Origin of the sequence: Eubacterium sp. BL-380-WT-2B (assembly GCF_009696115.1) — a bacterium.
Taxonomy (GTDB): Bacteria; Bacillota; Clostridia; order Eubacteriales; family Eubacteriaceae; genus Eubacterium; species Eubacterium callanderi.
This window is the reverse complement of sequence record NZ_VUMP01000004.1, coordinates 287,173-344,402: the sequence shown is the minus strand read 5'-3', so window position 1 is coordinate 344,402 and position 57,230 is coordinate 287,173. Positions and strand designations below refer to the sequence as shown.

The window sequence follows — 57,230 nt, the reverse complement described above, 5'->3', positions numbered from 1 at the left end:
CGTAAAGGAAAAATTAAAATGAATGCCGGAAATCAGTTGTTTTTTTCCGCCGTAACGCTCAATCAGCCCTTTCCGGTAGGCCATCGCAGCCTCGGCGTCCTCTTCTCCCTCATAAACGGCTATGGGGATACGCTCATCCTCTGGGATATCGCAGGGCATGGACTGAGGCCAAAAATACTCGTCCCCGATTTCATTGTTGACAATATCGCAAAGCCCTTCAAGCACCGCGTAGGTCTTAGGCACTGTGTCATAGGCTGGTGTAACGACCTCCACCTGGCTTTCTGAAAAATCGGTTGTGATGTAAGGGTTTTTCAGCTTGTTGCCAAAAATTGCCGGGTGCGGTGTCATAGCGAGCTTTCCTGTCTCCGTAACCCGCAGACCTTCCCGTTCCAGACCAAAATCGCCGGTCAGCAGTTCGTTGCTTGTAAATGTATTTTTTAAAATATCTAAGTTCATTTTTACACCTTGATTATTCAAATTTTATTGGTTATTATACCACAAATCAACCTGAATGCATATTGAAGACGAGTCCAACTTCTGTTAAGTTTTAAACCTGAAAAAAGCTTAAATCAAACAAAGAAATCCCGGTTTAATAGAGATCAAACCGGGATGGTGCTTTTTATGCGTTGGCTTCTAACTCACGGTATTCAGGGTGTTTGTCAAATTCTGCCCGCGCAAAGGGACACAGCGGAATGATTTTTTTGTCTTCATCCCTTGCCTTTTGTACCGCCTTTTCGACCAGCACCTTTCCAATGCCCAGGCCGCCCATGTCTTCTGCCACTTCTGTATGTGAGATAATAAACATGCTCTCTCCGGTCGGCACAAATTCAATTTGTCCAACCTCTGTTCCGTCTTCAGTCACAGCGTAGATACGGTTGTCACCATCTTTATATTTAATCATATTATAGCCTTCTTTCACAATTCAGTTGAAGATTATATACCCTCTGGCCGTTTGATAAAACACCGCCGATGACCCGCGTCAAGCAGCCTGCTTATTCACCGGCGCAGAGCTCTGCCAGGTATTCCTCGGCATATTTAGACGCCACCGCGCCGTCCGCCGTGGCCGTGACAATCTGACGAAGCGGCTTGGTGCGGACATCCCCGACAGCAAAGACACCCGGGATATTGGTTCTTGTCGTCTCGTCCGCGATCAGGTAGCCCTGCCCGTCGAGGTCCAGAACACCCTTGAACATATCTGTGTTCGGTGTCCGGCCGACCGCTACAAATACGCCTTCGCAGGACAGCTCGGTTACATCGCCGGTTTTAACATTTTCAACCTTAACGCCGGTTACCAGGTCGTCATGGAGTACCTCGACCACCCTAGAATCCCAGACAAATTCGATGTTTTCAGTTTTTTCCAAAGTCTTCATGTAAGTTTTTGAGGCCCTGAGGGTATCTCTTCGATGCACAATATAAACCTTTTTACAGATTTTAGCTAAAAACAAAGCATCGGCCACCGCGGAGTTTCCGCCGCCCACCACAACAACCGTCCGGTTGCGGTAAAACATGCCGTCACAGGTAGCGCAATAAGCCATCCCTCTGCCGCGCAGTTCATCCTCCCCGGGAATACCAAGGGTTCTTGGCGCCGCGCCCGTGGCCAGAATGACAGCCTTGGCTTCCAGATCTCCCTTGCCTGTCCGGATTACCTTAGGCTGGCTTTCCAAATCAATGGATAACACCTCGCCTATTTGTGTTACAACACCGAAGCGTTCAGCGCTCTGCTGCATCTTTCCGCTGAGTTCAATGCCATCTACGCCCTCCTCAAAGCCCGGGTAATTGTCTACCCGGCTGGTGGTAGCCATCTGGCCGCCCGGCCACATTTTTTCAAGTACCATTGTAGAAAGGCCTGCGCGTGCGCAGTATAATGCCGCTGTATACCCTCCTGGACCCCCGCCTAGTATAATCACGTCAAATTTATTATTTTCCATTACTTGTCTCCTTTTGGAAGTTACATTTTTCTGTAACTTTAAAAATTACATATTGTGTTCCTATTTTACCAGCTTAAGGCGAAAAAGTCAATAGTGTATCCAGAATGATTTGTTTTTGCACCCAGAGGGTATGTATGGTACAATAGAAAAAAATAATCAATGGTGTTTAAACCACCTGATGTATTCGTTTTAATCCCGTGGTCAAAAGACGGCCACTGTGCTAGGGGGCACTACAAATGAAGATCTTTGATGTTATTGTGCTGGGCGGCGGACCTGCAGGCTATACGGCTGCGCTATACTGCGCCCGGGCGAACCTGAAAACCATGATTTTAGAAAAGATGTGGCCAGGCGGCCAGATGGCCACCACCAGCCAGGTCGATAACTATCCCGGATTTAATGAAGGAATTGACGGCCATGAGCTGAGTGAGCGCATGAAGCTGGGCGCCGAACGCTTTGGCGTGGTCTCTGAGTACGGCGAGGTCATCAGCATTGAGGCCACTGGTCAGCCAAAGCGCATTAAGACAAACAGCGCCGAATATGAATGCAAGGCCCTGATCATTGCCACCGGCGCTGCCCCGAGAAGCCTGAACCTCCCCCATGAAGAGGAACTGCGGGGGCGTGGCGTCGCTTATTGCGCTACCTGTGACGGCCTCTTCTTTAAAAATAAGGTGGTCGCTGTGGTGGGTGGCGGCAACTCCGCGGTGGCCGATGCCCTGTACCTGTCCAAAATCTGCAAAAAAGTTTACCTCATTCACCGCCGCAACCGGCTGAACGCTACTAAAACCTACCTGGCGCCGCTGGACGAGACTGAAAACATTGAATTTATCTGGAACAGTCAGGTAGTCGAACCCATCTATGGCGATGTTTTAACCGGTATTAAGCTTGAGAATACCGAGACCGGCGCTGTTTCACAGCTGGACTGCGACGGCCTGTTTATCGCCATTGGCCGCCGGCCAAACACTGACCTGTTCGAGGGCATTGTGGACATCGACGAAGCAGGGTACATCATCGCCGATGAAACCACCCAGACAAATGTGGAGGGCGTCTACGCAGTTGGCGATGTGCGCACCAAGCCGCTGCGCCAGATCATCACTGCAGCCTCTGACGGCGCCGTTGCCTCAAAATTTATTGAGGACTACTTTGTGCAGCTGTGCGGCCGAAACCATAAGGCAAAAAGCCTGCGCTATAAGAGCGAGCCCAACCGCTTCTTTGTCCAGACGCCGGAGAATTACGAAGTTGGCGAGCTGAACCTTGAGCCCACCACGGACAGCACCTTTATCATCACCCATGTGGGCGTTGACAACAGCTACAATGGCCTGGGCATCGCGAAAGAGCTGGTGCGGCAGACCGTTGAAGCCGCGCGCCAGAACCACTGGAAGCTGATTCCCAGATGTCCCTTTGCAAAGGCCGAATACGACAAGCATCCCGAATATAAAGACACCTTGGCCTGATAATCTGGCAGCCTCTGCTTCACAGCAGAGGCTGTTTTTCTGTCAGGGCTCAAAAAATAAAAAAACAGCCTGTCACTTTGACTGGTAGACTGCTCTAAAAAATCATATAATTCAAAGACGTTAACAACAAATTGTATTTAAAGAAGAACTATGCTACACTAGCCAGACAGGAGCACTCGGCTCTTGTGGCACTGGCATGGTTAATCTTGCCCCGGAAATGGGGTGCTGCTTATGGACAGTAACCAGTTAATTCTGATTCTGGCGCTTATCGCGTTTATCGTAGGCTGCATAAACAAGAACGACCGTTAGCCTTTTCCACGAGCACTAACGGTCAAATCTAATGAATCATTGGGGCTGGCCGTTGCCGGTGTCCCTGTTTCTTTTTATATTATACCACATTTCCTTAAACTTTTCAAAAAATAAAAAACAGCCATATTCCTATATGACTGATCATCTGCTTTAAATGGTCGGAGTGAGAGGATTTGAACCTCCGGCCTCATGGTCCCGAACCATGCGCTCTACCAAACTGAGCCACACCCCGATATTTTTATATTTTTGATTTGCAAACCAACAACAGTTATTGTAATATAGTCATAGATATTTTGCAAGCATATTTTTTAAAAATTTTAAAAAATTTAGGAGAAAAGCATGAAAATAATTGAAGCGGGCGTATCTGCCCCGGAAGGTTTAGCGGATATCACGGAACAGGTGCGGGAATACATCCGTGAGGTGCGTCTGAAGGACGGGTTTGTCCATATCCAGATTCCCGAGCGCACCTGCGCGGTGACCATTACCATCAATGATGACTTCAATATTGACAAGGATTTTCTGAATAAAATCAATCGGTTCCTGCCCAAGTATAACGGCATGCAGTTTACAGGCTGGACCACCTCCAATGTCAAGGCTTCTCTTGTGGGAATGTCGGAGCAGGTGATGGTGGAAAGCGGCGAGCTGATCCTGGGCCTGCACCAGAGCATCTATATGGTTGAGTTCAACGGCCCCTCTACAGACCGCCGGATTTATCTCTCCCACATGGGCACCACACTGGCCGAGGGCGAAGAACCCAAACTTCCGCAGGTGCTGGAGGACCTGTACGCTGCCGACCTGGCAAAGGAACAGGCCGAAAAAGAGGAACAGGATCGGATCATCGCTGAAATGCGCGCAGAGTATGCTGAGCGCATCCGCAAGCAGAAAGAAGAAGCTGCCAGAGCCGCAGCAGAAAGTGAGCAGAAGGATGGCGAATAATAAAAATAATCCCACGAAAAAAACAAAACAAAAGCCGCCGAAACAGAGCCACCAGAGCAACATTAAAAACAGCTACCGGATCGGCGCCCTGATCCTGGTGATCATCATCATTGTCAGTCTGCTGACAATGTACAGTTTTTAAGGAGCCTGTTATATAAGGATGAATATTAAAATCATTACAGTGGGCAAAATCAAGGAAAAATACCTGAGGATGGCCATTGATGAGTACAGCAAACGGCTGGGTGCCTACTGCAGGCTTGAGATCATCGAGGTAAAGGACGAAAAAATTGAGGAGCGCTTCAGCGACGCCGAAAAGGCCCGGGCGGTGGCGCTGGAGGGCGAACGGATCGCCCGGTATTTAAAGGACAATGAAATCATCGCCGCGCTTAAGATCACCGGCCGGCAGCTGACCTCACCAGATTTCGCGAAAAAGATCGAGCATTACGGACTCCAGGGCAAGAGCAGCCTGACCTTTGTTATCGGCGGCTCCCTGGGCCTGGCGCCGGAGATTGAGGCCCGCGCCCACTGGGATTTGTCCTTTTCAAAGATGACCTTCCCCCACCAGCTGTTCCGCGTCATGCTGCTGGAACAGGTTTACCGGGCGTTTAAGATCATAAAAAATGAGACCTATCATAAGTAGTATCAGTACAATGGAGAATGCAGAATTGAGAATTGAGAATTGATGAACACTTTTTCTGTCGAAAAAGCGATTGAGACAGCGGCCTGCGGCCGCCATTTCATTCAAAATGCGCGGCATTTTGTTCCGATAATTCTCCATTCTCCATTTTCAATTCTCCATTCATTTAAGAAGGGAGTTAACCATGACCACCACTATGTTAGAACGAGGAAAAACAGCTAAAAAGGCGGGCATTCAGCTGTCCGCCACGGATACACAGACGCGCAGTGCGGCCCTTACGGCCATTGCAGACGCGCTGGAAAAAAACCGTGCGGCGCTGATCGCCGCCAACCAGGCCGATTATGAGCGCAGCGCAGCCGAAAACCTGGCAGCGCCGCTGCTGGGCCGCCTGACCTTTGACGATCATAAAATTGACGACGTGATCGACGGCATCCACAGCCTCATCGAGCTTGAGGACCCCCTGGGCGCTACCCGCATGGCGACCGAGCTGGACACGGGCCTGGAACTTTACAAGATAACCTGCCCCATCGGTGTGATTGGCATCATCTTTGAATCCCGCCCCGACGCTTTTGTCCAAATCTCCACCCTGTGCCTGAAAAGCGGCAACGCGGTGCTCTTAAAGGGCGGACGTGAAGCCCTCGAGACCAACCGCCTGCTGTGCAAGGTCATTTCGGAGGCCACTGCCTCTGTTGGCATTCCGGACGGCTGGATTCAGAATCTTGAGAGCCGCGAGGACGTCAATGCCATGCTGGCCCTGGACGAGTATATCGACCTTATCATCCCGCGCGGGTCCAACAGCTTTGTGAAATACATCATGGACCACTCCAATATTCCAGTCATGGGCCACTCCGACGGAATCTGCCACGCCTATGTCGACGCCTCCGCCGATCCGGACAAGGCGGTAAGCATCGCGGTGGACGCTAAAACCCAATACGTTTCGGCCTGCAACACCATCGAAACCCTGCTGGTGCACAAGGACATCGCCGGGGAGTTTTTACCCAGACTGAAAGCCGGAATGGACCAAAAGCAGGTACACCTGAAGGGCGACGACCGGGTGTGCGCCGTGATCGACGTCGAGCCCGCCACTGATGACGACTGGTCCACCGAATACCTGGACTATATCCTTTCCATTAAGGTTGTCGACAGCCTGGAGGACGCCATTGACCATATCAACACCTATGGCTCCGGCCACACCGATGTCATCGTGACGGAGGATGAGGCTCACGCGAAGAAATTCACCACCCTGGTGGATTCCGCGGGCGTCTACGTCAACTGCTCCAGCCGCTTTGCCGACGGCTTCCGCTACGGCTTCGGGGCGGAGGTAGGCATCAGCACCTCCAAGCTGCACGCCAGAGGCCCGGTGGGCCTTGACGGCCTGCTGAGCTATAAATACAAGCTCATCGGACACGGGGATATTGTGGGCGACTTTGCGGACGGAAAACGCAGCTTTACCCACAAGTCCCTGGATCAGGACTGTCCTCTGTAAATATAAAAAATTATAATTCTATTTTAAGAATCATTTAATATAATAACAGTAAGCAGAAAGGTTACACATGCAAAAGACATTTAAGGCCATCATTTTTGACTTCAACGGCACACTGTTTTTCGACTCGGACAAGCATGACGCGGCTTTTGACCGTTTTACGCTGGAGCAGTGCGGGCGGCACATTACGCCTGAGGAAATGCACGGCTTTTACGGTCAGACCAACGCCACCATCATTCCGGCCATTTTAAAGGACCGGGAGCTGACAGCAGAGGAAATCACCGCCTTTGGTGATGATAAAGAAGCGCTTTACCGGGAGCTTTGCCTGGAGGATACAGAAAACCTCCATCTGGTAAGCGGCGCCCCGGAGCTTCTTGACTGGATCTGCGCCTCGCAGATCCCCCACACCATTGCCAGCAGCTCAGAGCTTGCCAACATGGCGTTCTTTTTTAAAACCTTTGCCCTTGGCAAATGGTTCGATTTTGACACCACCGTTTTTGACAACCACACCTTTCCGGGAAAGCCCTCCCCGGATATTTACCGTCTGGCGGCTGAAAAGCTGGGTGTCTGTCCTGAGGCGTGCATTGTGGTGGAGGACGGCCTTTCCGGTATCCAGTCTGCCCATGCGGCCGGTATCGGCCATATTATTGCCATCGCGGCGCCGGAGCGTCATGATTATTTCATGCAGGTGCCTGGCGTGAACGCGGTGATTTCAAATTATCATGAGTTTGACCGTTCGCTGTTAGAGCGGTCTGTGAAGGAGTAATAAATGCTAGAATTAAAAAATATCTGCTTTGAAGTGGAGGATGAAAAAAAGGGCATCCTCAAAGATGTCAGTCTCAAGATTGACTCTGGTAAATTCGTTGTCATTACCGGCCCCAACGGCGGGGGTAAATCCACCCTTGCCCGGATTATCTCCGGTATTCTCACCCCGACGTCGGGGCAGATCCTGTTCGACGGCCAGGACATCACAGGTCTCGACATCACTGAACGCGCCAAGCTGGGTATCAGCTTTGCCTTCCAGCAGCCTGTCCGCTTCAAGGGGATTACCGTCCACGACCTTATCTCGCTGGCTGCCGGCTCACCGCTTAACCAGGTGGAAGCCTGCCAGTATTTATCCGAAGTGGGCCTCTGCGCCAGAGACTATATCGACCGCGAGCTCAACGACAGCCTGTCCGGCGGTGAGATCAAGCGTATCGAAATCGCGACCATCCTTGCCCGCGGCACCAAGCTGTCCATCTTTGACGAGCCAGAAGCCGGCATTGACCTCTGGAGCTTCAAAAACCTGATCGCTGTTTTCCAGAAAATGTATGAAAAAATTAACGGCTCTATCATGATTATCTCCCATCAGGAGCGTATCTTAAACATTGCCGATGAGATCATCGTGCTGGCAAACGGCAAGATCATCAGCCAGGGGGCCAGAGAAGACATCCTGCCAAGACTTTTAAACGGTACAGACAAAGTGGATTTCTGTCCCAGAATGGAGGAATAATATGAACGAAATACCAATGAATGACGTCGCAAGAGAGCTGCTGAAGGACGTTGCCGACATTGACGGCAAGCCTGAGGGCGTTGCTTTTAATATCCGCGAGGACAGCCAGTGCGCTGGCCGAAACTCCACGGATAATATCCAGATTGTGAGCAAGGAGGACGGCTCCGGCATTGACATCATCGTGCAGCCAGGCACCAAAAACGACAAGGTTTTTATCCCTGCCCTGGTGACCTGCAGCGGTGTGCACGACCTGGTTTACAATGATTTCTATATCGGTGAGGACGCTGACGTGACCATCGTGGCAGGCTGCGGGGTATCCACCGACGGCTGTGACGGCTCCGAGCACAACGGCATCCACCGCTTCTTTCTGAAGCCGGGCTCAAAGGTGCTGTACATCGAAAAACACATCGGTGTTGGCGAAGGCACCGGCAAGCGGGTCATCAACCCGGAAACCTACATCGAGCAGGAAGCCGGCAGCTATATGGAAATGAATACCACCCAGATTAAGGGCGTGGACTCCACCAAGCGTAAATCCGCGGCCAAGCTGGGCGAGGGCGCCAAGCTTGTCATCAAGGAAAAGCTCATGACACACGGTGACCAGTACGCCGAAACCGCCTTTGAGGTGGATATGGACGGCGCGGGCTCCAGCTGTACCTTAAGCTCCCGTTCTGTCGCCCGTGACCGCTCCCGCCAGCTTTTTCTGTCCAAGATCAACGGCAACAACCAATGCGCGGGCCACTCTGAGTGTGACGCCATCATCATGGACGAAGGCGTTGTCTCCGCGATTCCGGAAATTACCGCCAACGACCTCGAGGCCGAGCTGATCCACGAAGCTGCCATCGGCAAAATCGCCGGCGACCAGATCATCAAGCTCCGTACCCTCGGCCTGACTGAGCACGAGGCTGAACAGCACATTATTGAAGGATTCCTGAAGTAAGGGCGGAGTCCTTCCACCTTCAGCTTAGTTTTATTTCTAAAGATGAAAAATATACAAACTAAAAACAAAACCCTGCTTGCCGACCTGGCACTGATAACCGTCGCTCTTATCTGGGGCGTGGGCTTTATCGCGTCAAAGGCGGCGCTTGTGACCATCACACCTCTCTGGGTCATGACCTTTCGGTTTTTAGGATCAGGCGTTCTACTCCTGATCCTTTTTTTAAAGCGTGTCCGGCGGCTTGATAAGCGCACGGTGCTCATGGGCATGGTGGTCGGCAGCTTTATGTTTACAGGCATGGTTTTCCAGACCATCGGCCTCGACCATACCACAGCCTCCAACCAGGCTTTCCTCATTCCATCCTATGTGGTGCTGGTGCCCTTTGTCTCCTGGATGATGACACGGATAAAGCCCCGGGCGCTGGATGTGGCCGCGGCATTGCTCACCTTTGCAGGCGTGGCGGTCATCAGCCTGAAGCCGGACTTCAGCATGAATCTGGGCGACGCCCTGACTCTTATCTTCGCGGTGGTTTATTCCTTCCAGATCGTCTTTTTAGGGTTGTTTGTCAAGGAGACGGATGTGATGTCCTTTACGGTGGTCCAGATGCTGACAGCGGGTGGTTTATCGCTTTTTGCCGCCCTTGTTTTTGCGCCGCCCCTTGATGGCGTCAGCGCCACCAGCGCCTTTGGCATTCTCTATCTGGTGGTCTTTAACACTGCTCTGGCCTTTCTCATCCAGAACATCGCCCAGCAGTACACCACCTCCACCCACGCCTCGCTGCTCATCTCACTGGAGTCCGTTTTTGGCCTGATCGTCTCCGTCATTTTCCTGCACGATCCTTTTGGGCCGCGCATGGCGCTGGGCTGCGGCCTGGTCTTTGCCGCTGTGCTTTTATCAAAGCTGGAGCTTAAAAAAGAAAAAGCGCCGTTATCCTTGAAATAAGTGCGGATGGCGGTTTTTCTTATTGCAAAATAAAGATTTGGGTAATATAATTAAAGTAGAGATTACTAAACTTTTCGAGGAGTGCTATGGAAAACAAAATTATTGTGGACAGCTGCCTGGATTTTAATCCGGAAATTTTTACCGCAGACCTGCCACTTGAACGAATCCCCTTTAAGCTCAGAATTGATGACGAGGAGCTGGTGGATCAGGATTTATCGACCATGCTGCTAGTCGATAAAATGAAGCTCAGCAAGAACAAAGTATCAACCGCCTGCCCATCGCCCCAGGAATACCTGGACGCCATTGATCCGGAGCGCGTTAACTATATTATCACCATCTCATCCAAGCTCAGCGGCTCTTATAACAGCGCCGTCATGGCGGCTGTCATGGCCCAGGAAAAATATCCGGACTGCCAGGTACACGTGCTGGATTCCGAAAGCGCTGCCGCCGGGGAAGATCTGCTTTTCATGAAGCTTCAGTCCTTTCTGGAAGAGAACCTTCCCACGAGCGAAATCGTGTCTAAGCTCATGGATTTTATCACAAATATGCGCACCATGTTTATACTCAACTCGCTGGATAACCTGGCTAAAAACGGCCGTATCAGCGGCACAATGGCCCTTTTGGGCAAGGTGCTGAAGGTGGTGCCCATCATGACTGACAACGGCGAAGGCGAAATCGCCCTGAAGGAAAAAGTCCGCGGTAAGAAGAAGGCTTTTTCCCGTCTGGTAGAAATTATTGCCGACGAGGTGTCTGACGCCAGCGAAAAAATCCTGGCCATCGCCCACGTGCACGCTCAGGAAACCGCTGAAAACCTCAAAAAAGCCATTGAGGAAAAATGCAACTTTAAGGATGTGGTCATCTTTGAAGCCGGCGGACTGAGTACTGTCTACGCCGACAACGGCGGTGTGATTGTGGCTTATTGACAGGACGAAAAAACCCCGGCCGTACCTTCTCAATAAAGGTACAGTCGGGGTTTTTTTATCGTTACTGCCTTAAACAATCTGCAGCTTTGGGGTTTCATCCGCACCCTCATCCGTCAGGGCAGAATCCAGAATTTTGATGGCTTCAAGCGCGCTTCGGAACGCGACCTTCTCCTGCGTCTGCACCCATAGAATGGTGCCTTGCCAGGTGTTGTTTCGTGTGCTTTTAATCTCTAAGATAAAAGTCTGGTTGCTTGCGTTAATAATCTTTTCCATCCTCATCACTTACCTTTCACAATGTTACTCACTATCCTCATAGTTTTATTCTATCAAAGTCTGGTCACACAGTGATAACATGGCGGAATGGTTCTTTTAAAAAAAGCGGTCCGAAGACCGCTTTCAATGCTTACTGAGCTGCTTTTTCAATAGTAACACCGCCCCAGCTGTCAATCTGTCCTGCCGCATTATGTCCTAATGAAGTTTCAAAATTTTCAGCCTGAACTAAATCCGCCTGAATTGTGATTTCAAAGCTGGCTTCCGCTGTACTGTTACCCCATTCTTCTGGGATTTTAACCATGGTAAATACCGGATCTGTCTGAGATTTGCCAGATGAATCTCTGGTTAATTTTTCCTGATAATAGATATATCCGTCTACGCCAACTACCCATTTTTCACCAAAGTTCAGGCATTTTGCTGTGATAAGCTCTGCTACCTGTTCCTGATTTAATTTCGTGCTGTTCGGGACTGACAATCTTACACGTACATACGCATCTTCAGAGTCGCCAGTCAGACTTACTCTTGGTTCTTTACTCAGCCAGTCCCCTGGTACAATTTTGTCATAGCTGATGCCATCCTCTGTGAGTGTCCCTGGCTTTACAGGATGCGTTCCTCCACCTGGAGTATCAACTTCATAGTCTTTGGTGTCCTCTGTCAAATCCCCTTGCACTTTACCTAAAGTAAATACATTCTTCGCATCATCCTGGTCAGTAAAGTAGGCCAATGTGCCCCCGATAACAATCACCGCAATGAGTGCCAGCGCTGAGATTAATATCGCGCCTTTTTTCTTTTTTGTCATAGATATTCTCCTCAAGTTAATTTAGATGGTTTAATTATACTAAAATTGTTGATTCCCTGTTCTTCCTTCATTAGCTAATTTAGTCAATTCAGCACTTGCTGTTGAATCACCTAAATTTTCAGACTGCACAGCGAAACCACTGACATCAATGGTAAATTCCGGCAAATTATTTTTTATTAAAACATTATTATTTTGGTCATAATAATATGTACCGGCAATAGTATCTGTTACCTTAGAAAAATCGGTCAGACCAGTCTTATTTTTGCCGCTGTAAACTTGGGTAGTATCTTTGTCCGCATCTGTAACAGTTCTCAAATTTGGATTGACTGTGACTGAATTAAATAAAAATTGTGTGCTGACATCTTGTTTGGAAGTAGAGGCATCTACAACTTCATTATAAATATACAACTCGCTCTTTCCATCCTTAGAATCTGCAACTTTTCTCCAAGTGGCGCTACCTTCTTCTCCTAAATTCCAATCCTTTACTTCAGCATATCTCTTAAACTCTTCTTGAGACAGCTTTGTATTTCCATCATCTCCAATATAATCCACTACGATTGCTACATTAGCTTTTGCGCTGCCAGCTTTAATTTGAATCCAAGGCTGTTTTTCAATGTTTTGTCCGGGTAAATAAGACTCCGGAGGGGTAAAATTTTCTTCTGTAGAACCCTCTATTTTTGCGCCCGTAAACTTATTCGTCTTCTGTCCGGTGTTTGCGCTTAGATACGCTAACGTCGATCCAACTGCGATAACACCTACTAACGCAGCAGCAACGAGACCTTTTGCCAATCTTTTTTTCTTCTTGTCCATTTTTCTTCCTCCGTTCTAAACCTCAACATTTTTCGATAAATCTTCTTTATTTAAATACCGTTTTATTATAACTATATTATAATCTATGGTTGTCACACGATGGTCACAGTCAAAAGGTTATTGTCTTAATTTGCGTTGATAAACTTAACCATTTCAGTTTCAATATTCATACCTTCTACTCCTGCCTGGATGGCGTATGCCTGTACTTTAATGTTGAATTTTGGCAGTTCGCCATTTTCATTGGCTTCGATGTTTTTGCTTAAAGGGACTGAGCTGAAAAGCGCGGTGGTTTCTTCATTCAAATCTAATGTTTTATTATAAAGGAAAATCTGAGTCGGTAAACTTTCTTCTGTGATATTTTTCCAGCTTTCATCAAACTCAATTCCGTTTTCAGCTAAAAGGGTTTCTTTGAATGTCCCATAACTTACCTGCTTTTCTGTGCCATCTTCATTTTCCAGATAGTAGGTGACCTTCAACGCTACGTTTGTTTCCACACCCTTACCATCATTATTATTGTTTTTAACGGTTGGGTTCTTAGGGATAACCTGTCCTGGGAGGTAAGATTGTGCCTGGACTAAACCAAGATCTTCTTTGTTTCCTTCATATGCAGGATTTACTGTTTGACCCGTAGTGCTGTCACCCTCTCCATCATTAAAGGTGTAACCATCCCACTGATCTTCTCTTAACTGGATATCAATATTTTTATTGGAAGAAAAAGCATTTGTCTTTGTGCCTGTGCTTGTGGATAAAAGGGCTAACGTTAAACCAACGGCGATGACGGCTACGACTAGTAGGCTTGTCAATACCAGTCCTGCTCTTTTTTTCTTCATGCTCTCCACTTCCTTTCTATATGCAATATGGATTGATTTCTAATTGATTATGTATTTATTATGACAGAGCATAGTCACAGAACGGTCACATCAATTCTTTTTAAATAAAAAAACAGAGCTTTTTGCAAGCCCTGTTTAATCACTATTCCTTTTTCTTTCTTTTTTGCGTGTCTGTCTTTTTGCTTTCCGCTGTTCTCTCACGCCTGGGGTTTTTTTTGGTTTCTTTTTCTTCCTCGTCGTCATCCTTCATCAGGAAATCGGGCAGGAAGGTAAGGATCAGAATCACCAGTATGACGGTAACCATAACGATCATGCCCGTGGTGGTGTTAGCGTAAACGGCTAAATAGCCCATATAGGGAATGGTAAAGACCGGCTTGCCCACCAGATTTTCGTAAGCCACTGCCCCACCGTCAACATTATCATTGGCGTCGCCCTTTGTCTGGAAGGTCTGGGCTTCGGTATCAATGGCTACCACTCTATGGGTGACCATGGTGTCATCGCTGATTTTAAAGGTGATGGGATCTCCGATCTGCACATCCTGCGGATCGGCATCCTTCACATAGATCAGGCTGCCCACGTGGTACGTAGGCTCCATACTGCCGCTGAGTACCGCAAGCGGGGTCATGCCCAGCAGTTTTGGCAGAAAAAGGATGGCTGCCAAAGCGATCAGTATGACTAATATCAGGCTTGTTAATATGTGATAAATTTTTTTCATTGGTGTATACTCCTTCGTTATGCGTCGTTCTGAATTCTTAAGGCTACTTTAACAAAAAACAGTCATATCATGGTCACACGGGGCTCTAAAAAGAAACTGCCACACGGGTTCGTGTGACAGTCATCTTTTTATAAGCTATTGATTGTCTTTTTTGTCAAATTCTGCCCATATCTTCATGGCGTTCTCAGAATTATAGTTCCCTGTCGCATCCGTCGCTTTTACAGGCTTCCCATTAATAGTCACTTCGGTCTGTACGGCTTCCTGATAAAGGGTGATCTGGAAATCTTCAAAATCCTTAAGGGGCTTTCCGTCTTGATCAGTGATGCCCGTTATCTTATCGAACAACGCGGTTGTTCTTCCGTCTACCGGTACTACTGCCTGGTAATACCAAAAACCATCCGCCTCATTATATTTCCACGCTTTTTCATCGAAATTAATCTTAATCTCGTTTTCTTGCTTATTATTAACACGTTCTGCGATGCTGCCTGGTGAGATGGTCACCCGCATCCGGACAATACAGGCACTGGGGCCGATATTTTTGACGGCCGGATCTTTTTTAATGGTGCTGCCCGCTACTTCAGGCTTTTCTTCGATTTCCGTAGTCACTTCGCCCGGGGCAAAATTATTGGTCGCCGCCTCGGTGCTTTTGCTTAAATAGGCCAGGGTCACTGCGCCGCCGATTAATACCACTGCCAGGAGAGACACTAAACCGTATTTCAGTTTTCTATTTTTTAAGATGTTGTTTAACATTTTTGTGCACCTCCTTATTCATTGGATGGCTGAACGGGCGTTGTGCCGTCTGGAACCTGCCCTTCAGGGACTTTATGTTTTTCTACTGTGACGGTTCCATCTTCACCGATCTTAAAGCTGTTTTCCACCACATCGGTGTGGGAGAAGTAATCTTCGTTGGTTAACTGGTTGGTAAAGCTAAATTCTGTTGGAGGTGTATTTTTTGTTTCCTCGGTGTTGTTTTGCTGGACTGTGTCTGTCTGCGGATTATCCGATGTGCATGTGTAGCGCATGGTATTGAGTTCTTCAACAGTATACTCACCAATTGGTAAATTATCAATGATAATGGATGCTGTTTTGCCAACATCCTTGCTTAGTCTCAGCGTCCGGTAAAATACCTGGGGCTCTTGACCCTCAATATTGTTTGGGCCTGTAATCTTAAAAGTAAAGATCGGATCGCCATCCATGTAGTCAACCTTGCTGTCGTCTGTGATGGTCTTTGTGATTTTGAGGCTGCCGAGTTTTCTGGTATTCGTAACTTCTACTTTAGCATTTTTTTTGAATTCAATTTTCCCTGCTGCTTTATCTGTTGTAGAATCCACTGTTGCTTCACTGATTGTATATTGAGGATTTTCATAATTATCCTTATCATAGTTTTCTATTACTTCAAAGGATGTATCTGCCGCAATATTTTCTATTTTAATAGTCTGTCCTGGTTTTATCTCAAGGTTTCCATTTTGGCACGTCTTACCTGAGTCCACTCCGTTTATTTTATATTTACCATTATATAATTGGCCGCCAATTTTAACCTGAATTTGAAAAGTATCGTTACTTTCTTGACCTTCAATCATTTTTTTGGTAATGTCTAAATCATGAAGGTTTTCAGAATCACAATGATTCTTAAAAGTGACAAAGGCGTTTTTATCTATTGCCAAGGGATCGGTCTGTATAATATACTTGCCTGTTTCAGTCTCAGAGGGAATAATATTGCCATCTTGTACTGCCTGCCCATTAACCTTGAATTCATCATAGCGATTTTGATCAACGCTGATTTCCTGAAGAATATATTTTGTCTTTCGATCTGCAATTTCTTCAAATACTGCCTGCTGGCCATGATGTAACGTGAATTTACCATCGTCTCCCGTATTCAAGGTCTCCCCATCCATCGTGTAAGTTTTATTCTTAGCTAAACTATAGAAAGTTCCGTTCTTTTCAATGGTATCTTTGTCAACCTTTGTTGCATCGTTATCTTCTAAAAATAATCTAAAATTAAAATTCACATCACTATAAGAGCCTTCATTAATATTCGTAACTTCTTTCCTTACCGTGATGCTGTCTTTAGGCATAACTGGCAGATTGAATTTCATTTTACAGTTAGAAGCGCCGCCGCCTCGTTCCATATAAAAAATCTTAATTTCATGGTTGCTATAATCTGAAAAAGTGTTTCCATCCCAGTCTTCTTCAGACATACTTTTTCCTTTTTCAGTATTCTTGAACTGTTCTTTTATATTTGTAGGCTCATGAAATATTTCCACAGCGCTACCATTTACATTTCTACTATCCTTAACTTGAACCTCACCTGTTGCAAAGTTAATAGAACCTGAGTGGGCGTCATGGATTCCACCCAAATCTAATACTAACACTCCATCGACAAAAACCCACAGGTCATCATCACCGTTAAATTCGTAAACCATATCCTGGCCATTGTACCGTCCACCTTCTAGTTGAGTAAAGCTGGAGGACATCACCATTCCAAACCAATAGTCATTTCCATTCTGTGCTCCAGGCGCTCCCGACTGCTGAGTTTTATAGAGCTTTTCTCCATAACGTAAGGATTCCTCGTCAAGGTTTTTCCCATCTTCATCATAATAATTACTGTTACTGGAAAATTTACCTGCTTCAATTTTATTATAAGGCATAAAATTGCCTCTTTTATAAAAATAAGCATTCTCATCACTCGGCGTTCCTATTTGGTCATAAACAGTAAAATCATAAGGCTTTTCTTTATCGATCTCATCATTTGATTCTTTCCAGTAAGCATAATTCTCAAAACTACTGTAATAAAATGTGCCTTTAGTATCAGGATTATCATAAATATCCTTCCTGAACAAATGATTGGCCTTTCCTTGGTAATTATTACTTGTTGCACTAAAACTTTCGCTTAGGGGTTTTCCGTCCATCAAACCCATTGCGCCAACTGGGATTCCATCACTGTTTAATTCTTTTTTTAACCGGCCCTGTTTTAAACTCCCATCTCCATAAGCCGCCCAAGTGTTTGCCGGTGTTGGAGTTGAATAGTCAAACATTTGTATGTCGACACCCAATTGCTGGCTGTCTATTGTTGGTACAGTCGTTAGCTTGTCATAAACAAAGGTTATCTCTGCGCCATACGTGCCGTCATTATTAATCACATCTGAATAAAAACAATTTTTGCCATCAGCGCCCTTTTTATAATCATATTGATACTGATTTGGCTTACTTGGCGGAACCCATGTTGCCATTGCTGTAAATACCTGTAATGGGTCGTCCTTGGACGTTTTTATACGCGCTTCCGCAAATTTGTAACCTTCGAGCTCAGGTTTACTTATTTGACTGACTTTCCAATCCACTTTATCTTGACCATCAGGGTTGTCCTTACCATTTAATGTCGTGTGTCTTGAGTTATTTTCTCCTAAGATTTCCTTGACGTTAATCGGATTATTGTTGGCATCAACGATGTTGACGATCCATCTGCTAAAATACTGGTCTTGTTTAGTCCAACTGCCTTCTCTGTTGTCATAATGAAAACTATACCAATACTGGTTATCTTCTAAAACAGGGGTATTCTCTTCCATTTGGGGCAAGCCAGCTGTCATGGCTACATTATTTGCAGGTTCTTCCAATGCGGATTCCAACTGCTGTTCTTCATTATCCACTGTGGGATTTACCCCTACACTCTGCCACGCCAGCGCAATCGGCTGCAAAGTCGTTATCTTACTTTCAACCGCCTGTACTTTTCCGTTAGCGTCAGCGGTAATCTTTGTGTCCTCTTCCCCGGTTACTTCCATGGTGTAGATGGTATTATTCTGCTCATCTTTACCCTCGGTTTTCTGGTAAAGAGTAACGCCCTTTTCTGCGCTTTCACTATTTAAAAAAGCTTCGGGAGCAGTTGCCTCTTTATAAGTGACTTTCAGTGTATACTCTCCCTGCGCGGGTGTCATATCTTTTCCTTCTTTATTCTGTAGTTTTACACTGTAAGCAGTAAAGCCGTCTACAGTTGTTCCCTGTTCGCTGGCTTTGGCTTTTAATCCCACTTCAGTTTCGGCATAAAGGGCTTTTTCGGCTTCATCCTGGCTGTCTTTATTGAGCGCTTTTACGGTGAGCGCCGCGCCTGCGGGCAGACTGGTGCCTCCGGTGGCCTTCAGCTCTGCTGTGATGCTGTCGTCCTCATAGGTGAGGACGGTGGGGGCGGCGTTTGCTCTCTCCTGCGCCAGGGCGGAGATGCCCGGGCTCATGGCTGAAAGCATGAGCAGCATGCTCAGTAATATGGATGTATATCTGGATAATCTTTTGACGCTTTTCATGATTGGTTCTCCCTTCATGCCTTTTTCTCTATTTTTACCGGCGGATTGCTGGTTTTCTTCGGTTCTTTTTGATGATACCCTAACTATACCAGCGATTTGTCACACAATGGTCACAGGTCACTGTTTTCTTAGGTTTACTGTGACTGTAAAAAGCCACGCCTGGCAAAGCGTGGCTTTTAGTATTTTGTCATGAGCTGGATGCATTCCAGGACGCTTTTAAAGGCCCCCAGCGTTTTACCGGTGGCATCCTTCAGGACTCCCTGCCATTCGGCATGATGTCTGGTCTGCATGATGAGGTCAAAGGTTTTAAGGCTGCCGGCCGCGCTTTTTATCTCCCCGGGCTCGTGGTAGTGTCTGGGGACGGCTACGTAGGGCGTGTGCTTTACCGCCTGTTTCCCGAAGGATCTGCTGATCTGCCCTGACTGGGGCTGCCCGATGGTGTCATAGGCTTTATCGACACTGGCGACAAAGCTTCTGAAGCTGCTGAAGGGAATTTCGTTTTCCAGCGCGACGCCCATAATTCTTCCGGCCATATCGTCTTCGTCAAAACGGTCGATACAGAGGCGCAGGCTGGTTGAGGGGATGCTCTGTGGTTTCATTTCTCTCTCCGTTTTTTGTTATTAATCATAATGCAGCTCGTCGAGGTCAAACCTCAGTTGAATCTGCTTGTTTTTGTAATTGCCCCAGAAGGCTTTTTCGATGCGCCCTGCGACGATCTGGGCTGTCTCGTACTGGCAGGTAGGCAGCAGGGCCACGTACTGGGAGCTGCTGTACTGGGCCACCGGGTCGCCTGAGCGCAGCGATGTGCGCAGCACATCCTCCAGGTGGACCATAGCGTCTCTGAGGAGCTCTATTTTTTTATTTTCCGCGATGCCCTCATCGGCTGAAAGGGTCGTTAATAATAAAAAAACCGAGATTCCCATCCTGGCGCCCTGTCTGGCCTGGAGGCAGTAGATCCGCTTAAACGCGCCGTATTCGCATACAAAGGCGCCGGTAATACTGTCTTCCATCAACTCATTTTGGACGTCCACGATGTCTCTTTCGTGGCGGTGTGTTTTCTTAATAATGGTTTCATACAGCCCCCGGAGTTCCTCGGAGGGGGTGACACCGAGATAGTCGTAAAGTGTTTTTTCGGCTTTCTGGTAGTGCTCGGTGGCCTACTTGTAATTGTCCTGTCCCATAAGGGCTCTTATAAAGCAGCAGTGCAGGTTCTCATCCAGGTTATCAATCTGAAGGGCTTTGCTCACACAGCTTGCCATTTCGCTGAAGCGCCCCTGCGCTTCTAACAGGGCTGCGGTCTTCTTGACAGCGCTCAGATAAGTGGTATGGTAGTAGGTGGACAGGGAGGCGACCCAGTATTCGCTGGCAAATTTTGGCAGCAGCTCGCCGCGGTACAGGTTGATGGCGGCTTTGTAGCTGTCGATCTTTCTGCCGGGGTCTTTCTCTTCCTCAGCCTCCTTTATTTTTTCTTCAAAGACTTCGATGTCCAGGCTCACGCTGATTTCCTGATTCCAGATATAGGCGCTGCGGCCTGTCAGGATAAAATCATTTCTGCCCCAGGTTTTCTTGATGAGGCTGCGCAGACGGTACATGAGGTTTTTGAGCGCGCCTGCGGGATTATCGCTCTCTTCTTCTTCCCAAAGGGCTTCTGCCAGCTCCTGTACCGTCAGTTCTTTCTGGCGGTGGCACAGGATGTAGATGAACAGCTTGGTCATCATCTCTGAACGGATGCTCTCTTCGTCCAGGCTCGCGCTGTCGTCTGAGATGCTGAAGCCTGAAAACATCTGGGCTCTCAGTGTGGTGTTTTGCTCTTCCACTACTTTCGTCCCTCCTATTATATTTGTATTTATGATATTATTATAAATGTTTATATTTTTTTTGTAAATCCAAACTTTTAAATTTTATCTAAACGGTTGATTTTTTATGAAAATAATTGATTTTCCTTAAGAAATCCTGCTTCTAAACACAACAAAAGTGCGCTCTCAGCGAACGCACTCCTTGATCCTTCAATGGTAAAACTATAAAAATTCTTTATTGTCTGGCTTTCTTTTTCCGATAGACGATGATGGCGGTGATCAGGACCGCGAGCAGAGCGACCCCGCCCACACCGATCATGATGAGGTTTGCCATGCCGCCCACCTGCTTGGCCGCGTTGGCCAATGGGGTTTCGTTGGGGTCGATGGTTTCTTCATCAGGCTGGGCTAACGGGGTATCGCCACCCTCGATGTTTTCTCCGGGGTTGTTATCGCCGGGGGTATTCGTGCCGCCTCCGGCGGTGGTGCCGCCGGGCAGAGTGGCCGCTGTGCCGGTATCGCCGGGCTGTCCGCTGACAGGCACGACACCGGGCCGGGTTTCAAAGGCGGGGTTATCGGCCGGGGTATAGACAAAGTCGATCTCGGTGCCTTCGGCCGCGATGGTTGTGCTTTTACCTTCGGCGTCCGGAATATAGCCGTCGATCTGACGGGCGTACTCGACCACGGTGCCGCCCTTGCTGGCGGCTACGACCTTCTGGGTAGCCAGCTCGTTGCCGAAGGTGTCGAGGTAGCGGACGCGGTAGCTGGCTTCCTCGATAATCTTGGCGTACTGGGCCACATAGGTGGCTTTGCCGGTGACGGTGGTCTCGACGGCTTTGTTCCAGTCGGTAAAGTAGTAGCCTGTGTTTGGCTGTACCATGGCGGCAACGCTCTCTGCGTCCAGCTTACCGCCATAGGTGACGGGCTGTGTATAGCTGGTGCCTCCGGCAATGGCGCCTTCGGCTCCGGCTTTAAACTCGATGTTGTAGGTGCCTTCTTCGGCATGGGCGGTGGCCGGGAGGGTCATACCCATGAGCAGCAGCGCCATCAGGCTGGCCGCGAGGACGGCTGCTGTTTTGGTTAATTTTTTCTTAACTGCTGTCATGTTTATTCCTCCTTCTTTTTACGGGTAGCGATGAGTATGACAATGGCCACAACAGCGATGAGGACACAGACACACGCTACGATCAGGTATGGGCTGACGCCGTTTAGGCCGGTATTCGGGCCGGCGGCGCCGGGATTTACAATACTCTGAACCAGACGTTCGATCACATTTCCACCGCTGTTACTGCCGCCCGGCGCTGCGGGATCGGTTGTGGACGCGGTGAAGACAAGCTGGATCTCGCCGGTCTGCTTCATGTAGCTGTTGCCTGTGGAGTTTCCCTCCAGCTCCAGGCTGATTTCGATCACATCGCTCTGTCCCTGGGCGAGGGTATCTAACAGAATGTTGTTGCTCTCATCTAAATATTTTTCACCGGCTGAGGTATTTTTGGCCGTCCCGCCGCCGATGATGGTATTGAAAAAGGGCTCGCCGTTTTTGCTGATGACAAAATCATACACGGCCTGTGAATCAGCGGTTTTACTGGCGATGTTGTCCAGGATTTCGGCGCTCATATAAAACTTCATTTCGCTGCTGTCCTCGTTTTTGAGGGTCAGGCTGATGGTGCGCTTTTCACCGGGAAGCATATCGTCAAAGCTTTCGGTGTCGCCGCTCACATCGGTCACAAACTTTTCGGCCTGCCCCTTAAAGGTAATGGTCTCAGCGGCGGAGGCTGTCAGCCCGGTGGCCAGCAGGAGTGCCAGGGTGATGATAAGGGTGATACATTTCTTTTTCATGACTTTTCCTCCTACTGTTCGGTATAGCCTGTCAGGTTGCCTTCTGCGTCAAGCTCTGCCATGATGCCCCATTCGGCGAGCATGGCTTTTGCTCCGGCCTCTGCCTGGACGGCGTCGGCCTCAAAGGTAATGTTGGCGCTGTAGCCTGCGTAGGCGTTGCTGTTCTCAGTTACTTTATTTTTTAAGATGGTAAAGCTGTCCATCACGTTTTCGGTCTGGGCATTTCCTCCGACCTTCCGGGTATAATAACAGTAGATGACCTCTGGGTCTTCCGGGTCTTCGGTGACCAGCCAGCTGTCATTGTCCCTTGCAATGCCGATCTCTTTTGGGGAAAGCTTGAAATCTTTCTTTCCGTCTTTGTCGGTCCAGCTCCGGTTGATGGTGACACGGATATAACTGTCTTTGCTGTTCGCGTCGCTCTTGACCGCGACCTGCTGGCGTACGGTATCGCCGGGCATACCGGCGTACTGGTAGCCTGCCTTGCTGCCATCGGCTGCTTCCAGGCTTTTAACGCTCTTGGCGTCTTTATCTCCGTTCTGCACGATTTTGATGCCCAGCTCTGCTGCGGACACGTCCTTGGTGGTGGTTGTCGAGGCTACAAAAGCCGCCATCGTGCTGCCGATTGCCGCCACGATGGCGATAATGGCAATGACGATCAGGATATTTCTTTTCTTTTTCATTGGATTCCGCTCCTTATATCAATTGATTTAAAGGGTTTTCACCTCGATATTCTGCGATCTTTACTATGATTATACGCGGAATTTGTCACACAGCAGTCACACATCACCGGGCAGGACGAAACTTTGCTTACTATTATGTTACCACATTTTGGGTAGCTTTACAATTTTAAAGCCAGGCCTTTTTACCGATGCACTGTGATGAACCCGGCTCAAAGGCGTAAAAAGCCCCGGGAGCATCCCGGGGCTTTCACTTTTCCTATCTTCTCTTTTTCAATCCGATGATTCCCGCGCTGCCGCCTGCCAGGATCAGCAGCAGGGTGACAGCGGAGCTGATGTCTGCGATGCCGGTCTTGGGGTTGGCGCCCGCGGCGATCGGGCCTTCCGTTTTATGGACGGCGGGCTTTTGGGCGGCCGGGGCTTTTGGTGTCTCTGGCGGCTCTGGTGTTTCCGGGGTCTTCGGAGGCTCTGGGTTCTCGGGGTCGGCCGGCGGGGTTTCGGTCTTTGTGTTTTCAAAGACAACGCTCTTGCCTGTCTCGATGTCATTTTCATCCAGGGTAAAGGCCAGGGCGGTGGTGCTCAGGCGGTAGCCCTCCGGCGGGGTGACCTCCTCGAAATAGTAGGTTCCCAGCAACAGGTGATCCACTGTGATCATGCCCTGGGCGTCGGTGGTGAAGGTCTGGGCCTCGTCGGGGTTGGCGCTCCAGAGGGGCAGACCATTATTGGCGTCCTTATAGTAAAGCGCCGTGCCGTCCGGCTGGCGCTCATAGAGCCTGAACGCCGCGTTCTCAAGGGTTTTCTGCGGATCGGCCTGGTCCACCTTTTTCAGGCTGACCCTGCCCGTAAGCTCGATGGGGTCAACAGGCGGTTTATCCGTCAGGGGCAGGTTGGTGGCGGTGACCACCACGCCCTCGGTGTCCTCTGTGCTGATGGTAAAGGTTTCGGGGCTGTAGGCCACGCTGTCCTTATCGTAGCCCGGGGCCGCGGCGGTTTCCACAAAGCGGTAGGTGCCGGAGCCCAGCTTTTTAAATTCCACCATGCCGTCCGCGCCGGTGGCGCGGACCGGTTCTCCGCCGTCAGTGGGCACGTAGGGCACGAATACGCCGTCTCGCTGGACTTCCAGCTGGAAAGCAGCGTTTTCCAGAAGGGTCCCATCCTCGGCGCTCCGCTTTTCAAGGCGCACGCTGTGGGGCTCCCCGGCCTCGATGCCGCCGTCCAGATCCTCCAAAATCACGGATTTTCCAGACTCGATGGGCACATTATCGGTGGTGGTGAGGGTGGCGGTGTTGCTGTACTGCTCATAGGCCCGGCCGGTCTTGGCCTGGATGGTGATATAGTAGCCCACAGCTTCTCCCCCGGCGATGCCGCCTGTCCCCCAGGATTTGACCATGGTGTCGAGCTCGGCGTCGGTGAGATTGCTGTTGGACGACTTGAGCTTGGCGCGCAGGGCGGCGTCATCATCCGCGAGCTTCACGCCGTTTCCGGGCACATCGTCCAGGCTGATGACCAGGTATTTTTGATCGGCGCTGACGCCATAGGCGGGGGCGCCGTAGCCCTTGACCCGCGCCTTAAAGGCGTCGAGGCTCTCGTCTGCCCCCTGGCTCAACGCTGTAAACTGGGTCTTGAGGTTGATGGTGGCGCCCCACTGGCGGCTGAGCTCTCCGCTTTCGTTTCTCGGCCGGTACAGCATGCTCTGGATGCTAACGGACTGGATGGTCTGGTCCTTTTCCAGGGTATCCTCGATCACGGCGTTTTTGAGCGGGGTGATGGCAGGATTGCTGTGCACGGCGGCAGTGAGCAGATTGTCGAAGTTGACCGCGAGGTTCCAGGTGATGGTCTCAGAGCCCGTATAAGTGGAACCGGTTTTAGATAGCGGCTTTTGGGGTGAGGGGATGTAATTTTCAGCTGGGAAATCAACGTCCGGGTCCGGGGTGGAAGGCGTGGAGGGTTTCACCGGAACCGGCGGCAGGGTCACCCCGCCGACCTCGATCACAATATCGCCGGAACTGGCGGCCTTGAGGGTGCCGCTGGCGTTGAAATGTCCCCTGATGTAGCGCTTCTGGGCGCCGGTATCGGTCAGGGTAAAATGGATTTTATTGTTCTGGACGCCCCAGTGGCCCAGGGTTTCGCCGTTGTAAACCAGCGGCGTGTTCAGGGTAGTGTCACGGAAGGTGAAGTGGTCGGCGGGCAGGTCAATGGTAAAATAGTCGCCTTCCTTTACCTGACCGTAAAAATTTTCTTCCTCCAGGTTCCAGGTAATACCGAAAATAATGGTGCTGCCTGAAACCAGGGTTTCATTAAAGCTGGGGTCCTTTTCGTTATCGACAATGATGGGCACAGTGGTGCCGTTTGTTTGCTTCAGGCTCATATCGACATCTAAATCGGTCAGGACATTGGTTAAATCTCTTTGGGTATCGCCCTCAGCGAAGGCTGCCGGCATGGCACCAAAGGCAAAGAATATGGCAAAAGCAAGCGCTATAAATTTTCTGGCTGTACTTCTAATGTGTTTCTCCATGTTGCTTAACTCCTTAATATGTTATACTCATATTCTATACAAGCGTTATGGATAAAACAATTCCGGTTTATAAGATTCACGGCCAGAAATTGACACGTATGTGACATAGCATTTTTCGCTATAATGATGAATTATTTATATCTCTAAGCATAAAGCGCCGACCGCCCCCTTTTCCGGGCCAGCTCTGCCGGATATTGATCAAAAAACAAAAACAGCTCCGGCTCTCCACGCCGGGGCTGTTTTTAATGCCGGTTACTCAAACTTACGGGCTTTCCTCAGGATGACCGCCGCGGTCACCACGGCCACCACCACCGCTGCAATGCCGCAGAGCATGAGCGGCGACGGGCCGTTTTTGCCGTCGATGGGCTGCGCCAGCGGGGTCGGGCTCCCCTCAACCACCTCTGCGGCGTTTTCCCCGTCAGCCGCGGGCTCCTGTCCGGCGCTCTGGTCGGCATAGAGGGGGTTCCTGGCAGGCTGCTGGGCCGCGTAAGCGCGGCCGGTCCCCATGGCGCTCAGTCCAAGGATCAGCAGGATGCTGAAAAGAATGGCGGCTGTTCTGTGTCTTATCATGGCCTCTCGCCTCCCTTTATTCTATCCTTTAATTCCTGCCTCATGACCCGCTGTCCTTGTAAATGGCAAAGCCGTCCCGGGCGCCGCGCTTCACGCTGTACAGGGCCAGGTCGGCCTTTTTGTACAGGGTGTCAAAATCTCCGCCGTCCGCCGGGGCCAGGGCCGCACCCGCGCTGCAGGTAAGCCGCAGATCCTGGGCCTCCGCGATGCGGATGGCGTGAAAGGCCTGGCAGAGCTTTTCCAGCTGGGACGACACAATGGTGCCGCCGGGAATATTTTTCATAAAGACGATAAACTCATCGCCGCCCACACGTCCCACGATGTCGCTGCCGCGGAAGTGCCGTTTCAGCAGGGCTGCGGACTGGCGCAGGGCCTCGTCACCCACGGCGTGGCCGTAGGTGTCGTTAACATCCTTGAACCGGTCCACGTCCAGCATGATGAGGGCCTGCATGCCGCGGCACTCGCCGTTTTTCAGCCAGACGTCCACATTCTCGCGGGTGCTGACTGCGTTCAGCAGCCCGGTCATGGCGTCGGTCTGGGCCTTGACCTCAAGCAGCCTGCGGTCCCGCACGTTGGTGTACTGGAGCACTGCCAGCAGAATGATGAGCCCGGCCACCACAAAGAGGGAGAGCACGATCTCATAGTCCCGGATAAAGGCGTAGGCCTGCTGGGCGTTCTTCTCAGGCACCACGTAGCAGACAAACCAGTTGTTGTAGCCGACAGGCTCATAGGTGAGGTAGCGGATGTCTTCATCCCGTCGGACCCGCCTGACCGCGCCAGTACCGGCTGCCAGGTCGGCCTGCACCTGGGCGAGGGAGTCGCCCTTCTCAAAGGTGACATCGCTGTAAAACGCGAAGAAGGTTTTACCCCTCCGGGCCTCCCCGTGCTTTTTATCCATCATGATGGACTCGCCCGCACTGTTGATGATGTAGACATAGCCGGCGCCGCCGTACAGGTCGCCGAAGAAGATCTCGCTGAGGCGGCTGACGTCAAAACTCCCGGCCAGCACGCCGGTGACGCCGCCGCTGCTGTCATAGACCGGCACAGCCAGCACGATGAGGTCGGTGCCGTCAAGGGGGCTCTCGATGGGGTCGCTGACCACGCGGCTGCCCTTCATGGCTTCTTTAAAAAAGGCCTGCCCGCTCATATCCTGCAGCTCCGGCAAATCACTGGCGTAGCCGGTGCCGTCCTTTGTCCCGTAGGTCATGCGCACAAAGGCACTCTCGCTGACCATGGCCCTCAGCAGGTCGCCGTTCTCCATTTTGACAGGGTTTTCCTGCCCGCCCAGATAGGCGGCCACACCCTCCAGGTTCTCAAACTCCAGGCCGATGACGTCCTTCAGATGGTCGCACTGCTTTGTGACGTTTTCCGCAAGCTGTGCCCTTGTAGTCCCCTCTACGGCATGCTGGATACCGTAGAAAAAGACCGCGATGCACATACCAAGATAGCACAGGAACACAAAAAGGGCGGTTGCATAGTGGTACAGCGATTTTCGATGGAGCTCTTTCATGGGCCTGTCCTTTCCCAAAGAAGTTACAATACCGGAAGCCTGCCGCGGGCTCCTCTGCCCGCTTGTAACGCTTTGCTTTTGTACTGAGCATGAAAATGGGTACACCATTCCAGTTTGTTCTTATTATAAATACCTCTGGTCATACGGCGGTCATACGCAATAAAAAAGGGCCGCCTTAAAATTTCTGATGGACAGACGCCATTTTAAAAAGTATAATACTATAAAAATATTATCCTTTGGATGGAGAGAGGATTTCGCTATGAATAAAAAGGATTTCGCGTGGCTGATCATGTGTTCCAGGAAAACGATCGCCTACGTGGCGGATATGGACAGCTATGAATTGAAATTTCTGAGCCCTGCCGCCATGGAGCTGTGCGGGCTGACCGCGCCTGAGGAGTACCTGAACCAAAAATGCTTTGAGCTGATACAGGGCCTGGACGCGCCGTGCGCCTTCTGCACTAACCGCAAGCTGCGGACGGACGCGCCCTATAAATGGGAGTTCTACAACCAGCACCTGAAATGCTGGGCGAGCATTGAGGACAGCCTCATCGAAATTGACGGCCATCCCTACCGCCTGGAGGTGATCAGGGACATCTCAAAGGACAAGGCAAAGATTGACAGCATCCTCAACCAGCTGACCATGGAGGAGATGCTGGTCAAGTGCATTGAGCTTCTGGCCTACGAGAACGACGCCGATGTGGCCATCGACCGTTTTTTAGAGACCGTGGGAGATTTCTACGCGGCTGACCGGACTTACATTTTTGAATATGACTTTGAGCAGGACTGCGCCAACAACACCTACGAGTGGTGCCAGCCCCACATCTCCTCCGAGAAGGATAACCTGCAGCAGCTTCCCCTGGAGCTGCTGGCGGACTGGGGAGCCAAGTTTGAGCGCCACGGTTTTTTCTACATCAACTCTGTGCGTGAGGACTACGCCCAGGATTCCCCCGAGTACAACATTCTGAACCAGCAGGGGATCCAGTCGGTGGCGGCGGCGCCCTTTATCCAGGATGGCCGGATCACGGGCTTTCTGGGCGTGGACAACCCGTCTGCCAACACCCGGGACTGGACCCTGCTGCGCTCTGTCTCCACCTTTGTCATTGATGAGCTCAAGAAGCGGCGGCTGCTCCTCGACCTGGAGTACGCCAGCTACCGGGATCTCCTGACCGGGCTCAGCAACCGCAACTACTACCAGAAATTCTTAGACGGGCTGAAGCTGTCACCGCCCGACTCCCTGGGCATTGTCTACATTGATATCAACGGCCTCAAGGCCGCCAACGACGGCTATGGCCACCAGTACGGTGACTACATCATCACCCAGTCCGCGATGATTTTGAAGCGTTTTTTCCCGGACTGCGCCTTCCGCATTGGCGGCGATGAGTTCATCGCCCTGAGCATCGACTGCGCCCAGGCCAGCTTTGAACAGAAAGTCGCGGATGTCAAGGCGGCCTTTGACCAGGATAAAAACGTGGACGTCTCCATCGGCTCCCTCTGGAAGCAGGGGGAATACAATATCGAGAACGAGATTATCCTGGCCGATGAGCTCATGTACTCCGAAAAGCAGAAATACTATGACACAATCCTGCGGGAGGGGCGCGGCAGCCGCACCGGTCAGGCCGCCCACCTGCTCCAGTCCATTCAGAACCACCAGTTCACAGTGGTCTACCAGCCCCAGGTGGAGCTGGCCACCGGCAAAATTGTGGGCGTCGAAGCCCTGATCCGCAAAAGGGGGCCGGGGGGAAAGCTCATCACGCCGGACCATTTTATCCCCCGGTACGAGCGCGAGGGCATCATCCGGCACATCGACCTATACGTTTTTGAGGTGCTCTGCGCCCAGCTTAAAAAGTGGCACGACCGGGGCGACAGGCTGCGCGGCTCTGTCAATTTTTCCCGGGTCACGCTGATGGAGACCAACATCGTGAAAACCCTCCAGAACGTGTGCGGCCAATACGGCGTCGCCCCGGAGAACGTCACTGTTGAGATCACGGAGAGCGTCAGCAAGGTTGAGAACGCGGCGCTGAACGCGCTGATCAACACCTTCCACGCGGCCGGGTTTTCCATCTCCTTGGATGATTTCGGCACAGCCTATTCCAACCTCTCCATCCTGGGCGAGCTGGACTTCACAGAGCTCAAAATCGACAAGTCCATGCTCCAGGACCTGACTGGCAACAAGAAAAAGCAGGCTCTGGTCAAGAATGTCATCCTGATCTGCAAGGATTTCGGCAACATCATCTCTCTGGCCGAGGGCATCGAATCCGAGGAGCAGTACGCGCTGCTGCTCAAATACCACTGCCTGCTGGGACAGGGCTATTATTTCTCCAAGCCCCTTAGCGAAAAGGTCTTTAATACCTACTACCGCACGAAAAAGACGTTCAGGGCGCCCGCGTACCCGCACTGAATAAAATGAGCCCGAACGGGGCGCCTCTGTCAAAGGGGCGCCCCGTCCGGGCTTTTCATTTTCCCATTTATTTTTTTACTTTGTTTTGAGCTCGCTGCCAAAGCAGACATGCCCAGGACCGGATTTTTTGGCCTGGTACATGGCTAAATCGGCTGTGCGAAGCAGCGTCTCGATGCTTTTCCCATCCTCTGGATAGCACGCCACGCCGATGCTGGTATTGCAGAATGTCTGCCCCTCCTTCAAAACCCAGGGCCTGTTAAAGCGCAGGTGGATGAACCTGGACAGGTTTCGGATATTCTCCTTTGTGATGGCCTCACCGCCGACCAGGGCGACAAACTCGTCCCCGCCGTTGCGGTAGATGGCCTCCTGCAGCAGCGGGATTTCTGAGAAAAACCGGCTTAGCTGTACCAGGAAAGCGTCGCCGGCGTCGTGCCCGTAGGCGTCGTTGATGGCCTTAAACCCGTCGATGTCGAAAAACATGAGGTAGAGCTTCTCCGGCGGCTGCGCCTGGCTGATCCGCGCCTGGCCCTCGCTCAGGAGCATCCGGCGGTTGGGCAGGTCGGTGAGGGCGTCGTAGTTAGCCATGTACTGTATGAGGGCCTCCTTCTGCTTGTTGTCGGTAATGTCTGCGCTGCTGACCACGTGGGCCATCCGGCCGTCCTCCCACTGGAAGGCCGCGCTGAACACCCGGAACCACGCGCCGTCAAAGGGGCGCTGGTAATCCCAGGTGTAGACTTTGGTAGGGTTGCCGTCCTCGTCAGCGATTTTCTCCTGGGGGCAGAAAGCGCAGGGGCCGTTCTGGCCCGGAAACAGTATCTGCCAGCATTTCTTGCCCAAAAACTGCTCCTTTCCCCCGTAGGGCGCTGCCATGGACTGGTTCACATACAAAATATCATGCGTGTTAAAATCATTGACGTAGATGTCGATGCCTGTGTTGTCCAGGACACTCTCAAGAGAGCGCCGGGCGCGCCAGAGCTTGCTCTGATAGACCCGGACCGACAGGTACCTGGTCAGGAGGAGCAGGGGGAGCCGGACCGCGGTCTCCGGCGGCAGCTTCTCTTGGTCCCGGTCAAAAAATACCACCAGCTCATGGAGCTCCCGGTTCTCGTCTGCCACCGGCGACATGACCAGGGCATCTGCCCCAAAAAGATCGAGAAGCTCTGTCTCCCGCCGTCCGTTATGCCCGCCGCGCCCAATGCAGATTACGGCCTGCTGGGCGAGCCACGCGGCGCACTCTGTCTCAAAACTGGGCGCGGCGGCGCACTGGCCTGCCGCCTGCTGCTCCGCCAGATAAAAGCGTCCGGAGCGCTCGGCCTGGTACACGGCTCCGCCGTCAAAGGCGATGCTCTCCCGGATCATCTCCAGCGCCTGCAGGACGTTTTCGGTCTCCACCTGGTTTCCTGCCAACACCTCCGCCAGCTCCATGTGTGTTGTCTCTTTCACCTTTTGTGTCATTTTTTCCTCTCTCCCATCATCTCAAATCTCGGTTGTACGCAATGATGATGTCCTCGTCCTCCTCCATGGCGGCCCGGACCAGGGTCACCTCGCAGGGAATTTTTTCGCGCTGCCGGTTTTCGTACAGCCATTCAAAGGAACAGTGGCCCTTTTCTTTCACCTCTTTGAAATAGGTTTCTTTTTTATCAAGACTTGGCGTGCCGTCGGGCTGGTATTGCGGCAGAAAGCTGTCAAAATCTTTTAAGACGTCCTCGGCGCTGCCGGCTGAGAACAGCTTTACGGCCATCTGGTTGCAGTCCAGGATCTCCTCCCTCACGTTCCACAGGATACAGGAGAGGGGCGTGGCGTCCATGACGGCGCGCACACGGGCGGACAGGACGCGCTGCATTTTCTCAGCCGCTGCCTGCTCCCGCAGATCTCTGGTATACCCTGCCACCATGGCGCTGCCATCATCGTCGAGGTGCTCGATGCGCACAAGGGTGACCTCGCAGGGGATGGGCGTGCCGTCCAGCCGCTGGTGCAGCCAGCGGAACTGGGCCCGGCCGGTCCGCATGGCCTCGGTGATCTTCGTGTTGGCTTTCTCCACGCTGAGCTGTCCGTCAGGCTGGCGCTCGGGCGAGAGCTCGTAAAAGCGCTCGAGATAATCACGCTCGTCCTCAAGCTCGAAAAGCTTCATGGCCTCTTTATTGCACATGGTGTTCTCAAACTGCTTGTTCCAGAGGTTAAGGCAGAGGGGCGTGGCGTCCAGCAGGGCGCGCAGGCGTTCCCGGAACCGCCTGCCGCTCTGCTCAGCCTCAAGCTCGGCGCGCAGGTCCCTGGCGTAGCTGGCTACCACGCAGTCGTCCTGGTAAGGGATTCTGACACAGGTCACCTCGACGGGAAGCCGGCGGCCCTGGTGGTCCACATGCAGCCACTTAAACTGGTTCCGCCCCTTTAAAAAGGTTTCGACAATGCGGTCGTGCACGCCGATTTCGCTGTTTTCGCCGTCCAACTGGGTGGGCGGGGAGTAGCTGTTAAAGCCCTCGATCAGGGCGCTCCGGCTCTCTGCGCCGAAGAGGCGCACAGCCTCCTCATTGCAGGCCAGGATTTCAAACTGCCGGTTCCAGATCATCAGGGACAGGGGCGTGGCGTTCATCATGGCAAACAAAAGCTCCCGGTCATTGACAAGATGGTCCTGGAGCCGCTTGCGGTCGATGGCGCCCAGCAGGCCTTTCCCGTCAAAGCTCGCGGCCACGTAATGGCTGAAGAAGAAGTCCTGCTCCACAGGGCGGGAGATGTAAAAACCCTGGATGGTGTCTGCGTTCATGAGCCTGATGCTCTCCCATTCCTCCTGGGTCTCCACCCCCTCCACGCATACCTTTTTCCGGCGGTTATGGCACAGGCGGATAACGGATTCGATAAAGTCGCGGTTATGCCGGCTGATGTGCAGTGACTGCACAAAGAAGCGGTCGACCTTGACAATGTCCACCTCCAGGTCGGCCAGGCGTTCCAGCGAGGAGTAGCCTGTGCCGAAGTCGTCCATGGCCAGGCGCAGCTTCAGGCCTCTCAGGCGGCGCAGCGCGTCCCGCACGTTGTCGTCCTCCTTCATAAAGTAGCTCTCTGTCAGCTCCAGCACCAGGTTTTCTGGCGCCAGGCCCTGACGGCGCAGAACCGCCTCGGCCTTCTGGCAGAAATCCGTCTCTTTCAGCTGGATATAGGAAACGTTGACGTTCATCATGAAATCGGGTATCCACTTCATCCACTCCCGGCATACGGCCGCGGCCTGCTCCAGCACCCACAGCCCCACGGGGATGATGAGCCGGCTGTTCTCCAGCAGCGGGATAAACTCGACCGGCGAAATCTCACGCCCGTCGGGCATGCGGTAGCGCAGCAGCGCCTCGGCGCCGATGATGGTGAGCTCCCGGGCCCCGCACAGGGGCTGAAACACCAGGCGGAAGCCCTCAAAGTCCTTCTCCACGCTCTCGGCCATGCAGTTGGTGAGCAGCTGGTTATCAATCTGTTCTCTGAGCATGCTATGCTTGAACTCCACACACTGGTTTTTTCCGTTGAGCTTGGCGCGCTTGAGGGCGATGGCCGCCTTTTTTTCCAAGTCGGACCAGTTGTCCCCGTCCTCGGGGTAGGCTACCAGACCCGCAGACACGCTGAACCGGCAGGGCTGCCCCTCGACACGGTGGGAGCGCAGGGCGTACTGCTGGACGTGCCTGTAAATGTTTAACATCTCCTCCCGGGTGGCGCCTGCGCCGGCCACCAGGAACTGGTCACCCTCGTACCGGTAGAGGTTGACCTCCTCGGGCAGGGCCTGCAAAAGATTCTCAGCCGTAGCCTTCAATACCTGATCCCCAAAGGCGCGGCTGTTGAGGGTATTGATCTTGTTAAACTCGTCAATGCCCAGCAGCATGAGCCTGAACCGGATTTCCGGGGCCTCGTCCAGAATGCTCTGTATTTTTTCCTGGCAGAACCGGTGGTGCATGAGCCCGGTCACATCATCTGTGTACTCGCATCCCTCCAGGCTTTTCATGGCGCCCAGAATGACCATGGGCTCGCCTGTCCGGGGGTTCCGTCTTACGCGGCCCTGGTCGTTGACCCAGATATAGGACCCAGAAGCGTTTAACATCTGGTAATTGAGGGAGAAGCTTTCCTCGCCGGAATGCCACAGGCCCGCAAAATGCTTTTTGAGCCGCTCGTAATCCCGGGGATGAATCCTTTCGAGCATGGTCTGTCTGTAATGGGCCATACCGCTCTCCTCAAATCCAAAATCAGATACCATGTTGGGCGATACCTGGAACAAGTCCTTGTGTGTGTCCCATATGTAAAGATAGTCATTGCATATTGAAGACAACAGGTCATAGAGTATGCCGGCATCCATGTCCATATTTTTAAATAAATTTTCCATAAAAAAACCTCCAGTCTTTTAACAACAACTGCTTTATCATGAGCTATTTATCATCTACTATACATCTGAATAAGCTAAATTGTGTAAAAAAGTTACCTGAAAATATTAAAAACCGATTGCTTTAATACCGGATCAGGTAAGCGCTGATTCTTCCTATTTTTCGTCTATTATGAATCGGTTTGGTCATACAGCGGTCATGCGGCGCAAAAAAAAGCTGCCTGAGGTGTTTCAGGCAACTTTAGCGGCGAAAAAGCCGGAGTGTACAGGCGGGCGCTCTTCTCATATCTCCACATGCACATACCCGCTGCTGTAGTAGGGCAGGACGTTGAGGCCGCAGTCTTTGGCCAGGGCGGCCAGGGTGCCGACGGGGACGCCGGGGCTGTAGAGGTCGGCGGCGGCGCCGCGCTTGTGGAAGGACCAGGCCACGCCGCCCACCTCCTCGTTGCGTTCTTCACAGCGGACGCCGGAGGTGATGATGACAGGCGCGCCCACGGCCTGGCGCAGGGCCTCGATACGGCTTACCAGCCCGGGCTGGGGCTCGGCCGGAAAGCCGTCACAGTAGCCCGCGCAGTCGCAGCGGTACTCGTCTCTTGCGAAGTGCTCGCTCACCATGATGGGCTGTTTTTCGAGAGCGCCGCTCTCAGGCTGCCCGGGCGGCTCGGGGGGTTCCGGGGGCGTGGCTTCGGGCGGCGGCTCTGGGGGCTTTGGCGCCTCGGTCTGGGCGGGCGGCGGGTTCTGCCGGGCGGGCGCCCAGTTGAGCTCCCGGGCAAAGTAGAGGATGCCGGCGGCGGTCAGGGCCGCCAGGATCAGCAGGACGGTTCTCTTTCGGATGGTTTTCATTGCTTTCTGCCTTTCGGTTTATTCCGCGCATCCTACGCTTCGATTTCGGTTTTCCGGGTGGTTTTGTCAATGTACTCAAAGCTCCTGAGCTTGGTGAGATTGAAGCCGTCTGGGGCAAAGGCCCCGGCGGCGATGATCTCAGCGGCCTGGGTCGCGATCTGCTCCTGGGTCAGGTCGTCCAGATAGTCGGGACAGGTGACAGTAAAGCTCTTGCCGTTTTCCAGCTCAAACTCCAGGTCCAGGGCCTTGGTGGTGGTGGTTGTCTCCATGGTCATTCCTCCTTTCTCTCAGATTTCGCGGAACTGCCTTACGCAGAAACTTCGCTGTTGCTGTAGCCCATGTAGTTCTGAATGTCATTCACGATGGGCGTGCAGAGCTTTCCGATGGCTTTGCCGGTGCGGGTGATGGCCTCGGTAGTGGCGACGGCCATGTCCAGGTTGAGGCCGGAGTAGGTCTTACTCTTTTTCTTGACGCTGCCGTTCACCTCGCCGTAGTTGAAGATGAGCTTCATTTCATGGCCGATTTTATCCTGTTGGTATGCCATTTGGCTGTCCTCCTTTCGTTGTGATGCTCTCAGTTTATCACCTCAGGAGGTCCTGGTATATGGTCAGCTGAAAGTGAGGATTCTGACCATCCTCTCCGGGGCGCCTGTCCTCGAACAGGTCCTCCAGCGCCTCGAGCACATAGTCCCTCACCGGGCTGCCCCGCTCCAGCCGGGTCACGGTGCTCAGACTGATGCCCGCCGCCTCAGCCAGCTGGGGCTGGGTGAGGCCGAGGCGGGCGCGGTGGGCCCTTGCCCATCTGGCAGTGCGCTTGCCCATGTCAGTCCACCCACATGCCTTCAAAAAGCAGGCCGGGGTAATCGTCCTCGATGGCGTCCAGCAGGTCCTGCAGCAGACCTTCGGCTTCCTCGGGGCTGCGGGCGTGGACGGTGGTCAGGAGCACTGCCTCGGCCCGGCAGCGGTAGGGCTCGCAACCGTTCTCTCTTTTGTGCCGCATCAGCTCTCCTCCTCCTGCTTTTTCTGCTCCTTCAGGGCCCACATGGCCTCGACGAGGGAGGCGTCATCCTTGTGGATGGCACTCAGGCGCTCCATCTCCTCCCCGGTGAGCATGGGAAGCTGGTTGAAGTAAGGCACGGGCGGTTCCCCTTCGTACCGGCAAGGCTCTTTAGCATTTATATATTTATGATTTATATGATTATAATCAGAAGAAAACGCGCGCTGTTCCGCCGGGTCTTCCGGGGGCGCTCCGGCCGCTGTCCGCGCGCTGTTCTGGTAAGGGGTCCAGGCGGTGACGGCTTCGCCGCCGCCCTGGGGAATAACCTGCAGACGTGTCTGGCCCCTTTCAAAGGGGATGAGGGCATACACACCGCTTTGGCCGCCGGAACCGGGCCGGTATTCGATGAGCCCTTCCCCGATGAGCCTGCGGCGGTGTTCCCAGATGCGTTTGGCGTCCGGTTCGCCCAGAAGCCTTCGCAGGTCGTCGTTGGGCACTGTGTACCACACGGGCCAGTACATGAAGCCGTCCTCACCCATAAAGGCGGCGCGGTTGTTGCGCACGAGCAGATAGTTCCAGAAGCTCTGAAAAGCAGTGCTCCTGGGGTGGCTCTCCAGCCAGACGTAAAAGCTCAGGTGCTCGGTGAGGTAGTTCATGGCCGGGCCTCCTTCCCGGCGGTGGGATGAATGCCCTGCTCCCGCAGAAAGTCGTACAGGAAGCGCCGCCCCTTAACGGTCCACTGCATGCTGCTGAAGGTGCGCACGCGGCCGCCGGTATCGCACGCGGTGAGCCGGGTGGCGGTGTAGCCGCGGTTCTGGTAGCGGTCGTACAGGTACCAGCGTTTTCCCCGCTTGTACTGAATGCCCTGGTCGCGGAGCAGCTTGTTAAAGGCCTGGGCGCTGCGGCCATAGTCAGCGGCGATCTCGCTGACCGGAAAGGCCTCTGTGGTGCCCATGGCCTCTCTGGCAAAACGGGCGTCCACGGCCACAGTTCCCAGGATACAGGCAAACTCGATGAGCTTGCGGGAGATGGCCTCCATCAGCTCGGTCTCCTCGTTTTCGGGCGTGGCAAACAAGCCCCCTGTAAAAAACGCTTCCAATAGTTCTGTCGTTGTTTTCTTCTGCATATTATTACCTCCTTGCAGTTTTTAGGTTCACCGCTTGGGTGTACCTACAGGGTACCTGAACAAGGAAGCTGAAAACAGGAATAATCCGTTGAGAACCGCACTTTTTTATCGGGGGACGGCGGCGGTATCCCCATTGACATCTGCGAAAAACTGAAGGAGGCGGCTGTACCAGCCCCTCATGAGCGGCGCGCCCGGCCGCCTGGCGGTAAAGGCCTGGGCGTAGGCGATGACCTGGGCCCGGCGTTCCCTGCCGCTGTCACGGCGGTCCCGCCGCACGCCCTGGGGCACGCGGTATAAAGGCTCCGGCACCGGAGCGTACAACGCGCCCACCAGCTCCCTTGCCAGGGCGATGAGGGCCCCGAACTGTGTTTTTATGCGGCGGGCGTGCTCCTCGCTGAAGGGAAAGGCCACCGGCCGGCCGGGCACAATGTCCTCCAGGAGGATGTCCTCAAAAACGCCGGACAGGTGGGAGCTGTACTTGACCATGTCGGCGGTGAGGATGCGGTGGCTCACCTGTCCGCCAAAGCCAGGATCGGCCTGTCTTCGTTCGGCGCAGTCCGGGCAGCGGTGCACCTCGATCATGAAAAAGGTGGGCACGCCCTCCACCTCGGTTGGGCCGCGCAGCTCGCTGCTGTTGTAGACGAGCTCGGCATCGCAGACCTTCAGCCGGGGCCTTGTCTGGTTCTTGGTGGTCTTGTAGGACACGCGGTTTTCGCAGCGCAGCGGCTGTGCGGGCGTACACTGGATCACCTGGGGCATGGCCCCATGCGCCAGCCAGTAGCCGTGCAGCCGCCATCTGTTGGCGCGGCCCTTAACCTTTGGCATGGCGTCGTTGATGCCTTCCCCGGCCTCAACAATCACCGTCTGATCATACTGACTCACGAATTTTGCTATGATTTCTCACCCCTCTCACTTACATTGTAACCGTCATGAGAATAAAAAGCCATTTTTAATATAAACTTTTTATTATCTCCTTATGCATATATGGTTTTCTTATTGCTTTCACATGAAAACGGTGATAAAATAAGAATAATTATAAGCACCAAAATACGAAAAAGAAGGAAAGCAAAATGTCAGAAAATGAACAAATCCTCAGACATTATGATATTGCACCGGACAGTGAGTACAACATGCTCATGAGCGTCCTGCGGGTGAGTGTGAGCCGGCATTTAATGGATGAGCACTTTACAGTGGTCGAGGCCAATCCCTATTACTATGAGATCATCGGCTACCCGAAGGAAGAGTACGAAACCCTTTACCACAACAAGTGCGACCTCTATTTCAAAAACAACCCCGAGGACTGGGCATCCATTGTGCGGGCGGTTGAAAAGGCTGTGGACGCCGGCCAGACCAGCTATGAGACCCTGGCGCGCATGATCCACAAAAGCGGCCGCCCCATGTGGATCAAGCTGGTAAGCGTCTTTACCGACGAAACCATCAACGGCTACCCGGTGGCTTACACGGTCATGACCGACATGACCGATTACATCGAGCAGGAGCAGGCCCTGCAGCGCAGCAACGCCAAGCTGCTGGAGCTGGCCTTTGTGGACCCGCTGACCCGGGGGCCCAACCGCACTAAGTTTGATATGGACGCCGGCGGCGCCATTCTGGAGAGCGCGCCCGGGGACTATGTGCTTGTCTCGGCAGACATCCGCAAATTCAAGCTCATCAACGACCTTTTTGGCATCGAGATGGGGGACCGGACCCTGCGCTATGTGTACGAGGTGCTTAAACAGAATCTGGAGGAGGGCGAGTTTTTGTGCCGCACCGCCGCGGATAATTTCTGCCTGCTGCTGCACAATACGGACAAACGCAAAATCATCAACCGGCTGTCGGTCATGGCCCACGACATCAACCGCTTTAACGAGGATCAGGAGCGCAAGTATTTTCTCTCCCTGGCCTTTGGCATTTACCCGGTGCTGGACCCGAACCTGCCGCTCACCCAGCAGCTGGACCGGGCCAACGTGGCCTTAAAGAACGTCAAGGACACAAACGACAGCCGCCTGTTCGCCTTTCAGTTCTACTCCGACCTGGACCGCCTGAAGCTCATGCGGGAAAAGGACATGGAGAACCGCATGCAGGACGCCCTGAACGCCGGCGAGTTTGTGGTCTACCTGCAGCCCAAGCTGTCCTTAAAGGATGACACCATATCCGGTGCCGAAGCCCTGGTGCGCTGGCAGGACCCGGAACGCGGCCTCATTCCGCCCGATGAGTTTATCCCCTTCTTTGAGAAAAACCGCTTTATCGTGGAGGTGGACCTGTACGTGTTCGACCAGGTCTGCAGCCTGCTGCGCCGATGGCTGGATGAAGGCATTACCCCTGTGCCCATCTCGGTGAACATGTCCCGGGCGCACCTGGCGAAAACGGATTTTCTGGACGCCTACGAGGCCATCCGCAAGGCGTACGGTGTGCCGCCGGAGCTTTTGGAGATCGAGCTCACCGAGACCCTGGTTTTCACCAACCCTGAAGCGCTCTTCCAGGTCATCGACCAGATCCACCGGCGGGGCTACCGCTGCTCCATGGACGACTTTGGCAGCGGCTACTCCTCTTTAAACCTGCTCAAGGACCTGCGGATGGATACCCTCAAGCTGGACCGCGCTTTTTTCACCTCACAGAACGCCGACAACCCCAGGGAGCGCGATGTGGTGACCTCGGTCATCGACCTGGCCGAAAAGCTCTCCATGTCCACAGTGGCCGAGGGCGTGGAGACCCCGGCCCAGACAGCGTTCCTGAAGGAGGCCCGGTGCGACATGGTGCAGGGCTACGTGTTCTCCCGCCCGGTGCCCATCCCGGATTTTGAGGCCCTGGCCTTTGGCGCCGCTGATTCCGAAAAGGCTTAATCTGTAGACAGGGCCCTCTGGCCTGTGTGATAAAGGAGTGATCCCATGACCGAAATTCCAAACGCTTTAATGCTGTTGCTCATTCTATTGCTGTCAGGTCTCTACGCCCATGCCAGCTGGGGGCTCTTGAGTGCTCTGAAGCAGGACGCCATTCCCCTTCACTACTGGTGGCCGGTTCTTGGCCTGTGCCTGTGCGCCCTGTTTTTGATCATGGCCGTGTTTAATCTGCCCCTGCCCCTGTTTTTTCTGCTGCTCTATGGCCTTAAGGTCTGCGAGCTCCTGCATTTCCCCGACACAGACCGGCAGAACTGGGCAGCTGTGAACGAAAGCTTTTTGTATACCTGCGCCGCCTGTCTGGTTCTTATCGGCCTTTTATCCTTCGCGCTGGGCATGAACGTGCAGGCCCTGCTCGCCAATCCGCTGCTCCGGACCACTTGTCTGGCGGCACTGCTGCTCTGCAATCTCATCACTGAACTGTTTCTAAGCCGCCACGCTGAAGCGCTGGCCGTCTTCAAGGATATTTACGGCTCCGAGGAATCCCGGCTCTTTATCCAGTTTACCTTTCTTGGGGTCGTCTTCGTTCTGGCGGACGCTGGCGCCTGTCTCTTTGACCTGCCCACCACCGTGGTATCCCTGTTTCTGGTGGGCAGCAACGCCCTGCTGCTCATGATGGTGGGCTTTTTCATGAATCAGATCAGTATTATCAATCAGGAGAACTATCTGGAGCACGAGCACACTCTGCTCACCTCCACCATGCAGCAACAGACCGCGCGCACCGAGGCCCTGAAGGACACCGCCTACCGTGATCCGCTGACCGGGGCCTACACGAGGCTTTACATCTTCGATTACCTGGCGCTGTTCCTGAGCCGCGGCGAGGCCTTCGCGCTGGCCTACATTGACCTGGACGGACTGAAGGCCATCAACGACAGCTTCGGCCACCTGGCCGGCGACCAGTATCTGAAGGCTTTTTCCTCCAGGTTCTCGGAAAATCTGAACCGGGAGGACGTCTTTGCCCGCATCGGCGGCGACGAGTTCATGGTCCTGTTCCCCGGCATCACCGCCGGGGCCGCCAGGGCTCGGCTGCTGACCATCCGGAGACGGCTCGAGGCCGCGCGCTGTGAAAACTGGTCCCTGTCCTTCAGCTTTGGCGTTTCCGAAGCCCCCACGGGCACCAGTAAGCCCCGGGAGGCGCTCATCCGGGAGGCCGACCTCAGCATGTACGAGGATAAAAGCGCAAGGCGCAAAAAGGAGGTGCAGGCATGACCGGCCTTAACCCAGCCCCACTCGTTATCATCAGCGCTATTTATTTTTACCAGAACTGGTTCTTTTTCCTCTACGCGGCGTCCATTCTGCAAAGGCCGGTTAAAAAGCGCTGGATTGTGCTGGCCTTTTTTATTAACTACGCGCTGTTCGTTGTGTGCTCGATCCTGCAGCTGCACCTGGTCATCAACTGGCTGCTGGTGTTTACCCTGCAGTTCATCGAGATCCGCTGTTTTTTCCGGTGCCGCCTGAGCGACAGCTTTATTCTCGCGCTGTTCTCCATGATCATCGGCCTGTCCTTAAATATTCTGTTCCGGTGTGTGCTGGCCGCAGCCTTTGACCTGCCCCTCGTCAGCTTCAGCAACAACATCCGGGAAAGCACCAACCTCAAGCAGTACCCAGTAGGCCTGGGATTTTTGGCCGCCGGGCTCTATTTCCAAATCGCCCGGCATTTCGACGCCCACATGGACAACCCGCGGGTCATCTTTCAGGACCCGGCCCGCAAACGGTTTTTAATTCAGCTGTGTCTGGCTATCTACCTTTATCTGGTGCTCAACCTGCTCATCTACTCGGTGCCCGGCAATATCCTGGTGCTCAAGCTGTGGGGCGTCAAGTCCTGCGTCTTTTCCCTGATCGGCGTGTACCTGGCCATCCGTTACGCAGCCCGTATCAGCCGCCTGAGCCAGTACCGGGTACTCAACCGGGAGGTGCGCGAGGCGCTGAAGCGCAAAAAGAAGGAAGAACTGGAGCTGAGCCGCATTGCCTCTACCGATCCGCTGACCAGGTGCCCGAACCGGCAGAGGGCCGAGACCGTTATCACCAGGTGGCTGGAGGCTGGAAAGTCCTTCTGCCTCTGCTTTGTGGACCTCAACGGTCTGAAGCGTGTCAACGACACTCAGGGCCATGAGCTGGGCGACCTCTACCTGCTCACTGTGGTTCAGACCCTGTGGGGCGCCTGCCGGCAGGACGCGGACGCACTCTTCCGCTACGGAGGTGACGAGTTTGTCCTGCTCTTTCCCGATCTTCCGCCCGCCATTATTGGCAGCCGCATGGACCGGGTGAACCGCAGCCTGCGGGCCCGCAGCCACATGCCCGGCCATCCCTTTGACATGTCCATCAGCTACGGTCTGGCCCAGAGCGGCGAGTACGAAAGCGCAGATATGCTCATCAAGGCGGCGGATAAACGCATGTATATCGATAAAGAAAACACTGAAAGGAACAGACATGGAATACGACCCTAAAGAAAAAAACCGCATTGCAGGCTATGAGTATAACACCCTCATGAGCCTGATGCACGTGAGCGTCAGCAAGCACCTGCTGGACGAGCACTTTACCCTGGTCTGGGCCAATGCGTTCTACTACGAGCTCATCGGCTGGGACAAGGACGAATATGAGGCCCGGTACAACAACCTGTGCGATACCTACTACGCCGACGATCAGGAGGAGCTCGCAAAGCTCACTGAGGTAGTCATGGACGCCATTGAGGGCAGCAAGGGCGGCTACACTCACATCTCCCATATGCCCAAAAAAGACGGGGAATATGTCTGGGTGCGCATGGTGGCTACCTTTGCCGACGAGTACATCGACGGTTATCAGGTCTCCTACACCGTCATGACTGACATCAACGACCTGGTGCTCATGCAGAAGGCCCAGACCGTCACCTACAACGCCCTGCCCGGCTTTGTGGCCAAGTTTCACATTGACAAAGACTTCGGGCTCACCCTTCTGGAGGCAAACGCGCGCTACACCGCCTTCTTCGGTGATGATTGCTGGGACACCGGGGCAGACCCGCTTTTTCTGCAGAACTACGCTCAAAACCAGCAGGCCATCGAGGCCAGCCGCGAGAAAATCCTGTCCGGCCAGCCCATCAGCCTGGGCCTCACCGTCAAAGGTGTGGATGGCCGCGAGGCCAGGCTCCAGGTCAACGCCTCCTGCGTGGACTGGCAGAACCAGGAGCCCGTCTACCTGGCCATCTTCATCGACATCACCGATGTGACCGAGCTCCGGGAAATGCAGCAAAAGCTGGAGGCACAGGCCGCTGAGCTCAAGGAGGCCCTGACCGCCGCCGAGCAGGCCAGCCGCGCCAAGTCCGACTTTCTGTCCAGCATGAGCCACGATATCCGCACGCCCATGAACGCCATTGTGGGCATGACCGAGATCGCCAGAATACACCTCGACGACCCAGGCCGCGTGGAAAACTGCCTCGACAAGATCGCCCTCTCCAGCCAGCACCTCCTCGGTCTCATCAACGACGTGCTGGACATGTCCGCCATCGAGAGCGGCAGCATGGCCCTGAGCAACAGCGCCTTCTCCCTGCCCGATTTCATGGAGAATATCGTGGCCATCATCCAGCCCGCCGCAGCCGAGAAGCGCCAGCACCTGTTTATCCGAACCTTTGGCGTAGAGCACGAGCACCTTTACGCAGACCCGCTGCGCCTCAAGCAGATCTTTATCAACATCCTGTCCAACGCGGTCAAGTTTACACCCGAAGAGGGCAGCATCACTCTGACTCTGGAGGAATTTCCCGCTGCCCGTGAGGGCTGCGGTCAGTTCCGCTTCACCTTTGCCGACACCGGCATGGGCATGACCGATGCGTTTATGACCCACATCTTCGATTCCTTCACACGGGAGCGCGACAGCCGGGTGGATAAGACTGAGGGCAGCGGCCTGGGCATGGCCATCACCAAACGGATCGTGGACATGATGGGCGGCCGTATCACGGTCCGCAGCGCTGAGGGCAAAGGCAGCACTTTTGTGGTCTACCTCTCCCTGCACATCGAGGAGAACCCAGCCTGCTACCCAGCGCTGCCGCCCCTGCGGGTACTCATTGCCGACGACGACGAGCTCATGTGCGAGTATGCCGCCCAGACCCTGGACGCACTGGGCATTGACGCCGAGTGTGCCGAGGACGGCGAGGACACGGTTCGGCAGATCATAAGCGCCCACGATGCCGGACAAAGCTTCGACGTCCTGATCCTGGACTGGAAGATGCCCGGCGTCGACGGACTCGAGGTCACCCGCCAGATCCGTGCTCGAATCGGGGAAGAGCTCCCCATTCTTATCGCCTCCTCCTACGACTGGGCCGACATAAAAAAAGAGGCGTTGAGCGCCGGCGCCAACGATTTTATCTCAAAGCCCCTGTTCAAATCCACCCTCTGCCATACCCTCAAGCGGCTGATCTATGCAGAAAACAGCCCCATCGCTGATAAAGAAAAGAAGCCCCAGTACAACTTTGGCGGCAGACGGTTCCTGCTGGTAGAAGACAATGCGCTCAACCAGGAGATCGGGGTTGAGCTCCTCTCCCAGGCCGGCGCCATTGTGGAATGCGCTGATGACGGCATCCAGGGCTGCGAAAAGTTCGCCCAGTCCCCGCCTGGCTACTATAGCCTGATCCTCATGGACGTGCAGATGCCTGTCATGAACGGCTATGAGGCCACCCAGAAGATCCGGGCGCTGCCCCGGGCCGACGCCCGCGCTGTGCCCATCATCGCAATGACTGCCGACGCCTTCGCGGCTGACATCGAAAAGGCCCGGGAGTCCGGAATGGACGGCCATCTCGCCAAGCCGCTGGACCTCCCGCTCATGCTGCAGGAGCTCAGTAAGCTGCTGTGATTTTTACCGATATTGTATCAGCATTACTTTTTGGTATAGCGGACTGTATTGTTTTTAATCGGGAAAAATGATAGAATAGATAAAATAATCAATTTTAAAGGAGAATCGCTCATGGCAGCAAAACCCCCGTACACGCCCAATATCATAACGGCCGCAGCGTCTGAGTTGCTCTCCGACGGCATTGCCTGCTTCCAGTCAGACGACGCCCTGACCCCGCGCTACCTGAACCCCAGCCTCATGGACTTTCTGGGTGTGAGCGCACTGCCGGGTTCCCTCGCGTCCTATATGGAGGAGGAAGATCTTCCCGCTTTTAAACAGTTCCTAAACCACCTTAAACCCGGCGAGACCGCACGCACCTGCCAACGGCTGGCGGACTCTAAGGGCGGCCTGACCTGGGTCTGCGCCTCCTGCCAGCTGGTTTCAGGGCCCGATGACACACCCGCTGTTATCCTCTGCCAGTTTGCGGATCTCCAGTACCTGAAGCGCAGCCAGAGCGCCAGCAACGCCGACCGGGTGCCCTGCGGCGTGTTCAAAACCCTGACCGATGAGGATCTGACCCTGCTGTACGCCAACAGTTTTTTCTACCAGACCTATGGCTACACCCGGGAGAGCGCCGAGGCCGCGGGCTTTACAAACTGCCGGCGCATTGTCATGCCAAATGAGTATCCTCAGCTCCGCCAGAAGATCGGCCACTACATCGACACGGGCGTTTACGCCTTTGAGCTGGAAAACCACTGCGTGACCATTGACCGCAAAGCCATCTGGGTGCTGGTCCGCTGCCAGTACAACCCCCAGGAGGACACCCTTTTCGGCGCGGTCTTTGACATCACGGACCGCAAGGCCGCCGAGGAGGCCCTGCGCATCAGTGAGGAAGAAAACCGGATCGCCCTGCGCCACTCCGACAAATTCATCGGCCGGTATGACCTGCGGACCAGAACCCTGACCCGCACCGGCGAGGCCGCCCGGCTGCTGGGCCTGCCCGAGAGCACACGCGATGTCCCGGACGGCGCCATCGAAAGCGGTATCGTGGCTCAGGAGAGCGCCGCGGATTATGCGCGTTTTTTTAAGGACATACTGGACGGCAGGCCCGAGGGCCACACCTCGGTCAAGCTGCGCACCACCACAAAGAATGCCTACTCCTGGTTCAACGCAGATTATTCACTGGTCTATGACACTGACGGCAGTCCCATCACCGCCATCCTCACCTACTTTGACAGCACCGACCTGCACGAGCGCGAAGTGGCCTACGAGCGGTGGGCCAGGACCTATGAGCAGAAGCGTGAGAACTGCATCGCCTACTACGAGTTCAACCTGACCGCCGACGTCCTTGAAAAATATGAGGGGCAGACCAAGGGGGATATTCCCACAGGTTATACCCACAGCCTCCTCTCTCTGGCCCAGTTTACCGCCGACCTGTACACCGTGCCCGAGGACCGCAAGAAATTCGTGCGTTTCTTTAACCGTGACCACCTGCTGGAAAAACACCGCGCGGGCAATGACGAGCTCTCCCTTGATTACCGCCGTTACAACCGGGCAGGCGGCGTTTTCTGGGCCAGGGCTGATGCTCAGATGGTGGACGACCCCTTTGTTGGCGTTGTGCGTCTCTTTGTGCTCATCCAGGATGTGGACAGCGAAAAGCGGCGGTCCCTTGAGCTGCGCCGCCTCTCCCAGACCGACCCGCTCACCGGCCTCTATAACCGCGCCACGCTGGTCAAGCGTCTTGGCCGTGTGCTGCGCCGCGGCACAGCCGCCAGCCATGCCCTCATCATTCTGGACATCGACCATTTCAAGGAGCTCAACGACACCTACGGCCACCAGTTCGGCGACACTGTCCTCATCGAGGTGGCTGCCGCCCTGAAGGACTGCCTGCGCAGCAATGACTTCTCCGGCCGCCTGGGCGGCGACGAGTTCATGATCTTCATGCGCGGACTGTCCGACACGGCCATTATTAGAGAACGCCTGAACGTGCTGAGGGACCGGCTTTATAATCTGGACCTGACCAACACCCCGCTCACCATCAGCATCGGTATCGCCTTCTTCCCCGCCCACGGCAAAAGCTTCCAGGAGCTTTACGACCGGGCCGATACGGCCCTTTACGAGGCCAAGCGGCAGGGACGGGATCAAATCGTATTTTATGAATGAGTTGAAACAGATAAAAGCAGGAGACGAATTTCCGTCCCCCGAAAAAGCGTAGGTTCGTGCCCCAAAGTTATTCTAACTTTGGACTCACCGTCATTCTCCATTCTGCATTCTCAATTCTTCATTGAAATTGCTTCTTGCTTTAATCTAGCAGCCATCTTTTAACTTTGCCTACAATCTAAAAAAGGGCCAATGGCCCTTTTTTTATTGCAGCTCTGCGTAATCCTTGAGGAAAACATCGATGGCCGCCTTAATCTTCTCACAGCCGCCCACCTCGTCAGACTCGATGTTTAACGGGATGATGGGGTCGTGGAGGGACATGCGCATCAGGCACCAGCCGTTGCCGGCATCCTCACCGCAGTCCACACGGATGCCCTCAAAATTGGGCTCCACAATGGTCCAGCCTGGCTGTTCCTCCGCGAATTTACGGAAGCCGTCCAGCACCTCCTGGCCGTAGGCCCTGAAGTCCTCCGCCGTGATTTTGAAGCGGTACTCTCTGGCCTCGGCGGGCTCCTTGAGATCCTTCAGGAACACAGAGAGCGGCTTGCCCTCCCGGTGCAGCTGGGCGAACTTGATGAGCGCCATGGTGACCAGGTAAGCGCCGTCGTCCAGGAAGTAATTTTCCCTGATGGCCCCGTGACCGCTGGTTTCCATGGCCAGGTGGGTTTCCACGCCGTGCTCGTTCAGGCGGACCGCCTCATTGATGACGTTCTTGTAGCCGCGCTTAAAGCGGTGGTGGTGTCCGCCAAGGCCCTCGATGTACTCGGTCAGTCCTGTGGAGGTGACGGAGTCGGTGACGATGGTGGTGCCCGGGTATTTTTCCAGCAGCATGCTGGCAATAAAGGCGATGAAGCCATTGCGGTTGATGGCGTCGCCCTTTTCGTCGATGACGGCAGAGCGGTCCACGTCGGTGTCAAAGATGATGCCCATGTCGGCCTTGCTGTCAATCACCGCCTGGCAGATAGCGTCAATGGCGTCCGGGTCCTCCGGATTGGGGATGTGGTTCGGGAAGTGTCCGTCCGGGTCCAGAAACTGGCTGCCCCTGGTATCGGCGCCCAGCGGGGCCAGCACGCCGTCGGCAAAGAAGCCGCCCGCGCCGTTGCCCGCGTCCACAATGATGCGTGCGCCCTTAAGAGGTGTTTCCTCCCCAGTGGCCTCGCGGATCATGGCGACAATGTTGGCCGCGTACCTGGGAATAAAGGCGTAGTCCTCACGCCTGCCGCCGATTTTAAAATCGGTGACGATGGTTTCCGCCTGTTCGAGGATCTCTGCGATGTCCTCCTTGTTCAGGCCGCCGTCTTTGGTAAACAGCTTGATGCCATTGCGGTTAAAGGGCAGGTGGCTGGCGGTGATCATGACCGCGCCGTCGCAGTCCATCTCCGGGTCCAGGGTGGTCATGAACATGGCTGGCGTGGTGGCAATGCCGCAGTCATACACATGGCCCCCGTCCGATACCAGTCCCAGGCAGACGGCCTGTGCCAGGTTCGGCCCGGTCAGCCGGCTGTCGCAGCCCACAGCCACGCTCAGGCTCTCCTTTCCGGTTTTCGCCTTCAGCCATTTGCTGAAGGAGTAGGCGATCTTCATGGCCATGTCCTGGGTCAGGTTAATGCTCTCGCCCTCAACCCCTTCCATGGCAATCCCGCGGATATCTGAGCCGTTCTGCAGTTTGGTGATGTTTTGTATTTCCATTCTTTTTCCCCTTTCTTAATCAGCTGGAGTCAGTATAAATGACAAAATGGAGAATTGAGAATGCAGAATGGAGAATTAAAGATCCAAATTTGTCAAAGACAAATTTGATTAAAACTTAAATCCGCTGTGCGGATTTATTCCAATAATTCTCCATTCTCAATTCTGCATTCTCCATTCATTTCAGTCCACGATTGGCTTTCCGTCAGCATCGACCTGGTTGGTGGCCAGGGTGGCGCACATGACAGCCTTGATGGTGTGCATGCGGTTCTCGGCTTCGTCAAAGACCTTGGAAGCAGGGCTTCTGAATACCTCATCAGTCACCTCCTGCTCGGTCAGGCCAAAGCGTTCGTGCACGTCCTTTGCCACATCGGTGTTCAGGTCGTGGAAGGACGGCAGGCAGTGGAGGAAAATCACGTCCGGGTTGCCGGTGGCTTCCATCATTTCCGCGTTGACCTGATAAGGCGCCAGCAGCTTGATGCGCTCTGCCATCTGGTCCTCCTCACCCATGGAGACCCACACATCGGTGTAGATGGCGTCCGCGCCCTTCACACCCGTCTTAATATCGTCGGTCAGGGTAATGCTGCCGCCGGTTTCCTCACAGATGGCGCGCATTTCTGCCACCAGGCTTTCTTCCGGGAACAACACCTTGGGCGCCACTGCCACAAAGTGCATGCCCAGCTTGGCGCAGCCGATCATCAGGGAGTTGCCCATATTGTTGCGGGCGTCGCCCACATAGACCAGGCGGCGTCCTGCCAGCTCTCCAAAGTTTTCCTGGATGGTGAGCATATCGGCTAAAATCTGGGTGGGGTGGTAGGTGTCGGTCAGGCCGTTCCATACTGGCACGCCGGAGAATTCTGCCAGCGCTTCCACGGTTTCCTGCTTAAAGCCGCGGAACTCGATGCCGTCGTAAAAGCGGCCCAGCACTTTGGCGGTGTCCTCGATGGATTCTTTTTTGCCCATCTGGCTGTTGGTCAGGAAGGTCACGCAGGCGCCCTCGTCAAAGCCCGCGACCTCAAAGGCGCAGCGTGTACGGGTGGATGTTTTTTCAAACAGCAGCACGATGTTTTTGCCGGCGAGCAGCCTGCCCGGACGGCCTTCTTTTTTCTTCTTCTTCAGCGCGGCGGCATAGTCTAACATAAAGTTTATTTCTTCTGGCGCAAAATCCTTTAATGTCAGGAAGCTACGGCCCTTTAAATTAATCCCCATCGGAATTCCTCCTCATTTATCGTCATTATTTGCCTTTATTTTACCCTAACCACCGCGTTTAAGCAATGCTTTATCGTTTGCAGTTGTTCGGGCCTTCAGATTGATCCGCTCTGAATGCGGTAAAAAAAAGACGTTATCGGTAAAAAGCTTGTTTAGCTATTAATGGTGATTTATAATCAAACATAAGTGCGCAAACACTTAAAATACTTTATCAAGGGAGTTAAAATGATGAAAGGTAAAACTTATTTGAAGGTAACCGGTATTCTGCTGCTGATCGGCGGCATTATCGGTGTTTTATGCTATGGGCTGCTCGCGCTGCTGATGGGAGTTGCCGTTGTGGACCAGGGCGCTGGCAGCGGCGCTGTTTCGGTAACACTCATCGTCGTTATCTATCTGATCGCCGCTATTATCCAGCTGGTCGCGGGCGTGATGGGCATCAAGGGCTGTAATAAATCTGACAAGGCGGACGGATGCTTTAAAATCGGTATTGTTGTCTTAATTATTTCCATCCTCGCCGCCATTGTCAACATGGCCGGAGCGGGCTTCACCTTCTCCGGGATTCTATACGCACTGCTCGGTCTGGTGGTTCCAGGCTTATACATCTACGGCGCCAAGCTGAACAGGGATTCCCTACCAATCACTTAAAATGTTAAAAAACCCGCTGCGGCTCACGCCACAGTGGGTTTTTATTGTTTAGCCGCGTTTTTTAAGAACCAGTGCGGAGCCGCCTGCCAGCGCTGCCAGCAGTACCAGTGACAAGCCTGCGCTGTAGGGCGTCCCGGTTGCCGGATTGCCCGGGGTGGTGCCCGTGGTGGTGTCCGCAGTGGTGCCGCTGTCCGGCCCGGCCTTCTGGGTCAGGGTGATTTTCACCAGCTCGCTGCTGCTCGCGATATGGGCTTTTTCCCGGCCGTCCCGGTTGTAGAACGCGCGAACGTAGTAGCTGCCCGCCGCGGGAGTCTGGGCGATGTTTTTGCCCTCTGCGTCGGTGTAGGCTTCAAAGCTCAGCAGGCCGCTGTCCTGGTCAAGCTTAATGACCCGGCCGTCTTTATCCCTGACGGTGGTAGCCCTGATCATGTCTTGGTCCAGGCTCTGGGTATCGGACACGTCGTAGCTGCCCTTGAGGGCTGAAGCGTTGATCTCTGTGGTGGTGGGCATCATCAGGGTGTAGGTGTAGGAGACGCTGGTGAACTGAAGATCCTGGGCCTGATGGGCGTCATTGGGGGTGAAGGCAACATTCAGGCTGTAGGTTCCCGGCTCAGTGGGCGCTCTGTCCAAAAGCCTACCATCATCAACGCTGTAGTATTTCAGGCTGATTTCATCCTTGTCGTAAGCGATATTCTTATGGCCTTCCGGGTCCAGGTAGGTCACAATAACAGCCCTGTCCTTTGCCAGCAGCGCCTGCAGGGCGTCGTTTGACTCGAAGTAATTGGAACCCGAATCATCGCTCAGCCCGTCAATCCGGACGCCGGTAGCTACTCTGCCAATGGTGAAGGAGCTGCTGGTGATTTCGCCATAATAAAAGCCGCTGGTATCCTCGACAGAGACCTGCGCGGTCTTGCCGATATCCGCCTTGGTCAGCTCCAGGGTGTCGCCCGGAACAGTGGTGGCTGCCCCGTCTTTATCGGTGAGGGTCCAGGTGTAGCTAAGCTTGAGCAGAGCCGCGTCGATGCCCTCCGCGGGCCTGAAATCCGCGCGCACACTGCCCTGGGAGACAGAAATCTCAGACGGGAAGTTCGCGAAATCGCCTTTCAGCTCAGCTCTTGTGATGATGAAACCCACTGCGCCTGAGCTTCCGCAGGTGATGGTCTGGGCAGCGCGGTCTTCCTCGCCAGCGTAGCTCACGTTGAGCGTGTAATCCCCCGGCTGGGTCGGCGGCGTCTGGAGCACGTCCATATAATGGGTGTAGGTGGTGGTCAGCTTGCCTTCGGCCGGCGTGATCACCTTATCGTCCTCGTCTTTCACGGTGATGGTGACCTTGCCAAGACCGCCTTCGGCCTGCGGGTCTCTGCCGGTGTAAGGGTAGCTGTTATGCTCGATATTAACCGACACGTATGTTTCAAGCACTCTGGCGGTTTCCAGCCTGCCGTCTTTCAGATAGGGGGTGTAGGTCTGAGGGTCACTGCCATCCTCAAAGAAATAACAAAAGCTGTTAGCAGCCGTCTCGCTCAGCGCGCCCGACGCCGCAACAGCCAGCACGGCCGGGTTCTCAAATATCAGCGGATAGGCCGCATACACCTTGCTGACGACGCTGCTGCTGAAATCCTCAGCCAGTATGATGGGTTTCTTCGCGAGCATGATGTACGCAATGTCGGTTTTCCCGGCCAGGGTAACCTGGGCGGCAAGCATGACGTTTAACAGGTTATCGACCGACGAGTCGCTGATCAGCAGCTCCGAGCCGTAGTTTTCAATGATGTCGACAGACGAGCCGTGTATCTGCACGTTTGGGCTGAGGCTCGCAATGCCATATACCTCACAGCCGTCAAAAGAAGCGGCGCACTCATCTAAGATACCCACGATCGGCAGGGCCGCGCCCGTGGCTTTCAGGGCCGCGCTGTCCGAAACGCCCACGAGTGCCGGAGTCTCCCCGTCTGATGTTCCGGTGACCGCCGCGTCGGTGATGTTCAGCATGGCGTTGTTTTTCGCGTTAATACTGCAGTTTTCCAGTGTGGTGCCAGCTTTCAGGCTTAAGACGCTGTTCATCCTGACATTGATGATGCCATCGACCCCTTCCGGCGCTGTCAGGGTAATGCTGTGGCCCGCGCCGTCAACGGTCAGCTGATTTTCATCATAAAGGGTAAAAAACGATCTCGATGATGTGTCTGCACTTAAGCTCACAGTATAATCCCCGTTGGCCGTCAGGGTCACGCTGCCGTGAACCACGATGGTACCCTCTACCACCGCGTCCCCGGTTAAGGTGATGGTCGCGGTCTGGCCGTCTTTTATGGAAGCGAAGGCCTCCTCAAGGGTATCGTAGGTGACGTCCGCGCCTGCCTGGCGGCTCTGAGCACCAGTTGTCACGGTGCACACAGGCGCTCCTGCCGCAGGGGCCTCATCAGCCTTATTTTCAGCCGCTGGGGCTTCTTCCTTCGCGGGCGCTTCAGCCGCCGGGGCTCCGTCCATTTCCTCCAGCGCCCTGGTGATCTCGGGCAGCATGAGGCTGTTCTCAAGCGCTTCGGCGGCTTTATCAGCGATCTCGCTGCTCTCAACGGCGGCGGTATCCGCCACTGGGCTTCCGGCTGTGCCCGCCGCCAGAGCCGGCACACTCGAGCAGACCAGCGTCACGGGGATGATCACCGCTGACAGGGCTGACGCCAGGCGTGTTCTCAATTTCTTTGACATTTTTTACCTCCAATATTTCTCCTAAAGATAGATAGAATATATTTCAGTCTATAGACAAAGTCAAAATATCGTTGTAAAGTTAAAGCAAGAGACGATTTCAATGGAGAATTGAGAATGGAGAATTAGAGGAACAAAATGCTGCGCATTTTGAATAAAGTAGCGGCCACAGGTCGCTGTCTTAATCGCTTTTGCGGTAGCAAAAGGGGCCTTTCATTCTCCATTTTCAATTCTCCATTCTCAATTAATCGTCCTCTTTTTAACGCTTTGCCTGTTAACGACAGCATTTGTCTACACTCTGAATATACTTCTATTCTATCTTAACACGTTTTCAGGAAATAAAAGTTCAAGATTCCTTCAAGAATTTAAGCAGTGGTTTCCTCTCCTCCCATCACAAAAAAGCCCGGGTGCGGGCCCGGGCTTTTTATGGGTCAGGCGGACGGCTCCATACGTCCGCCTGTGTCTGCTATTGTGCGTCGTCCACCTTTAAGGCGTGGAAGATGTTGGAGGTGTCCACGCTCTGGGACAGGTCCAGCGTCACGCTGACGCGGGCCCCCACCTGGTAGTTCTGGCTGTTGACCTCTGCGTTCATGGTCTCAAACATGATCTCGGTGTTGTCGTCTGTGGTCAGATCCAGAGTATTCATGGAGGCTGACGCGATCACGCCTGTGATCACAGACCGGTCGCCGGCGTTCAGCTCTGAATCGCTCACACTCAGCACCACCACGCTTTCATAGGCCTGAAGATCGCCGGTGTAGGTGACGGTCACCTCGTTGCCGGTCAGGATGCCGCTTACATAGCTGTGCTGGGCATCGGTCACGTTCAGCGGGTAATCGGCGCCGTTGGCGAAAATGACGAGCTCGCCATCCGCGTAGCTCACCACATAGCCGGTGAGGGTCTTGACCTCAGGCTCGGGAGTGGGCTCTGGCGTTGGCTCTGGTGTTGGCTCTGGCGTCGGTGCTGGCGTTGGCTCTGGTGTCGGGGCCGGTGTCGGCTCTGGCGTTGGCTCTGGTGTCGGGGCCGGTGTCGGCTCTGGCGTCGGTGCTGGCGCCGGCGTGGGTACCGGGGTCGGCTTTGGCGTCGGCTGGGCGCTTGGCTGCGCCGGCTGTGACGGGCTCGGCTGCGGCTTGGCCGGAGCGGGCGAACTTGGGCTCGCGGGCTGTGTGGTGGTTAAATACTGGGAATAGACAAAGGCGTCCTTTCCGTTGTAGTTCACTCTGGACCAGCCGTTTTCGCAAACACCGGTACGGGTGATCTCATTGCCAGGCGCCAGATCGCCCAGCACGTTGGAATCGGTGGTATAGGACTCCCGCACGTGTACGGTGTCGCTGGCCCACACCTTTTCGTCCGCGGCTTTAATCTCAACCTTGGCAGGCTCCTGGGCCTTTTTTATGTTCTCATCATTGTCCACAATTTCAAGAACCCTGACGCCAGTGGCATCTGTGCCATTGATCTCACCCACATATTTTACCTGAACCCAGTTGCCGTTTTCGATGCCGTTCTTATACGCCTGCCGGGCCCCCGCGGTGTTAAAGCTGTACTCGGTGCCGTCAGGCTCCTTGAGGGTGAGGGAGTGCTGGGTCAGGTTCCGGACCGTCCCCACCATGGTCTGCTCCTTCGGCGCGGCGGAGCCCTTGTCCTTGATCTCTGTCACGGTGACGCCGCTGGTGTCCGTGCCCTCGATGGTGCCGTCATATAAAATGGTGACCTTGTCACCGGACAGCATATTTTTGCAGCTGACGGTCGCCTTTGAAAGGTCAAAGGCCAGCTCGCTTCCATCATTTCGCGTCACCACCAGGGTTCCGGACGCGTAGCTTTTCAGCACGCCGTCCACACTGCCAGTGCTCGAAGCTCCCTGCTGGGCATTGTCCGTTTTCGCGCAGGCCGTAAAGGATACCGCTAAAAGTACACACAGTAAAATCCCGAGGATTTTTGTCTTTTTCAATTCTTATCTCTCCTTTTATGCGATCCTCCTTCCATACCTGACCCTATTATATAATAGAATTCGCTTTGCGGCCACCAATTTCAGCCAATAAAAAACCGCTGAGCGCAATATCAGCGGTTTTTACTTATTTTTGTTGTTTATTACGGTTAAGGAAAGGCCGTGTGCTCCCGCAATCATTTGACCAAGGCCCCTTCCGCGTGCTATGATTAAGCTAACAACACACGAAAGGAGTGTACCTCATGGCGCTTTTAAAAGAAAACGACGCTTTCCCAACCGTTACCCTCGAGGAATTTGACGCACTGCCCATGGACGAGCGTCATCTCTGTGAATTGATTGACGATATGGTGCTGATGACTCCGCGCCCCGGAGTCCTTCATCAAAGTATTCTGTTTAATCTCTCAGTTGCCCTCGCCCCTTTTTTCAAAGGGAAAACCTGCCGTCCTTTTTCTGAGCTGGAGGTTCGTCTGAACAAGGACATCTTTGTGCCGGACATCAGTGTTCTCTGCGATCCGGAAAAATTTTCGGAACAGCGCTATGAGGGCGCGCCGGCCATTGCCGTGGAAATTCTGAGCCCAGGCTCCATGCGCACCGACCTTTTCACCAAGCTCAACAAATATCAGCTGGCAGGTGTGCAGGAATACTGGATTGTCAGCCCAAAGTCAAAAACCATCATTGTCCATACCTTCTCGAAAGGGGAGGTCAACGAGTACACCCTTGAGGAAACGCTGGCCTCCGGTATTTTTGAGGACCTTAAAATCCCGCTGAGCGATATTTTCCCAAAAGCGCCGTAAAACAAGGGCGCTTTTTTATTTCAGCGGATCGCGGTTAAGGGGCATGGTCATACACCGCGGGCCCCCACGGCCGCGCACCAGCTCGGAAGCTTCAATACTGATGACGTCAATGCCGTTTTCGGCCAGCACCTCGTTGGAGCGCTCATTCCGCCCGTAGGCCACAATGACCCCCGGGGCGATGGCCAGGGTATTGGTGCTGTCATTCCACTGCTCTCTGGCCGCGGCCACCGGATTGCCGCCCCCGCTTTCAATAAGCTTTATGCTCGTGAGGTTCAGGGCCCGTCTCAGGGCGTCGTGCAGGCTGTCGATGTGCTCGTAGCGCATATGCCCCTTGCTGCCCCGGCGGATCATCACAGTTTCCACGTGGTCCAGAATGCCCGGGTACACAGTAAATTTATCGTAATCCACCATGGTAAAAACCGTGTCCAGGTGCATGAAGGCCCGGTCCTTGGGAATCTTGACAGCCAGCACGCCCTCCAGGGCCGGGTTGTCCTCGAACAGCCGCTTTGCCAGCTCCTCGACGCCCTGCACTTGGGTCCGCTCGCTGCACCCCACCGCCACCACAGTCGGGCTGAGGATCAGGATATCCCCGCCCTCCACCGAGAAGAATTTGTCATACTCATAATAGGTTTTCCCCCCGCAGGAGGCGAACAGCGGATGATTCTTGTAAATGTAGTGCATGTACAGGCTTTCCCGCTTGCGCACCTCGGTGGCCATGGAGCTGATGCTCATGCCGTCGCCGATGGTGACCGCCGGGTCACGCATAAAGTACAGGTTCGGCAGCGGGTTCATGTAAAAGGCATAGGGCTCGGATTCGTTGATATAATCCGAGAGCACCCGCTCCCGTTCCACATGGTCCAGCTCCTTCTGGAGCACGCCGGCGATCAGCGATTCCGCCAGCTTGCAGTCCTCCATGGAAAGCAGGTATTCCTGCAAAAATCCATCAATGTAATTGCCCGAGGACGGGTTCTGGTCGATGACATCACGCACCAGGTTTTCGCGCACCTGTGCGTCAGCCAGAATATCGGTCAGCAGCTGCTCCACGTAAT

General features: G+C 53.7%; 52 protein-coding genes and 1 tRNA gene (2 of these 53 only partly in view). 18 read left to right on the top strand and 35 right to left on the bottom strand.

Annotated elements, in window-relative coordinates; translation table 11 throughout:
* From gshAB to trxB (FYJ53_RS09870), 3 genes are all read right to left on the bottom strand, one after another.
* Window positions 1–456 carry the start of a bifunctional glutamate--cysteine ligase GshA/glutathione synthetase GshB gene (gene gshAB / locus FYJ53_RS09880; RefSeq protein ID WP_148427700.1) on the bottom strand. It extends 1,860 nt beyond the left edge of the window, so 456 of the gene's 2,316 nt are visible here — the first part of the coding sequence; its start codon is at window positions 454–456; its stop codon lies off the left edge, out of view.
* A 163-nt stretch (window positions 457–619) separates the two neighbouring features.
* Window positions 620–901 carry a GNAT family N-acetyltransferase gene (locus tag FYJ53_RS09875; protein WP_154557290.1) on the bottom strand — a complete coding sequence of 94 codons (282 nt, stop codon included), beginning with the start codon at window positions 899–901 and terminating at the stop codon, window positions 620–622.
* A gap of 91 nt (window positions 902–992) precedes the next feature.
* Window positions 993–1,928 carry a thioredoxin-disulfide reductase gene (trxB, locus tag FYJ53_RS09870; protein WP_013378980.1) on the bottom strand — a complete coding sequence of 312 codons (936 nt, stop codon included), beginning with the start codon at window positions 1,926–1,928 and terminating at the stop codon, window positions 993–995.
* 236 nt (window positions 1,929–2,164) lie between these two features.
* On the opposite strand from trxB (FYJ53_RS09870), the gene trxB (FYJ53_RS09865) reads away from it, so the two are divergent.
* The gene (gene trxB / locus FYJ53_RS09865) at window positions 2,165–3,379 is read left to right on the top strand and encodes a thioredoxin-disulfide reductase (RefSeq protein WP_154557289.1); all 1,215 of its coding nucleotides are present in this window, start codon (window positions 2,165–2,167) and stop codon (window positions 3,377–3,379) included.
* Between the two features lie 464 nt (window positions 3,380–3,843).
* On the opposite strand, the gene FYJ53_RS09860 is transcribed toward trxB (FYJ53_RS09865), so the two are convergent.
* Window positions 3,844–3,920 (bottom strand) — tRNA-Pro (locus FYJ53_RS09860).
* Between the two features lie 107 nt (window positions 3,921–4,027).
* Between FYJ53_RS09860 and FYJ53_RS09855 the strand changes: the two genes are divergently transcribed.
* The 9 genes from FYJ53_RS09855 (at window position 4,028) to FYJ53_RS09815 (ending at window position 11,035) form a co-directional block, all read left to right on the top strand.
* A complete protein-coding gene (locus FYJ53_RS09855) occupies window positions 4,028–4,624 on the top strand; it encodes a secondary thiamine-phosphate synthase enzyme YjbQ (RefSeq protein WP_148427706.1) in 597 nt (198 codons plus the stop codon).
* Window positions 4,614–4,766, top strand: coding sequence for a hypothetical protein (locus tag FYJ53_RS09850; protein ID WP_013378976.1), 153 nt, complete (start codon window positions 4,614–4,616; stop codon window positions 4,764–4,766). Before FYJ53_RS09855 ends, FYJ53_RS09850 begins: the two co-directional genes overlap by 11 nt.
* An 18-nt stretch (window positions 4,767–4,784) precedes the next feature.
* Window positions 4,785–5,264: a 23S rRNA (pseudouridine(1915)-N(3))-methyltransferase RlmH gene (rlmH, locus tag FYJ53_RS09845; protein WP_013378975.1), complete on the top strand. Its 480-nt coding sequence runs from the start codon at window positions 4,785–4,787 to the stop codon at window positions 5,262–5,264.
* A gap of 181 nt (window positions 5,265–5,445) precedes the next feature.
* Complete coding sequence (locus FYJ53_RS09840) at window positions 5,446–6,747, top strand: glutamate-5-semialdehyde dehydrogenase (protein ID WP_227929795.1); 1,302 nt, start codon at window positions 5,446–5,448, stop codon at window positions 6,745–6,747.
* 67 nt (window positions 6,748–6,814) lie between these two features.
* Window positions 6,815–7,510, top strand: a complete 696-nt coding sequence (locus tag FYJ53_RS09835; RefSeq protein WP_013378972.1) for an HAD family phosphatase — start codon at window positions 6,815–6,817, stop codon at window positions 7,508–7,510.
* A gap of 3 nt (window positions 7,511–7,513) precedes the next feature.
* Entirely contained in the window at window positions 7,514–8,236 is a 723-nt protein-coding gene (locus tag FYJ53_RS09830) for an ABC transporter ATP-binding protein (RefSeq protein WP_013378971.1), read from the top strand.
* A gap of 16 nt (window positions 8,237–8,252) precedes the next feature.
* The gene (locus FYJ53_RS09825) at window positions 8,253–9,173 is read left to right on the top strand and encodes a SufD family Fe-S cluster assembly protein (RefSeq protein WP_041690029.1); all 921 of its coding nucleotides are present in this window, start codon (window positions 8,253–8,255) and stop codon (window positions 9,171–9,173) included.
* Window positions 9,174–9,215: 42 nt separating this feature from the next.
* Window positions 9,216–10,112 (top strand): DMT family transporter, encoded by an 897-nt coding sequence (locus tag FYJ53_RS09820; RefSeq protein WP_148427708.1) that lies wholly within the window; start codon window positions 9,216–9,218, stop codon window positions 10,110–10,112.
* A gap of 86 nt (window positions 10,113–10,198) precedes the next feature.
* The gene (locus FYJ53_RS09815) at window positions 10,199–11,035 is read left to right on the top strand and encodes a DegV family protein (RefSeq protein ID WP_013378968.1); all 837 of its coding nucleotides are present in this window, start codon (window positions 10,199–10,201) and stop codon (window positions 11,033–11,035) included.
* Window positions 11,036–11,104: 69 nt separating this feature from the next.
* Here FYJ53_RS09815 and FYJ53_RS09810 read toward each other — a convergent pair whose 3' ends face one another.
* From FYJ53_RS09810 to FYJ53_RS09735, 16 genes are all read right to left on the bottom strand, one after another.
* Window positions 11,105–11,308 (bottom strand): hypothetical protein, encoded by a 204-nt coding sequence (locus tag FYJ53_RS09810; protein ID WP_090410735.1) that lies wholly within the window; start codon window positions 11,306–11,308, stop codon window positions 11,105–11,107.
* 130 nt (window positions 11,309–11,438) lie between these two features.
* Entirely contained in the window at window positions 11,439–12,107 is a 669-nt protein-coding gene (locus tag FYJ53_RS09805) for a TasA family protein (RefSeq protein ID WP_013378966.1), read from the bottom strand.
* Between the two features lie 39 nt (window positions 12,108–12,146).
* The gene (locus tag FYJ53_RS09800) at window positions 12,147–12,917 is read right to left on the bottom strand and encodes a hypothetical protein (RefSeq protein WP_013378965.1); all 771 of its coding nucleotides are present in this window, start codon (window positions 12,915–12,917) and stop codon (window positions 12,147–12,149) included.
* Between the two features lie 125 nt (window positions 12,918–13,042).
* On the bottom strand, window positions 13,043–13,747 hold the full coding sequence (locus FYJ53_RS09795; RefSeq protein WP_013378964.1) for a hypothetical protein: 705 nt from the start codon (window positions 13,745–13,747) through the stop codon (window positions 13,043–13,045).
* Between the two features lie 142 nt (window positions 13,748–13,889).
* Window positions 13,890–14,462: a signal peptidase I gene (locus FYJ53_RS09790; protein ID WP_148427710.1), complete on the bottom strand. Its 573-nt coding sequence runs from the start codon at window positions 14,460–14,462 to the stop codon at window positions 13,890–13,892.
* 135 nt (window positions 14,463–14,597) lie between these two features.
* Window positions 14,598–15,212 carry a hypothetical protein gene (locus FYJ53_RS09785; RefSeq protein ID WP_148427712.1) on the bottom strand — a complete coding sequence of 205 codons (615 nt, stop codon included), beginning with the start codon at window positions 15,210–15,212 and terminating at the stop codon, window positions 14,598–14,600.
* Between the two features lie 14 nt (window positions 15,213–15,226).
* Window positions 15,227–18,754: a hypothetical protein gene (locus FYJ53_RS09780; protein ID WP_154557288.1), complete on the bottom strand. Its 3,528-nt coding sequence runs from the start codon at window positions 18,752–18,754 to the stop codon at window positions 15,227–15,229.
* A gap of 176 nt (window positions 18,755–18,930) precedes the next feature.
* Window positions 18,931–19,353 (bottom strand): hypothetical protein, encoded by a 423-nt coding sequence (locus FYJ53_RS09775; protein WP_090410733.1) that lies wholly within the window; start codon window positions 19,351–19,353, stop codon window positions 18,931–18,933.
* Window positions 19,354–19,374: 21 nt separating this feature from the next.
* Complete coding sequence (locus tag FYJ53_RS09770) at window positions 19,375–19,785, bottom strand: hypothetical protein (protein WP_154557287.1); 411 nt, start codon at window positions 19,783–19,785, stop codon at window positions 19,375–19,377.
* 126 nt (window positions 19,786–19,911) lie between these two features.
* Window positions 19,912–20,571 (bottom strand): BTAD domain-containing putative transcriptional regulator, encoded by a 660-nt coding sequence (locus FYJ53_RS09765; RefSeq protein WP_154557286.1) that lies wholly within the window; start codon window positions 20,569–20,571, stop codon window positions 19,912–19,914.
* 214 nt (window positions 20,572–20,785) lie between these two features.
* Complete coding sequence (locus FYJ53_RS09760) at window positions 20,786–21,652, bottom strand: MucBP domain-containing protein (RefSeq protein WP_013378957.1); 867 nt, start codon at window positions 21,650–21,652, stop codon at window positions 20,786–20,788.
* A gap of 2 nt (window positions 21,653–21,654) precedes the next feature.
* Window positions 21,655–22,383 carry a hypothetical protein gene (locus FYJ53_RS09755; RefSeq protein ID WP_148427718.1) on the bottom strand — a complete coding sequence of 243 codons (729 nt, stop codon included), beginning with the start codon at window positions 22,381–22,383 and terminating at the stop codon, window positions 21,655–21,657.
* 11 nt (window positions 22,384–22,394) lie between these two features.
* Entirely contained in the window at window positions 22,395–23,063 is a 669-nt protein-coding gene (locus FYJ53_RS09750; protein ID WP_148427720.1) for a hypothetical protein, read from the bottom strand.
* Window positions 23,064–23,319: 256 nt separating this feature from the next.
* Window positions 23,320–25,575, bottom strand: coding sequence for a SpaA isopeptide-forming pilin-related protein (locus FYJ53_RS09745; protein WP_154557285.1), 2,256 nt, complete (start codon window positions 25,573–25,575; stop codon window positions 23,320–23,322).
* Between the two features lie 252 nt (window positions 25,576–25,827).
* Entirely contained in the window at window positions 25,828–26,145 is a 318-nt protein-coding gene (locus FYJ53_RS09740) for a hypothetical protein (RefSeq protein WP_148427724.1), read from the bottom strand.
* A gap of 40 nt (window positions 26,146–26,185) precedes the next feature.
* Window positions 26,186–27,655 (bottom strand): sensor domain-containing diguanylate cyclase, encoded by a 1,470-nt coding sequence (locus tag FYJ53_RS09735; RefSeq protein WP_187367894.1) that lies wholly within the window; start codon window positions 27,653–27,655, stop codon window positions 26,186–26,188.
* Between the two features lie 259 nt (window positions 27,656–27,914).
* Here FYJ53_RS09735 and FYJ53_RS09730 point away from each other — a divergent pair, with 259 nt between their 5' ends.
* Window positions 27,915–30,053: a GGDEF domain-containing protein gene (locus FYJ53_RS09730; RefSeq protein WP_187367895.1), complete on the top strand. Its 2,139-nt coding sequence runs from the start codon at window positions 27,915–27,917 to the stop codon at window positions 30,051–30,053.
* A 75-nt stretch (window positions 30,054–30,128) separates the two neighbouring features.
* Here the strand turns inward: FYJ53_RS09730 and FYJ53_RS09725 are convergent, their stop codons facing one another.
* From FYJ53_RS09725 to FYJ53_RS09680, 10 genes are all read right to left on the bottom strand, one after another.
* Window positions 30,129–31,508, bottom strand: coding sequence for a sensor domain-containing diguanylate cyclase (locus tag FYJ53_RS09725; RefSeq protein WP_148427729.1), 1,380 nt, complete (start codon window positions 31,506–31,508; stop codon window positions 30,129–30,131).
* 16 nt (window positions 31,509–31,524) lie between these two features.
* Window positions 31,525–34,401, bottom strand: a complete 2,877-nt coding sequence (locus FYJ53_RS09720; RefSeq protein ID WP_013378947.1) for an EAL domain-containing protein — start codon at window positions 34,399–34,401, stop codon at window positions 31,525–31,527.
* 279 nt (window positions 34,402–34,680) lie between these two features.
* The gene (locus FYJ53_RS09715) at window positions 34,681–35,241 is read right to left on the bottom strand and encodes a D-Ala-D-Ala carboxypeptidase family metallohydrolase (protein ID WP_148427731.1); all 561 of its coding nucleotides are present in this window, start codon (window positions 35,239–35,241) and stop codon (window positions 34,681–34,683) included.
* Between the two features lie 32 nt (window positions 35,242–35,273).
* Window positions 35,274–35,510, bottom strand: coding sequence for a DUF2922 domain-containing protein (locus FYJ53_RS09710; protein WP_013378944.1), 237 nt, complete (start codon window positions 35,508–35,510; stop codon window positions 35,274–35,276).
* A gap of 38 nt (window positions 35,511–35,548) precedes the next feature.
* Window positions 35,549–35,785 carry a hypothetical protein gene (locus tag FYJ53_RS09705; protein WP_090410724.1) on the bottom strand — a complete coding sequence of 79 codons (237 nt, stop codon included), beginning with the start codon at window positions 35,783–35,785 and terminating at the stop codon, window positions 35,549–35,551.
* Between the two features lie 37 nt (window positions 35,786–35,822).
* Window positions 35,823–36,062 carry a helix-turn-helix transcriptional regulator gene (locus FYJ53_RS21835; protein ID WP_090410723.1) on the bottom strand — a complete coding sequence of 80 codons (240 nt, stop codon included), beginning with the start codon at window positions 36,060–36,062 and terminating at the stop codon, window positions 35,823–35,825.
* A 1-nt stretch (window position 36,063) separates the two neighbouring features.
* Entirely contained in the window at window positions 36,064–36,282 is a 219-nt protein-coding gene (locus tag FYJ53_RS09695) for a hypothetical protein (protein ID WP_148427733.1), read from the bottom strand.
* The gene (locus tag FYJ53_RS09690) at window positions 36,240–36,893 is read right to left on the bottom strand and encodes a hypothetical protein (protein ID WP_148427735.1); all 654 of its coding nucleotides are present in this window, start codon (window positions 36,891–36,893) and stop codon (window positions 36,240–36,242) included. Before FYJ53_RS09690 ends, FYJ53_RS09695 begins: the two co-directional genes overlap by 43 nt.
* On the bottom strand, window positions 36,890–37,363 hold the full coding sequence (locus FYJ53_RS09685; RefSeq protein WP_148427737.1) for a phage antirepressor KilAC domain-containing protein: 474 nt from the start codon (window positions 37,361–37,363) through the stop codon (window positions 36,890–36,892). Before FYJ53_RS09685 ends, FYJ53_RS09690 begins: the two co-directional genes overlap by 4 nt.
* Window positions 37,364–37,468: 105 nt before the next feature.
* Window positions 37,469–37,960 (bottom strand): hypothetical protein, encoded by a 492-nt coding sequence (locus FYJ53_RS09680; protein ID WP_123876027.1) that lies wholly within the window; start codon window positions 37,958–37,960, stop codon window positions 37,469–37,471.
* A 473-nt stretch (window positions 37,961–38,433) separates the two neighbouring features.
* Here FYJ53_RS09680 and FYJ53_RS09675 point away from each other — a divergent pair, with 473 nt between their 5' ends.
* From FYJ53_RS09675 to FYJ53_RS09655, 5 genes are all read left to right on the top strand, one after another.
* Window positions 38,434–40,203 (top strand): EAL domain-containing protein, encoded by a 1,770-nt coding sequence (locus FYJ53_RS09675; protein ID WP_013378937.1) that lies wholly within the window; start codon window positions 38,434–38,436, stop codon window positions 40,201–40,203.
* A 45-nt stretch (window positions 40,204–40,248) separates the two neighbouring features.
* Window positions 40,249–41,466, top strand: a complete 1,218-nt coding sequence (locus FYJ53_RS09670) for a GGDEF domain-containing protein (protein WP_148427739.1) — start codon at window positions 40,249–40,251, stop codon at window positions 41,464–41,466.
* On the top strand, window positions 41,463–42,704 hold the full coding sequence (locus tag FYJ53_RS09665; RefSeq protein WP_013378935.1) for a GGDEF domain-containing protein: 1,242 nt from the start codon (window positions 41,463–41,465) through the stop codon (window positions 42,702–42,704). The genes FYJ53_RS09670 and FYJ53_RS09665 overlap by 4 nt, the downstream gene beginning before the upstream one ends.
* Window positions 42,688–45,075 carry a response regulator gene (locus FYJ53_RS09660; protein WP_148427741.1) on the top strand — a complete coding sequence of 796 codons (2,388 nt, stop codon included), beginning with the start codon at window positions 42,688–42,690 and terminating at the stop codon, window positions 45,073–45,075. The genes FYJ53_RS09665 and FYJ53_RS09660 overlap by 17 nt, the downstream gene beginning before the upstream one ends.
* 111 nt (window positions 45,076–45,186) lie before the next feature.
* A complete protein-coding gene (locus FYJ53_RS09655; protein WP_013378932.1) occupies window positions 45,187–47,217 on the top strand; it encodes a sensor domain-containing diguanylate cyclase in 2,031 nt (676 codons plus the stop codon).
* A gap of 201 nt (window positions 47,218–47,418) precedes the next feature.
* Here FYJ53_RS09655 and FYJ53_RS09650 read toward each other — a convergent pair whose 3' ends face one another.
* Together FYJ53_RS09650 and argF are read right to left on the bottom strand one after the other, a co-directional pair.
* The gene (locus tag FYJ53_RS09650) at window positions 47,419–48,903 is read right to left on the bottom strand and encodes a phosphomannomutase/phosphoglucomutase (RefSeq protein ID WP_148427743.1); all 1,485 of its coding nucleotides are present in this window, start codon (window positions 48,901–48,903) and stop codon (window positions 47,419–47,421) included.
* Between the two features lie 180 nt (window positions 48,904–49,083).
* Window positions 49,084–50,109: an ornithine carbamoyltransferase gene (argF, locus tag FYJ53_RS09645; protein WP_148427744.1), complete on the bottom strand. Its 1,026-nt coding sequence runs from the start codon at window positions 50,107–50,109 to the stop codon at window positions 49,084–49,086.
* Window positions 50,110–50,334: 225 nt separating this feature from the next.
* On the opposite strand from argF, the gene FYJ53_RS09640 reads away from it, so the two are divergent.
* Window positions 50,335–50,754, top strand: coding sequence for a hypothetical protein (locus FYJ53_RS09640; RefSeq protein ID WP_013378929.1), 420 nt, complete (start codon window positions 50,335–50,337; stop codon window positions 50,752–50,754).
* Between the two features lie 48 nt (window positions 50,755–50,802).
* Here the strand turns inward: FYJ53_RS09640 and FYJ53_RS21310 are convergent, their stop codons facing one another.
* Entirely contained in the window at window positions 50,803–53,448 is a 2,646-nt protein-coding gene (locus tag FYJ53_RS21310; RefSeq protein WP_207707254.1) for a hypothetical protein, read from the bottom strand.
* Between the two features lie 463 nt (window positions 53,449–53,911).
* On the bottom strand, window positions 53,912–55,390 hold the full coding sequence (locus FYJ53_RS09630; protein ID WP_148427746.1) for an SH3 domain-containing protein: 1,479 nt from the start codon (window positions 55,388–55,390) through the stop codon (window positions 53,912–53,914).
* Between the two features lie 239 nt (window positions 55,391–55,629).
* Between FYJ53_RS09630 and FYJ53_RS09625 the strand changes: the two genes are divergently transcribed.
* A complete protein-coding gene (locus FYJ53_RS09625; RefSeq protein ID WP_154557284.1) occupies window positions 55,630–56,181 on the top strand; it encodes a Uma2 family endonuclease in 552 nt (183 codons plus the stop codon).
* A gap of 15 nt (window positions 56,182–56,196) precedes the next feature.
* Here the strand turns inward: FYJ53_RS09625 and FYJ53_RS09620 are convergent, their stop codons facing one another.
* Window positions 56,197–57,230, bottom strand: the 3' portion of a protein-coding gene (locus FYJ53_RS09620; protein ID WP_013378926.1) for an arginine deiminase. It continues 202 nt past the right edge of the window; 1,034 of the gene's 1,236 nt are visible here — the last part of the coding sequence; its start codon lies beyond the right edge, outside the window; its stop codon occupies window positions 56,197–56,199.

What these genes read in the sequence shown, in the direction of transcription:
- FYJ53_RS09745 (WP_154557285.1), bottom strand. Translation starts at nt 25,575, where the DNA reads ATGGAGAAACACATTAGAAGTACAGCCAGAAAATTTATAGCGCTTGCT.
- FYJ53_RS09650 (WP_148427743.1), bottom strand. Translation starts at nt 48,903, where the DNA reads ATGGAAATACAAAACATCACCAAACTGCAGAACGGCTCAGATATCCGC.
- FYJ53_RS09670 (WP_148427739.1), top strand. Translation starts at nt 40,249, where the DNA reads ATGACCGAAATTCCAAACGCTTTAATGCTGTTGCTCATTCTATTGCTG.
- FYJ53_RS09760 (WP_013378957.1), bottom strand. Translation starts at nt 21,652, where the DNA reads ATGACAGCAGTTAAGAAAAAATTAACCAAAACAGCAGCCGTCCTCGCG.
- FYJ53_RS09795 (WP_013378964.1), bottom strand. Translation starts at nt 13,747, where the DNA reads ATGAAGAAAAAAAGAGCAGGACTGGTATTGACAAGCCTACTAGTCGTA.
- FYJ53_RS09875 (WP_154557290.1), bottom strand. Translation starts at nt 901, where the DNA reads ATGATTAAATATAAAGATGGTGACAACCGTATCTACGCTGTGACTGAA.
- FYJ53_RS09830 (WP_013378971.1), top strand. Translation starts at nt 7,514, where the DNA reads ATGCTAGAATTAAAAAATATCTGCTTTGAAGTGGAGGATGAAAAAAAG.
- FYJ53_RS09835 (WP_013378972.1), top strand. Translation starts at nt 6,815, where the DNA reads ATGCAAAAGACATTTAAGGCCATCATTTTTGACTTCAACGGCACACTG.
- FYJ53_RS09730 (WP_187367895.1), top strand. Translation starts at nt 27,915, where the DNA reads ATGAATAAAAAGGATTTCGCGTGGCTGATCATGTGTTCCAGGAAAACG.
- FYJ53_RS09750 (WP_148427720.1), bottom strand. Translation starts at nt 23,063, where the DNA reads ATGAAAAAGAAAAGAAATATCCTGATCGTCATTGCCATTATCGCCATC.
- trxB (WP_154557289.1), top strand. Translation starts at nt 2,165, where the DNA reads ATGAAGATCTTTGATGTTATTGTGCTGGGCGGCGGACCTGCAGGCTAT.
- FYJ53_RS09805 (WP_013378966.1), bottom strand. Translation starts at nt 12,107, where the DNA reads ATGACAAAAAAGAAAAAAGGCGCGATATTAATCTCAGCGCTGGCACTC.
- FYJ53_RS09775 (WP_090410733.1), bottom strand. Translation starts at nt 19,353, where the DNA reads ATGAAACCACAGAGCATCCCCTCAACCAGCCTGCGCCTCTGTATCGAC.
- FYJ53_RS09685 (WP_148427737.1), bottom strand. Translation starts at nt 37,363, where the DNA reads ATGCAGAAGAAAACAACGACAGAACTATTGGAAGCGTTTTTTACAGGG.
- FYJ53_RS21835 (WP_090410723.1), bottom strand. Translation starts at nt 36,062, where the DNA reads ATGGGCAAGCGCACTGCCAGATGGGCAAGGGCCCACCGCGCCCGCCTC.
- FYJ53_RS09715 (WP_148427731.1), bottom strand. Translation starts at nt 35,241, where the DNA reads ATGAAAACCATCCGAAAGAGAACCGTCCTGCTGATCCTGGCGGCCCTG.
- FYJ53_RS09720 (WP_013378947.1), bottom strand. Translation starts at nt 34,401, where the DNA reads ATGGAAAATTTATTTAAAAATATGGACATGGATGCCGGCATACTCTAT.
- FYJ53_RS09790 (WP_148427710.1), bottom strand. Translation starts at nt 14,462, where the DNA reads ATGAAAAAAATTTATCACATATTAACAAGCCTGATATTAGTCATACTG.
- FYJ53_RS09755 (WP_148427718.1), bottom strand. Translation starts at nt 22,383, where the DNA reads ATGAAAAAGAAATGTATCACCCTTATCATCACCCTGGCACTCCTGCTG.
- FYJ53_RS09735 (WP_187367894.1), bottom strand. Translation starts at nt 27,655, where the DNA reads ATGAAAGAGCTCCATCGAAAATCGCTGTACCACTATGCAACCGCCCTT.
- FYJ53_RS09710 (WP_013378944.1), bottom strand. Translation starts at nt 35,510, where the DNA reads ATGGAGACAACCACCACCACCAAGGCCCTGGACCTGGAGTTTGAGCTG.
- FYJ53_RS09665 (WP_013378935.1), top strand. Translation starts at nt 41,463, where the DNA reads ATGACCGGCCTTAACCCAGCCCCACTCGTTATCATCAGCGCTATTTAT.
- FYJ53_RS09640 (WP_013378929.1), top strand. Translation starts at nt 50,335, where the DNA reads ATGATGAAAGGTAAAACTTATTTGAAGGTAACCGGTATTCTGCTGCTG.
- FYJ53_RS09625 (WP_154557284.1), top strand. Translation starts at nt 55,630, where the DNA reads ATGGCGCTTTTAAAAGAAAACGACGCTTTCCCAACCGTTACCCTCGAG.
- trxB (WP_013378980.1), bottom strand. Translation starts at nt 1,928, where the DNA reads ATGGAAAATAATAAATTTGACGTGATTATACTAGGCGGGGGTCCAGGA.
- FYJ53_RS09850 (WP_013378976.1), top strand. Translation starts at nt 4,614, where the DNA reads ATGGCGAATAATAAAAATAATCCCACGAAAAAAACAAAACAAAAGCCG.
- FYJ53_RS09815 (WP_013378968.1), top strand. Translation starts at nt 10,199, where the DNA reads ATGGAAAACAAAATTATTGTGGACAGCTGCCTGGATTTTAATCCGGAA.
- FYJ53_RS09780 (WP_154557288.1), bottom strand. Translation starts at nt 18,754, where the DNA reads ATGAAAAGCGTCAAAAGATTATCCAGATATACATCCATATTACTGAGC.
- FYJ53_RS09660 (WP_148427741.1), top strand. Translation starts at nt 42,688, where the DNA reads ATGGAATACGACCCTAAAGAAAAAAACCGCATTGCAGGCTATGAGTAT.
- FYJ53_RS09825 (WP_041690029.1), top strand. Translation starts at nt 8,253, where the DNA reads ATGAATGACGTCGCAAGAGAGCTGCTGAAGGACGTTGCCGACATTGAC.
- FYJ53_RS09800 (WP_013378965.1), bottom strand. Translation starts at nt 12,917, where the DNA reads ATGGACAAGAAGAAAAAAAGATTGGCAAAAGGTCTCGTTGCTGCTGCG.
- FYJ53_RS09740 (WP_148427724.1), bottom strand. Translation starts at nt 26,145, where the DNA reads ATGATAAGACACAGAACAGCCGCCATTCTTTTCAGCATCCTGCTGATC.
- rlmH (WP_013378975.1), top strand. Translation starts at nt 4,785, where the DNA reads ATGAATATTAAAATCATTACAGTGGGCAAAATCAAGGAAAAATACCTG.
- FYJ53_RS21310 (WP_207707254.1), bottom strand. Translation starts at nt 53,448, where the DNA reads ATGTCAAAGAAATTGAGAACACGCCTGGCGTCAGCCCTGTCAGCGGTG.
- FYJ53_RS09785 (WP_148427712.1), bottom strand. Translation starts at nt 15,212, where the DNA reads ATGTTAAACAACATCTTAAAAAATAGAAAACTGAAATACGGTTTAGTG.
- FYJ53_RS09655 (WP_013378932.1), top strand. Translation starts at nt 45,187, where the DNA reads ATGGCAGCAAAACCCCCGTACACGCCCAATATCATAACGGCCGCAGCG.
- FYJ53_RS09675 (WP_013378937.1), top strand. Translation starts at nt 38,434, where the DNA reads ATGTCAGAAAATGAACAAATCCTCAGACATTATGATATTGCACCGGAC.
- FYJ53_RS09810 (WP_090410735.1), bottom strand. Translation starts at nt 11,308, where the DNA reads ATGGAAAAGATTATTAACGCAAGCAACCAGACTTTTATCTTAGAGATT.
- FYJ53_RS09725 (WP_148427729.1), bottom strand. Translation starts at nt 31,508, where the DNA reads ATGACACAAAAGGTGAAAGAGACAACACACATGGAGCTGGCGGAGGTG.
- FYJ53_RS09820 (WP_148427708.1), top strand. Translation starts at nt 9,216, where the DNA reads ATGAAAAATATACAAACTAAAAACAAAACCCTGCTTGCCGACCTGGCA.
- FYJ53_RS09840 (WP_227929795.1), top strand. Translation starts at nt 5,446, where the DNA reads ATGACCACCACTATGTTAGAACGAGGAAAAACAGCTAAAAAGGCGGGC.
- argF (WP_148427744.1), bottom strand. Translation starts at nt 50,109, where the DNA reads ATGGGGATTAATTTAAAGGGCCGTAGCTTCCTGACATTAAAGGATTTT.
- FYJ53_RS09855 (WP_148427706.1), top strand. Translation starts at nt 4,028, where the DNA reads ATGAAAATAATTGAAGCGGGCGTATCTGCCCCGGAAGGTTTAGCGGAT.
- FYJ53_RS09690 (WP_148427735.1), bottom strand. Translation starts at nt 36,893, where the DNA reads ATGAACTACCTCACCGAGCACCTGAGCTTTTACGTCTGGCTGGAGAGC.
- FYJ53_RS09705 (WP_090410724.1), bottom strand. Translation starts at nt 35,785, where the DNA reads ATGGCATACCAACAGGATAAAATCGGCCATGAAATGAAGCTCATCTTC.